This window comes from Empedobacter brevis NBRC 14943 = ATCC 43319, assembly GCF_000382425.1.
In the GTDB taxonomy this organism is placed as follows: Bacteria; Bacteroidota; Bacteroidia; order Flavobacteriales; family Weeksellaceae; genus Empedobacter; species Empedobacter brevis.
Window position 1 is genome coordinate 230,687 of the sequence record NZ_KB908294.1, and the last position, 57,671, is coordinate 288,357.

The 57,671-nt window shown below is 33.3% G+C and carries 53 protein-coding genes and 1 tRNA gene (1 of these 54 cut by a window edge); 25 read left to right on the forward strand and 29 right to left on the reverse strand.

What is annotated here, in order from left to right; translation table 11 throughout:
- On the forward strand, positions 1-655 hold the 3' portion of the coding sequence (locus H277_RS0108190; RefSeq protein WP_033422619.1) for a cation:proton antiporter. Its footprint begins 1,622 nt before the window's first position; the window shows 655 of its 2,277 coding nt (coding positions 1,623-2,277); its start codon lies off the left edge, out of view; its stop codon occupies positions 653-655.
- A 105-nt stretch (positions 656-760) separates the two neighbouring features.
- Here H277_RS0108190 and gyrB read toward each other — a convergent pair whose 3' ends face one another.
- The 3 genes from gyrB to H277_RS0108205 form a co-directional block, all read right to left on the reverse strand.
- Complete coding sequence (gene gyrB / locus H277_RS0108195; protein ID WP_019975104.1) at positions 761-2,704, reverse strand: DNA topoisomerase (ATP-hydrolyzing) subunit B; 1,944 nt, start codon at positions 2,702-2,704, stop codon at positions 761-763.
- Positions 2,705-2,889: 185 nt separating this feature from the next.
- Positions 2,890-3,516: a 16S rRNA (guanine(527)-N(7))-methyltransferase RsmG gene (rsmG, locus tag H277_RS0108200; RefSeq protein WP_026357489.1), complete on the reverse strand. Its 627-nt coding sequence runs from the start codon at positions 3,514-3,516 to the stop codon at positions 2,890-2,892.
- Positions 3,517-3,522: 6 nt separating this feature from the next.
- Positions 3,523-3,969: a GAF domain-containing protein gene (locus H277_RS0108205; RefSeq protein ID WP_019975106.1), complete on the reverse strand. Its 447-nt coding sequence runs from the start codon at positions 3,967-3,969 to the stop codon at positions 3,523-3,525.
- Between the two features lie 96 nt (positions 3,970-4,065).
- Here H277_RS0108205 and xrtF point away from each other — a divergent pair, with 96 nt between their 5' ends.
- Complete coding sequence (gene xrtF, locus H277_RS0108210) at positions 4,066-4,608, forward strand: exosortase family protein XrtF (protein WP_019975107.1); 543 nt, start codon at positions 4,066-4,068, stop codon at positions 4,606-4,608.
- Entirely contained in the window at positions 4,598-5,044 is a 447-nt protein-coding gene (locus H277_RS0108215) for an exosortase F system-associated membrane protein (RefSeq protein WP_019975108.1), read from the forward strand. Before xrtF ends, H277_RS0108215 begins: the two co-directional genes overlap by 11 nt.
- 40 nt (positions 5,045-5,084) lie before the next feature.
- Here the strand turns inward: H277_RS0108215 and H277_RS0108220 are convergent, their stop codons facing one another.
- On the reverse strand, positions 5,085-5,399 hold the full coding sequence (locus tag H277_RS0108220) for a hypothetical protein (RefSeq protein ID WP_019975109.1): 315 nt from the start codon (positions 5,397-5,399) through the stop codon (positions 5,085-5,087).
- Between the two features lie 13 nt (positions 5,400-5,412).
- Positions 5,413-6,162 carry a 23S rRNA (guanosine(2251)-2'-O)-methyltransferase RlmB gene (rlmB, locus tag H277_RS0108225; protein WP_019975110.1) on the reverse strand — a complete coding sequence of 250 codons (750 nt, stop codon included), beginning with the start codon at positions 6,160-6,162 and terminating at the stop codon, positions 5,413-5,415.
- A gap of 203 nt (positions 6,163-6,365) precedes the next feature.
- On the opposite strand from rlmB, the gene H277_RS0108230 reads away from it, so the two are divergent.
- The 6 genes from H277_RS0108230 (at position 6,366) to H277_RS0108260 (ending at position 14,621) form a co-directional block, all read left to right on the forward strand.
- The gene (locus H277_RS0108230) at positions 6,366-7,100 is read left to right on the forward strand and encodes a DUF3667 domain-containing protein (RefSeq protein ID WP_019975111.1); all 735 of its coding nucleotides are present in this window, start codon (positions 6,366-6,368) and stop codon (positions 7,098-7,100) included.
- 311 nt (positions 7,101-7,411) lie between these two features.
- The gene (locus H277_RS0108240) at positions 7,412-8,206 is read left to right on the forward strand and encodes a thymidylate synthase (RefSeq protein WP_019975113.1); all 795 of its coding nucleotides are present in this window, start codon (positions 7,412-7,414) and stop codon (positions 8,204-8,206) included.
- Positions 8,207-8,307: 101 nt separating this feature from the next.
- Positions 8,308-10,911, forward strand: coding sequence for a zinc-dependent metalloprotease (locus H277_RS0108245; protein WP_019975114.1), 2,604 nt, complete (start codon positions 8,308-8,310; stop codon positions 10,909-10,911).
- A 66-nt stretch (positions 10,912-10,977) separates the two neighbouring features.
- On the forward strand, positions 10,978-11,424 hold the full coding sequence (locus tag H277_RS0108250; RefSeq protein WP_146810380.1) for a hypothetical protein: 447 nt from the start codon (positions 10,978-10,980) through the stop codon (positions 11,422-11,424).
- Between the two features lie 97 nt (positions 11,425-11,521).
- Entirely contained in the window at positions 11,522-14,056 is a 2,535-nt protein-coding gene (locus tag H277_RS0108255) for a M1 family metallopeptidase (RefSeq protein ID WP_019975116.1), read from the forward strand.
- 67 nt (positions 14,057-14,123) lie between these two features.
- Positions 14,124-14,621: a dihydrofolate reductase gene (locus H277_RS0108260; RefSeq protein WP_019975117.1), complete on the forward strand. Its 498-nt coding sequence runs from the start codon at positions 14,124-14,126 to the stop codon at positions 14,619-14,621.
- Positions 14,622-14,692: 71 nt separating this feature from the next.
- Here the strand turns inward: H277_RS0108260 and H277_RS0108265 are convergent, their stop codons facing one another.
- The 6 genes from H277_RS0108265 to H277_RS0108290 form a co-directional block, all read right to left on the reverse strand.
- Positions 14,693-16,027, reverse strand: coding sequence for an MFS transporter (locus H277_RS0108265; protein WP_026357491.1), 1,335 nt, complete (start codon positions 16,025-16,027; stop codon positions 14,693-14,695).
- Positions 16,028-16,045: 18 nt separating this feature from the next.
- A complete protein-coding gene (locus H277_RS0108270) occupies positions 16,046-16,678 on the reverse strand; it encodes a bifunctional nuclease family protein (protein WP_019975119.1) in 633 nt (210 codons plus the stop codon).
- Between the two features lie 108 nt (positions 16,679-16,786).
- The gene (locus tag H277_RS0108275) at positions 16,787-17,743 is read right to left on the reverse strand and encodes an electron transfer flavoprotein subunit alpha/FixB family protein (RefSeq protein WP_019975120.1); all 957 of its coding nucleotides are present in this window, start codon (positions 17,741-17,743) and stop codon (positions 16,787-16,789) included.
- Positions 17,744-17,770: 27 nt separating this feature from the next.
- The gene (locus H277_RS0108280; RefSeq protein ID WP_019975121.1) at positions 17,771-18,517 is read right to left on the reverse strand and encodes an electron transfer flavoprotein subunit beta/FixA family protein; all 747 of its coding nucleotides are present in this window, start codon (positions 18,515-18,517) and stop codon (positions 17,771-17,773) included.
- Between the two features lie 68 nt (positions 18,518-18,585).
- Positions 18,586-19,440: a twin-arginine translocase subunit TatC gene (gene tatC / locus H277_RS0108285; RefSeq protein ID WP_019975122.1), complete on the reverse strand. Its 855-nt coding sequence runs from the start codon at positions 19,438-19,440 to the stop codon at positions 18,586-18,588.
- Complete coding sequence (locus H277_RS0108290) at positions 19,424-20,389, reverse strand: KpsF/GutQ family sugar-phosphate isomerase (protein WP_019975123.1); 966 nt, start codon at positions 20,387-20,389, stop codon at positions 19,424-19,426. Before H277_RS0108290 ends, tatC begins: the two co-directional genes overlap by 17 nt.
- Positions 20,390-20,553: 164 nt before the next feature.
- Between H277_RS0108290 and recQ the strand changes: the two genes are divergently transcribed.
- The 5 genes from recQ (at position 20,554) to H277_RS0108315 (ending at position 26,394) form a co-directional block, all read left to right on the forward strand.
- Positions 20,554-22,755, forward strand: coding sequence for a DNA helicase RecQ (gene recQ / locus H277_RS0108295; RefSeq protein WP_019975124.1), 2,202 nt, complete (start codon positions 20,554-20,556; stop codon positions 22,753-22,755).
- Positions 22,756-22,822: 67 nt separating this feature from the next.
- The gene (gpmI, locus tag H277_RS0108300; RefSeq protein ID WP_019975125.1) at positions 22,823-24,370 is read left to right on the forward strand and encodes a 2,3-bisphosphoglycerate-independent phosphoglycerate mutase; all 1,548 of its coding nucleotides are present in this window, start codon (positions 22,823-22,825) and stop codon (positions 24,368-24,370) included.
- Positions 24,371-24,381: 11 nt separating this feature from the next.
- Positions 24,382-24,804, forward strand: a complete 423-nt coding sequence (locus tag H277_RS0108305; protein WP_019975126.1) for a BT0820 family HAD-type phosphatase — start codon at positions 24,382-24,384, stop codon at positions 24,802-24,804.
- Positions 24,801-25,610 (forward strand): type I methionyl aminopeptidase, encoded by an 810-nt coding sequence (map, locus tag H277_RS0108310; RefSeq protein WP_019975127.1) that lies wholly within the window; start codon positions 24,801-24,803, stop codon positions 25,608-25,610. The genes H277_RS0108305 and map overlap by 4 nt, the downstream gene beginning before the upstream one ends.
- A 34-nt stretch (positions 25,611-25,644) precedes the next feature.
- Positions 25,645-26,394 carry a class I SAM-dependent methyltransferase gene (locus tag H277_RS0108315; RefSeq protein ID WP_019975128.1) on the forward strand — a complete coding sequence of 250 codons (750 nt, stop codon included), beginning with the start codon at positions 25,645-25,647 and terminating at the stop codon, positions 26,392-26,394.
- Between the two features lie 46 nt (positions 26,395-26,440).
- Here the strand turns inward: H277_RS0108315 and H277_RS0108320 are convergent, their stop codons facing one another.
- The 4 genes from H277_RS0108320 to H277_RS0108335 all read right to left on the reverse strand — a co-directional run bounded on the left by H277_RS0108320 (position 26,441) and on the right by H277_RS0108335 (position 34,746).
- Positions 26,441-28,756 (reverse strand): GH92 family glycosyl hydrolase, encoded by a 2,316-nt coding sequence (locus H277_RS0108320; protein WP_019975129.1) that lies wholly within the window; start codon positions 28,754-28,756, stop codon positions 26,441-26,443.
- 124 nt (positions 28,757-28,880) lie between these two features.
- Positions 28,881-31,322, reverse strand: coding sequence for a toxin-antitoxin system YwqK family antitoxin (locus tag H277_RS0108325; RefSeq protein WP_146810382.1), 2,442 nt, complete (start codon positions 31,320-31,322; stop codon positions 28,881-28,883).
- A 162-nt stretch (positions 31,323-31,484) separates the two neighbouring features.
- On the reverse strand, positions 31,485-34,316 hold the full coding sequence (gene polA / locus H277_RS0108330) for a DNA polymerase I (RefSeq protein WP_019975131.1): 2,832 nt from the start codon (positions 34,314-34,316) through the stop codon (positions 31,485-31,487).
- Between the two features lie 97 nt (positions 34,317-34,413).
- On the reverse strand, positions 34,414-34,746 hold the full coding sequence (locus H277_RS0108335; protein ID WP_019975132.1) for a 2Fe-2S iron-sulfur cluster-binding family protein: 333 nt from the start codon (positions 34,744-34,746) through the stop codon (positions 34,414-34,416).
- Positions 34,747-34,891: 145 nt separating this feature from the next.
- Here H277_RS0108335 and H277_RS0108340 point away from each other — a divergent pair, with 145 nt between their 5' ends.
- Positions 34,892-35,683, forward strand: coding sequence for a TIGR00266 family protein (locus tag H277_RS0108340; protein WP_019975133.1), 792 nt, complete (start codon positions 34,892-34,894; stop codon positions 35,681-35,683).
- A gap of 103 nt (positions 35,684-35,786) precedes the next feature.
- A complete protein-coding gene (locus tag H277_RS0108345) occupies positions 35,787-37,232 on the forward strand; it encodes a DUF5723 family protein (protein ID WP_019975134.1) in 1,446 nt (481 codons plus the stop codon).
- 57 nt (positions 37,233-37,289) lie between these two features.
- On the opposite strand, the gene H277_RS0108350 is transcribed toward H277_RS0108345, so the two are convergent.
- From H277_RS0108350 to H277_RS0108360, 3 genes are all read right to left on the reverse strand, one after another.
- Entirely contained in the window at positions 37,290-38,342 is a 1,053-nt protein-coding gene (locus H277_RS0108350; protein ID WP_019975135.1) for an NAD(P)/FAD-dependent oxidoreductase, read from the reverse strand.
- Between the two features lie 147 nt (positions 38,343-38,489).
- Positions 38,490-38,563: transfer RNA gene (locus H277_RS0108355), tRNA-Met, on the reverse strand.
- A gap of 204 nt (positions 38,564-38,767) precedes the next feature.
- Complete coding sequence (locus H277_RS0108360) at positions 38,768-39,949, reverse strand: pyridoxal phosphate-dependent aminotransferase (RefSeq protein ID WP_019975136.1); 1,182 nt, start codon at positions 39,947-39,949, stop codon at positions 38,768-38,770.
- A 113-nt stretch (positions 39,950-40,062) separates the two neighbouring features.
- On the opposite strand from H277_RS0108360, the gene tpx reads away from it, so the two are divergent.
- Positions 40,063-40,560 (forward strand): thiol peroxidase, encoded by a 498-nt coding sequence (gene tpx, locus H277_RS0108365; RefSeq protein ID WP_019975137.1) that lies wholly within the window; start codon positions 40,063-40,065, stop codon positions 40,558-40,560.
- A 60-nt stretch (positions 40,561-40,620) separates the two neighbouring features.
- Here the strand turns inward: tpx and H277_RS0108370 are convergent, their stop codons facing one another.
- Positions 40,621-41,511 carry a 3-hydroxybutyryl-CoA dehydrogenase gene (locus H277_RS0108370; RefSeq protein WP_019975138.1) on the reverse strand — a complete coding sequence of 297 codons (891 nt, stop codon included), beginning with the start codon at positions 41,509-41,511 and terminating at the stop codon, positions 40,621-40,623.
- A 67-nt stretch (positions 41,512-41,578) separates the two neighbouring features.
- Positions 41,579-42,583 carry a Gfo/Idh/MocA family protein gene (locus H277_RS0108375; protein ID WP_019975139.1) on the reverse strand — a complete coding sequence of 335 codons (1,005 nt, stop codon included), beginning with the start codon at positions 42,581-42,583 and terminating at the stop codon, positions 41,579-41,581.
- A 71-nt stretch (positions 42,584-42,654) separates the two neighbouring features.
- Here H277_RS0108375 and H277_RS0108380 point away from each other — a divergent pair, with 71 nt between their 5' ends.
- Positions 42,655-43,302 carry a protein-L-isoaspartate(D-aspartate) O-methyltransferase gene (locus H277_RS0108380; RefSeq protein ID WP_019975140.1) on the forward strand — a complete coding sequence of 216 codons (648 nt, stop codon included), beginning with the start codon at positions 42,655-42,657 and terminating at the stop codon, positions 43,300-43,302.
- Positions 43,303-43,352: 50 nt separating this feature from the next.
- On the opposite strand, the gene H277_RS18830 is transcribed toward H277_RS0108380, so the two are convergent.
- The 4 genes from H277_RS18830 to H277_RS0108400 all read right to left on the reverse strand — a co-directional run bounded on the left by H277_RS18830 (position 43,353) and on the right by H277_RS0108400 (position 46,268).
- Entirely contained in the window at positions 43,353-43,820 is a 468-nt protein-coding gene (locus tag H277_RS18830) for a PepSY-like domain-containing protein (protein ID WP_019975141.1), read from the reverse strand.
- Positions 43,821-43,826: 6 nt separating this feature from the next.
- Positions 43,827-44,255 (reverse strand): PepSY-like domain-containing protein, encoded by a 429-nt coding sequence (locus H277_RS0108390; protein WP_019975142.1) that lies wholly within the window; start codon positions 44,253-44,255, stop codon positions 43,827-43,829.
- 65 nt (positions 44,256-44,320) lie between these two features.
- Entirely contained in the window at positions 44,321-45,595 is a 1,275-nt protein-coding gene (gene porY, locus H277_RS0108395) for a sensor histidine kinase (protein WP_019975143.1), read from the reverse strand.
- Between the two features lies 1 nt (position 45,596).
- Complete coding sequence (locus H277_RS0108400; RefSeq protein WP_019975144.1) at positions 45,597-46,268, reverse strand: response regulator transcription factor; 672 nt, start codon at positions 46,266-46,268, stop codon at positions 45,597-45,599.
- Positions 46,269-46,360: 92 nt separating this feature from the next.
- Here H277_RS0108400 and H277_RS0108405 point away from each other — a divergent pair, with 92 nt between their 5' ends.
- The gene (locus tag H277_RS0108405) at positions 46,361-47,377 is read left to right on the forward strand and encodes a threonine aldolase family protein (RefSeq protein WP_019975145.1); all 1,017 of its coding nucleotides are present in this window, start codon (positions 46,361-46,363) and stop codon (positions 47,375-47,377) included.
- 35 nt (positions 47,378-47,412) lie between these two features.
- Here H277_RS0108405 and H277_RS0108410 read toward each other — a convergent pair whose 3' ends face one another.
- From H277_RS0108410 to H277_RS0108420, 3 genes are all read right to left on the reverse strand, one after another.
- Complete coding sequence (locus H277_RS0108410) at positions 47,413-48,585, reverse strand: trans-sulfuration enzyme family protein (RefSeq protein WP_019975146.1); 1,173 nt, start codon at positions 48,583-48,585, stop codon at positions 47,413-47,415.
- 179 nt (positions 48,586-48,764) lie between these two features.
- Positions 48,765-49,655: a C1q-like domain-containing protein gene (locus H277_RS0108415; RefSeq protein ID WP_019975147.1), complete on the reverse strand. Its 891-nt coding sequence runs from the start codon at positions 49,653-49,655 to the stop codon at positions 48,765-48,767.
- 21 nt (positions 49,656-49,676) lie between these two features.
- Complete coding sequence (locus H277_RS0108420; protein WP_019975148.1) at positions 49,677-50,582, reverse strand: hypothetical protein; 906 nt, start codon at positions 50,580-50,582, stop codon at positions 49,677-49,679.
- Positions 50,583-50,732: 150 nt separating this feature from the next.
- On the opposite strand from H277_RS0108420, the gene H277_RS0108425 reads away from it, so the two are divergent.
- Positions 50,733-51,875, forward strand: a complete 1,143-nt coding sequence (locus H277_RS0108425) for a DEAD/DEAH box helicase (protein WP_019975149.1) — start codon at positions 50,733-50,735, stop codon at positions 51,873-51,875.
- Between the two features lie 93 nt (positions 51,876-51,968).
- On the opposite strand, the gene aspA is transcribed toward H277_RS0108425, so the two are convergent.
- Positions 51,969-53,357 (reverse strand): aspartate ammonia-lyase, encoded by a 1,389-nt coding sequence (gene aspA, locus H277_RS0108430; protein ID WP_019975150.1) that lies wholly within the window; start codon positions 53,355-53,357, stop codon positions 51,969-51,971.
- Between the two features lie 116 nt (positions 53,358-53,473).
- Here aspA and H277_RS0108435 point away from each other — a divergent pair, with 116 nt between their 5' ends.
- Positions 53,474-54,682 carry an acyltransferase family protein gene (locus H277_RS0108435; RefSeq protein ID WP_019975151.1) on the forward strand — a complete coding sequence of 403 codons (1,209 nt, stop codon included), beginning with the start codon at positions 53,474-53,476 and terminating at the stop codon, positions 54,680-54,682.
- Between the two features lie 48 nt (positions 54,683-54,730).
- On the opposite strand, the gene H277_RS0108440 is transcribed toward H277_RS0108435, so the two are convergent.
- Positions 54,731-55,390, reverse strand: a complete 660-nt coding sequence (locus H277_RS0108440) for a helix-turn-helix domain-containing protein (RefSeq protein WP_019975152.1) — start codon at positions 55,388-55,390, stop codon at positions 54,731-54,733.
- Between the two features lie 93 nt (positions 55,391-55,483).
- On the opposite strand from H277_RS0108440, the gene H277_RS0108445 reads away from it, so the two are divergent.
- From H277_RS0108445 to H277_RS0108460, 4 genes are all read left to right on the forward strand, one after another.
- The gene (locus tag H277_RS0108445; RefSeq protein WP_026357493.1) at positions 55,484-55,876 is read left to right on the forward strand and encodes a type III secretion system chaperone family protein; all 393 of its coding nucleotides are present in this window, start codon (positions 55,484-55,486) and stop codon (positions 55,874-55,876) included.
- 13 nt (positions 55,877-55,889) lie between these two features.
- Positions 55,890-56,594, forward strand: coding sequence for a PspA/IM30 family protein (locus H277_RS0108450; RefSeq protein WP_026357494.1), 705 nt, complete (start codon positions 55,890-55,892; stop codon positions 56,592-56,594).
- Between the two features lie 72 nt (positions 56,595-56,666).
- Positions 56,667-56,861 (forward strand): DUF4177 domain-containing protein, encoded by a 195-nt coding sequence (locus H277_RS0108455; protein WP_019975155.1) that lies wholly within the window; start codon positions 56,667-56,669, stop codon positions 56,859-56,861.
- A 20-nt stretch (positions 56,862-56,881) separates the two neighbouring features.
- Positions 56,882-57,574 carry an OB-fold-containig protein gene (locus tag H277_RS0108460; protein WP_019975156.1) on the forward strand — a complete coding sequence of 231 codons (693 nt, stop codon included), beginning with the start codon at positions 56,882-56,884 and terminating at the stop codon, positions 57,572-57,574.
- The last annotated feature ends 97 nt before the right edge of the window (positions 57,575-57,671 follow it).

Below are 57,671 nucleotides of genomic sequence, written 5' to 3' on the forward strand. Positions count from 1 at the left end.
GATTGAAGTTTCAGAAGAATTGCATCAGGATGTTACGACCATGTTTAAAGTCTCTACAGATATGGTTTACGATACAATTGATATTGCCCAGAAAGGAGATTATGATTTAATGTTAATGGGGGTTCGAAATTCTATTTATTCAGGCTCTTTATTGGGAAATATATTAGGGTTTACCACAAAAATTATCGATCCGGATATTTTAATCGGACAAGTAACCGGCAAGGAGAACATGTTTAACCATTCCATTTTTAACGAACGGACGAAACAATTATTAAACAAATCTACCGTTCCTGTCGGAGTGGTATTAGACAAAAATTTCACAAAAGCCGAAAAAGTATTTCTTCCTCTTTTTGGAAATAAAGATGCCGATTTACTAAAGTATGCCCAACGATTAATTTCAAACAGCAAATCTCAAATTATTATTGTTGATGTAAGTGGGTACACTAAACGCCATTCAGAAGTAAAAGAAATCATTCGCAGCATCGAAAATATCGCACCAAATCACATCAGTCTCTCTTATAAACAACAATTGGACAAAGAATTTTTAGAAGAAATGGATTTGATGATGATCAGTATGGAAAGTTGGAAAAATTTAATTGAAACGAAAAGTATTTGGATTTCCAATGTTCCTACAACTTTAATTATTTCTGAGTAAATCTTCTTCATTCAAGATTTATATTTCAATTACAAAAAATAAATCCAGCCTTAAAAGCTGGATTTATTCGTTGTATTATTATCAGATTTGATAAGTCATTATTATTTACACATCAATTTTAGCGTAATGTGCATTTTTCTCTATAAACTCACGACGTGGCGGAACATCATCTCCCATCAACATAGAGAAAACACGATCTGCTTCTGTCGCATTATCTATCGTTACTTTACGTAACGTTCTATGTTCCGGATTAAGCGTTGTATCCCACAATTGCTCTGCGTTCATTTCCCCAAGACCTTTGTATCGCTGAATTGTAACACCTTTTCCTGAACCATCCGCTGAAAATTCTGCCGTTAATCTTTCACGTTCTTTTTCATTCCAAGCATATTCAGCTTTCGCTCCTTTTTTGATTAAATATAAAGGTGGTGTCGCAATATAAATATGCCCTTGCTCAATCAATTCTTTCATGTAGCGGAAGAAGAATGTCAAAATTAATGTCGCGATGTGAGAACCGTCGACATCGGCATCGGTCATAATTACAACTTTGTGGTAACGTAACTTTGAAATATTCAGTGCTTTTGAATCTTCTTCTGTTCCTATTGTTACTCCCAATGCAGTATAGATATTTTTAATCTCTTCGTTATCCAACACTTTGTGTGCCATTGCCTTTTCTACATTCAAAATCTTACCACGCAATGGTAAAATCGCTTGAAAATGACGGTCACGACCTTGTTTTGCCGTTCCTCCGGCAGAATCTCCCTCGACTAAAAATAATTCTGATTCTTCTGGTTTTCGAGATGAACAATCCGCTAATTTCCCTGGTAAACCGCTTCCACCCATTGGGTTTTTACGTTGTACCATTTCACGTGCTTTCTTCGCTGCCTGACGCGCTTTTGCTGCTAAAATTACTTTGTCAACAATTTGTTTTGCCTCAGTTGGATTTTCTTCTAAGAAATTTGTCAACATTTCAGCTACAATTTTATCAACTGCAGGAGAAACTTCAGAATTTCCTAATTTCGTTTTTGTTTGACCTTCGAATTGAGGTTCCATTACTTTTACCGAAATCACAGCTGTTAACCCCTCACGGAAGTCGTCACCAACAATCTCAACTTTTTCTTTTGCAAGATTAAAATTTTCTTCGGCATATTTTTTCAATGTACGTGTCAATGCACGGCGAAAACCTGATAAATGTGTTCCTCCTTCGTGTGTATTGATGTTATTGACATAAGAATGTACATTTTCATTATATGACGTATTGTATCGCATTGCAACCTCAACCGGAATTCCATCACGTTCACCTTCCATGAAGATTACTTTATCCATGATAGATTCGCGACTGCCGTCAATAAACTCTACAAATTCTTTTAACCCTTCTTCTGAATGAAATGTCTCTGTAATAGAATTTCCATCGGCATCTTTTTCGCGCTCATCAATTAATGTGATGTTAATTCCTTTATTTAAGAAAGCTAACTCGCGCAAACGATTGGCTAATGTTTGATAGTTGTATGTTTGTACTTCCTGGAAAATAGTATCATCTGGAGTAAAAGTAACTGTTGTTCCATTTTTTTCAGTTGTCCCAACTTCCTTTACATCATACAAAGGTTTTCCTTTAGAATACTCTTGAATATATTGTTTCCCATTTTTGAAAACTTCTGCTGACAAATGGTTAGAAAGTGCATTAACACACGAAACTCCAACACCATGCAGACCTCCGGAAACTTTGTATGTATCTTTGTCAAACTTCCCTCCTGCACCGATTTTAGTCATTACAACTTCTAATGCAGATTTCCCTTCTTTTTTATGTAAATCGATAGGAATACCACGCCCGTTATCTTCTACACGGATCGAGTTTCCTTCTAAAATTGTTACTTTGATTGTATCACAGTATCCTGCTAAAGCTTCATCAATAGAGTTATCAACAACCTCGTAAACTAAGTGGTGCAGTCCTCTAACTCCGACGTCTCCAATGTACATTGAGGGACGAAGACGTACATGCTCCATTCCTTCTAACGCTTGGATATTATCCGCCGTATATGTGTTATTACTCATAATATGTCTCTAACTTGTTTTAAACAAACAAATATAGTGAATTTTGACGAGAAAACCTCTTAAAAAGAACTTAAAGTATTGGATTAAATCATGTTTAAAAACTCCTTTTTTTAAGCATTCAATCATTCTTAAAATATAAAAAAGCGAAATCACTTTATTTGATTTCGCTTTGTATGATTTTTTCATTAAATATCTTTCTTTTCCAAGTAGACCACTTTTTTTGTTTCGAAGAAGTCTTCGTCGAAAAAATTTTGAATATCGAATAAAACTGCATTTGGAAAATCTGCTAATTCTTCGGTCAAATCTCCTCCTTTTAAATACAGTAATCCATTTGGAAAAGGATTTATCGCTTCTTTTTTAAATTTACCGCGAATCCACTCTGCAAATCTAGGCATTGCTGTTACAGCACGAGAAACGATAAAATCATATTTATCTGTTAACTCTTCCGCTCGCTTTTGTTCAGCTTTTACATTTGTCAAACCTAAACCATCTGCAACACCTTTTACAACCTTGATTTTTTTACCAATAGAATCAACTAAATGAAACTGAACATGAGGAAATAAAATTGCCAACGGAATACCGGGCAACCCTCCTCCGGTTCCAACATCTAACACATATGACCCATCTGCAAATTCCATCACTTTAGCAATAGCCAATGAATGCAAAATATGATTGGTATAAATTTCGTCGATATCTTTACGGGAAACTACGTTAATTTGATCGTTCCATTCTTTGTACAAATCTCCAACTTTCGAAAATTGTTCAATTTGTTTTTCAGTTAAGTCCGGAAAATATTTTAAAATAAGTTCAATCATCGATTAAATAATTTCTGAAACCCGAACACAAACATAATTCAACAACTTAATATCTTCCTCTGTAAAAGGATCTATTGTATGAGAATCGATATCAATTTGTCCTATATTTTCTCCATTTTTAAAAATTGGAATTACAATTTCCGCTTTTGTTTCAATAGAACATGCTAAATAATTGTCTTGAGCATATACATCCGGTACGACAAAAGTTTCATTAGATTCTGCTACTTGTCCGCAGATTCCTTTTCCATAAGGAATAATTGTATGATCAGTTGCTGCACCAACATAAGGTCCGAGTTTTAATTCGTTTTTATCTCCATTCTTGAAATAAAACCCCACCCAATTGTAATAGTCAACCTCATCACTTAACAATTGACAAATCTTTTGTAATCTATCTTCCGTAGAAATCGTACTGTCAATTATGACATCCACGCGCTTATGTAAATCTTGCATTTTGTATCTTCTAAAAAAGCAAATTTATTGATTAATCATAACTTAATCAAAAGATGATGATTTTCATTTATATTTGTTTGAGATTTTAATGAAAAAATGAAAGAATTCAAACCTTTATTGTTGTTCCTTGCTCGTTTTTTAGGAACCTATATTATTCTGAGTTTATTGTATAAATTATACTTGGATCAATATTTACCACACAATATCCCTGATCCATTTACAAAATTCACCTCAGATGTTACAGCGATGGGATTGAATAAATTTGGTTTTTTTTCATTTTCTAATAGTGCAGAGAATCAGCCTTGGATGCGATTAATTGTCGATGGACAAGTTGCTTCAATTGTAAATGAAGGTTGCAATGCTGTCTCTATTCTGATTATTTTCATTGCATTTGTAGTGGCATTTTACACCAACTTCAAACAAACAGCTTTGTTTATCCTTTCCGGTTTAGCCATTTTATTTGTGATGAATATTGCTCGTATTATGTTATTGAACTACATTTTCAGGTACCATAACGAATATGGTAAAATGGCACATGATTATTTGTTTCCTGCGATCATTTATGGCTCTATCGTTATTCTTTGGATTGTTTGGATTAAATTTTTTGTCACAAAATACAATAAACAACATGCCAAATAAATACCTACGATATGGAATTGCCTTCGTCTTAGTGATTGGATTAATTCTAGTCAGAAAATACGAAGATGTATTATTTTATGACCCTTTCACTCAATATTTTCATTTCGTTGGACACGTTCAATTTCCTGAATTAGATTTACCCCAATTAAATGCGAGTATTATGGTTCGTTATCTCATTAATACATTATTAACTGTCTTAATTGTTTGGTTCATCTTCTGGAAAAAAAGTTATGTCAAATTCTCTATTATCATTTTGATTATAGGATTAATCGTTCTTTTACCTATTTACAATTATCTTATTTCAACACATTTTTCATCAGGCGAAATGGTTTTCTTTTACGTTCGAAGATTTCTTATTCAGCCAATGTTTTTATTGATCCTGATCCCTTGTTTTTATTACCAGGAAATACAACATAAAAAAACAGTCGCAAATTAATTTGCGGCTGTTTTTTTATGTTGTATATAGGTTACAAAATTTATAACCCGGATTCTTCTTTTTCTTGTTGAAGATCTAACTTTTCCTGCTCTTTTGCTGCCGCTTCTTGGGCTCTTTGCTCAGCTACTTTACGTTTTTCTTCTTCAGCTATTTTTGCATTCGCCTTATTCACGGATTTGTATTTATACAACCATCCTAAGAAACCTCCAAAAATAAATCCAATCCCGGCACCTCCGGTAATTCCGACTAGAAATTCTTTGTCTGAAAACAATCTCGAAACATCAAGATTTGTAAAATAATACATGGTTATGCTAATCGCAATCAATAAAGCTCCAATAAGTGTAGAATAGGTCATCGTTTATATATTTTTAAAATAAATCTTGTAACATTCTTTGGCGAACAGCTTCGTACAAAATTGCACCACAAGCCACCGAAACATTCAACGATGCTGTTTGTCCAGCCATAGGCAATTTAACAATTTTATCTGAGATTTTCAAAATAGAATCCGAAACTCCATCTTCTTCACTTCCCATCACAACAGCTGCAGGTACAGAAAAATCTGCATCATAAATGTATTCTGCTGATTTTTCAGAAGCACTAAAAATTGAGATTCCGGCTGATTGTAAATACTTGATTACATTCACTAAATTTCCTTCTTTACAAACCGGAATATTGTATAATGCACCAGTTGAAGTTTTAACAGCATCAGCATTAACAGAAGCAGAACCTTTTGATGGAATAATAATTGCGTCTACACCAACACATTCAGCTGTACGGGCAATTGCCCCAAAATTACGAACATCAGACACGCGGTCTAAAATTAAAATAAATGGTGTTTTTCCCTGCTCCCAAATTTGTGGTAAAACATTTTCTATCGAATCAAATTCGATTGGTGAAACAAAAGCATAAACCCCTTGATGGTTTTTTCCTGTAAAACGATTTAGTTTTTCTACAGGCACATAACTTACAGGAATTTCATATTCAGTAACCAATTTTCTCAATTCTGAAAAAATCTCACCTTGTAAACCTTTTTGAATAAAAATTTTATCGATTGTTTTTCCTGCTTCAATCGCTTCTATTACTGGTCTTAAACCAAAAATTCCTGCTTCGTTTTTCATAACTGCAAAGATAATGCTTTTCTATGATTGTGAATAATTTTATTAAATAGAATTCGCTGAACCAATTAGCATTCAAAAAAAACAATCAAACCATTTTTAACCAAATCATTTTAACGTAATTTAACATTTTGGAATATAGCAAAGATATTCAATCAAATTTAATGAAATGAGTGAAAAAAGTTACCCTCTAAATTCAAACCAAAATGAATAATAACTGTCAGAATTGTAATGAAATCATTACAAATAACTTTTGCTCAAATTGTGGAGAACCTGCAAAATTAAAGCGGATTAATCAGCAATATGCATGGCAAGAATTATTAAATCTTATTGGCTATGAGAATGGTTTTATTTTCACTGTAAAAGAATTGATAACCAGGCCTGGAAAAACAGTTCAGGAATACATTCATACAAATCGAAAGAAAATAACAAAACCCATTACATTTCTTATTCTTTCATCTGTCATTTATACTCTTGTTTCTCAATATTTTTATACTGATATCGTTTCGAATAAGCAGATGGAAGCTTTCTACGGCGATTCTACGTATTACAAAATATTAATTTGGGTAAATAATAATTACGGATATGCAAATTTATTGATGCTTTTACCGATTACGCTATGGACCAAAATCCTTTTTCGTAAATACAACTACAATTTTTACGAAACATTTGTAATGGTTTGTTTATTCATGGCAGAAGCAATGTTTTTTTTAGCTTTCACTATTGTTTTAAATAAGTTTTTGGGGTTTCCAAGAATCATTTACGATAGTCTCACTTCATTTGTCATGTTTTTATATATCAGTTGGATGATCTCAATATTTTATGAAAAAAGCATTAAAAATTATATAAAAGCATTTCTTGCGTATACATTCGGTTTTTTAACATCTCAAGTCATGACTCTTCTCTTCGCGATTCTTTATGACTCATTGATTAAAAAATAATCATTTACTTACCTATCTTTCTTCTCAATTGTTGCAAATAATTTGGAAGACTCATATACAACATACCTCCTATAATAATAAGTGATATCATAGAAATCAAGTTTAGTTTGATATGAATAATTTTTGAAACAAAAACAACCACCAAAACGATATTAAACAAAGTTTGGAAATAAAAATGTTGTGCAATTTTTCGGCCAAAATCTGATTTACTATACGAAGCAAAAAACATAAAAAGCACTAAAATTGTAAGAATTAAACTGATTTTCATTCTAAAAAATTCACTAAATTTGAAGGGTTAAATATACTGAGAAATGCAACAATATCACGATTTATGTAGAAAGGTTTTGGCAGAAGGGTCATTTAAAGAAGATAGAACAGGAACAGGAACAAAAAGTATCTTTGGTTACCAAATGCGTTTCGATTTGTCGGAAGGATTTCCTTTGGTTACAACTAAAAAATTACATTTAAAGTCAATCATCTACGAATTGTTGTGGTTTTTGAAAGGTGATACCAATATCAAATATTTAACCGATAACGGTGTAAGAATTTGGAACGAATGGGCCGATGAAAACGGTGACTTAGGTCCTGTTTATGGACACCAATGGCGTTCTTGGGGAAAACAAAACGGTGAAGTTGTGGATCAAATAAAAGTTGCAATTGACCAAATAAAAAATAACCCGGACTCGCGCCGAATCATTGTTTCTGCCTGGAATGTTGGTGAATTGGATCAAATGGCTTTAGCTCCTTGCCATGCCTTTTTTCAGTTTTATGTAAATGACGGAAAATTATCCTTGCAACTGTATCAGCGTAGCGCAGATATTTTTCTTGGTGTCCCATTCAATATTGCATCCTATGCATTACTACAAATGATGGTTGCACAGGTTTGTAATTTAAATGTTGGTGATTTTGTCCACACTTTTGGAGATGCACACATTTACAAGAATCATTTTGAGCAAGTTGAATTACAATTAACGCGCAAACCTTATCCGTTGCCTGTAATGAAAATCAATCCAAATGTAAAAGACATCTTTGATTTTACGTACGAAGATTTTGAATTAGAAAATTATCAGGCGCATCCGCATATCAAAGGAATTGTTGCTGTATAATAGAAATAGTTTTACTTTTTTAATGTTATTTTTTTTGATATTCGTAATAACTTCTTTAGCTTTATTAGGTTAAACAATTAATAAGAAATTAACATCGAATTATGAGAAAAAATTTTACGCTTGTAGCTATGCTTTTAGCTATGTCTATTACCTATGCACAAGAAAATGGTAATTCATTAAAAAATATTGACATTTCATTACCAAATACAAAAAAAGTATATGTTGATTTAAAGAATGTTGAACATCAAATTTCTTCATCTGCATTAAATAAAAATTCAAAATTAGAAGTTTCAATCCCAAATAATAAAGGAAAAAATGAACGGTTCATTTTAGTGGAGCGAGATCTTTTAAATGATAAAATGAAAGAAGAATTTCCTAATATTAAATCTTATTATGGTTATTCGACATCAGATCCCTTAAAAAAAATAAGTTTAGGATATTCTACAAGTCAAGGAGTAAATGCTATTGTTTATTCTCCTTCCGAAAAATATATCATCGAAAAAACAGATGATAAATATGAATTAGTTGACAGTGACAACCTTCCTAGCTTAAAAAATTTTAGCTGCGGAAGTATAGAACAAGATGGCTCTGTTCCTAATTCTTTAACAAAAAAGATGAACAATCCTGCTACGTACAGAAAATATAAATTAGCTGTAGCAACTGATTACAAATACAATAAATATTTTTCTGGTAATGCAGAACCTACTTTAGAAGTTTCTGTAGCTGCTGTTGCAAAATCATTGACTTACATATTACCTATTTATGAAAATGATTTATCTATTTCATTTCAATTGGCAGATAATCTTGATAAAGTAACTTTTCTGACTGAGGCTAGCAGTCCTTTTACAACGACGAATTTAAATAGTGAGACACAAAAACAATTGGATACTAATCTTGGTTCTGAGAATTATGATATTGGAATTTTGTTTACCAATCTTTTAGGAGGTGGTAATGCAGGAGCTATTGGTAGTGTTTGTAATAACAGTAAAAAAGGATCTGCATACATTGGTCCTGTTGAGACAAATCCTGAAGGGTTTAATTTCGCTGTTGCAGGAGCTCATGAAATGGGACATCAATTTGGAGCCAACCACGTACATGCCAGAAATGAAGGCTATATGGCAAACAGAGAAATTGGAAGTGGTGTAACTGTAATGGGATACCCTGGCGTAACCGGTACACACGATGTTCAAAAGACGTTTGTTTCACAGTTTAATCATTTTAACCTGGAACAAATCAATAATTATTTAGCCAATCAAACATGTGGAACTGTAACTCCAAGTACGAATACTCCTCCTATTGCAGATGCAGGAAAAGATTATATTATCCCAAAAGGAACAGCGTTTCGATTGGTAGGAACAGCAAATGATGCTGACAATGATAACCTTACATACTCTTGGGAGCAATCTGATCCTTTAACGACTTTTACCGGAGCTAATTTTAAAAATCCGAGCAGTAAAAATAAAGATGGTGCAAACTTTAGAGTTTATGAACACACCACTAACCCCGAAAGATATTTTCCTCCATTAGAAAATGTTTTAAATAATCAATTATATTCAACATGGAACACTGTTTCGGATATTGCTAAAAACATGAATTTTGTTTTTCAAGTTAGAGACAATAAACAAGGAGGAGGACAAATCGAATCGGACAAAGCTATTATCTCAATTACAGAGGACGGTCCTTTTAAAATCAACAATATTGATTTAAACCAATCCTTTAAATCAGGAGAAACTTTTGATTTAAAATGGGATATAGCTGGTACAAATACAGGTACAATCAATACTCAAAATGTAAGAATAAAATTAACAGTTGATGAAGGAAAAACATTCACAACATTAATTGAATCTGCTCCAAACAATGGCCAAGCTTCTGTTAGTTTACCAAATGGAGTTACAGCAGAAAAGGCAAATATCATCATAGAAGCAATTGACAATATTTATTATGCTGCAAGTCCATTTGTAGCAATCGGATATGAGATTAGTCTTGCATGTAATCAATATTTCGCTTCTACTCCTATCACAATGAATGACGCTGTTGGATCTGCTGCAGGTTTAACAAACGTTACTGTTCCTGTATCTGGAGAAACTAAAAATATAGAAGACATCTCTTTAATTACAGATATTACACATGCCAACTCTAACGAATTGGTTATCTTATTTGCAAAGCCCGGTGTTGATCAAGTGTATCAATATGCATGGTATAAAACCTGTACTACACCCGATTTATCTTATAAATTCAATCAATTCGGAGGTTCTAGTTTTGACAATTGCGGTGTAAAAGATGCTGTCATAACTGGTACATTTGATCTTCAACGTTATAAAAATCAAACAGCCAATGGTTCATACTTATTTCGTCTTGCAGATTTAAAAGCAGGAAACGTAGGAACCGTAAATAAAATAGGCGTTGAACTTTGCCATCGCGAAGCTTCAAAATTAAGTGTTTCTGATCTTTCAAAACAAAACGAATTATTCGTTTACCCTAATCCAACGAATGGCAATTTTAGCATTCGTATGAATACGAAAACGAATAAAGTAACTGCAGAAATCATTAATCTTGCCGGACAAATTGTTTCGACTCACACATATAATGTGGCAGGAAACAAAATTGACCAAGCAGTAAACGCAACAAATTTACCAAAAGGAGTTTACATTGTAAAAATTAATGATGGTGATACAACACAAACGAAAAAGTTAATTATCAAATAATTTCTTTATTTACAACCATTATAAAACCCATTGTTTAATGGGTTTTATAGTTTAAAAGACAATACAATGATGAAAACTATTTTTCTTATAATTCCATTACTTGTCATAAGTTGCTCAACAAATATGTCCAATTTGCAACAAGACAGTTTTGATGATGAAAACAATTTAATCATCATGCTGCGAGAAAATTCGCTCGACAATTTCGATTCTATTTTTACCATAAAAAACGACACAGAGCTAGGAAAAATATTAGGTCCTATAAATGCTACCCGTATGCCGGGGATACCAATAGAAACTATCGATTTCAAAAAAGAAATTCTAATTGTTTTTAATCTAAAAGTTCAAGGAAAAAAGAATGACATTAATATTGTTAACATAAAGAATGAAACAATTTTATATGAAAAAGTTTACACACATAAATTTGATCAAATTCCTGACGATTACAACTTAATTAAATTTTATAAAATTCCGTATTCAGCCTCAACTTTTAAATTTCAGGAAATCAACAACTAATTTAAAAAATCATAAAATACACTTAAAGTCTTCAAATTGGAGGCTTTTTTTGTAACTTTTCAAGAAATTTATCAACCAATAGAAATAAAATTTTACAATGAAGAAACGAATTCTTTGGCTTTCATCAGCCTTTCTTATATCTGGTCTTACTTATGCACAAGTAATGACTCCTCCTCCAAGCTATGCTGAAAATCAAACAAATAAATTAGATATTTATCGTGCCGAAGCAGAACGTATTAACAATCTTGTTCACACAAAATTAGATCTGAAATTTGATTATGCCAAAGAACATGTTTTAGGTGAAGCTTGGGTCACATTAAAACCCCATTTCTATTCTACTTCTAAAGTTACATTAGATGCAAAAGCAATGCTAATCCATGAAGTTGCTTTATTAAACGGAACAGCAAAAAAGAAATTAAACTATAAATATGATGATTTACAATTGGTCATCGATTTGGATAAAGAATACAAAAAAGATCAGGAATACACACTTTACATCAAGTATACAGCACGTCCAAACGAAGTTAAACAAGAAGGAAGTGCGGCGATAAATGACGCAAAAGGTGTTTATTTTATTAATGCAAAAGGAGAACGCCCTAACTATCCAACACAAATCTGGACACAGGGAGAAACGGAATCTTCTTCTTGCTGGTTCCCAACAATTGATAAAACCAATCAAAAGACTTCACAGGAAATCACCTTAACATATCCCGATAAATATGTTTCTTTATCAAATGGGACAATGAAATCGTCAAAGAAAAATTCGGACGGAACAAAAACGGATTACTGGAAATTTGATAAAAAACATGCTCCGTATTTATTTTTCTTTGGAATTGGAGATTATGCTGTTATCAATGACAAATGGAAAAACATCAATGTCGATTATTATGTAGAGCCTGCATACAAAGATGTTGCAAAACAAATTTTCGGAAATACGCCGGAAATGATTCAGTTTTTCTCAGATAAACTCAACTACCCTTATCCTTGGGATAAATATGCACAGATGACTGCTCGCGAGTATGTTTCCGGAGCCATGGAAAATACAACAGCTTCATTATTTCATGATGGTGTTCAACAAAAAGCAGGGCAATTGGTTGATGAAAATACAGCCGAATATGTAATTGCCCACGAATTATTCCACCATTGGTTTGGTGATTTAGTGACTGCCGAAAGTTGGGGAAACTTAACCGTAAATGAATCTTTTGCGAATTATTCGGAATATTTATGGTTTGAACATAAATACGGAAAAGAAAAAGCAGACGAACACCGCTACAACGAAATGTTTGGTTACAAACAAGGAGACGGTCCAACAAAGAATTTGGTTCGAGTTCACTATAATTCTCGCGAAGATATGTTTGATGGTGTATCATACAACAAAGGAGGTTTAATCTTGCATATGTTGAGAAATTTCTTGGGTGATGACGCCTTCTTTAAAGGATTGAATAAATATTTAAAAGATAATGAATACGGAAAAGCGGAAGCAACTCAGTTACGTTTAGCATTAGAAGAGGTTTCAGGACGCGATTTAAATTGGTTCTTTAATCAATGGTATTACGAAAATGGTCATCCAAAATTAACTGTTGTCTCAGATTATTTGCCATCAAATAAGAAAGTAAAAGTTGTTGTTCGTCAAGATGCGTCTAAATTATTCGAATTCCCTTTCGCTATTGATATTGTTGAAAATGGGAAAACGACTCGTCAGCAAGTTTGGGTTCCAAAACAAGCTGAAACGACATTTGAGTTCACTTCAAATCAAAAACCGGAAGTTATCATTCCAAATGCTGACCAAGTTCTATTGGCGGATATTGACGACAAAAAACCTGTCGAAGATTTTATCGCTCAATACAAAGCCGGAAAAGGAAATTACGCAACACGCTTGTTAGCCATTGAAGCAATGGCAAATGCACAAGCAACAAATCCTAAAGCTGCCGATGCTTTGGTAAACGCCTTAAATGATTCATTTGATGGATTAAGAATCTACGCGATCAATAAATTAGATACAGCATCAAAAACGATTATTGATAAAGCTTCATCAAAACTAAAACAATTGGCATCCAATGATCCAAAAACATTGGTGCAAGCAGCTGCATTAAACGCACTGAATGACACATCTATTTATGACGCATCCATTTTTGAAAAAGCATCAAAAAGTCCTTCTTTCAGTGTTCAAGGTGCCGCATTGACTGGTATTTTAAAAAATAACCCATCTAAAATTAATGAATTAACAGCTCATGTTGATGATGAAGTCATCAAAGGTTCTTCAGATTTAGCGATAGCTTTACTTCCTACTTGGATAAAGAATAATCAATTCGATAAAGCAAACTTAATTTCAGAGTCTGCAGCAATGTATGAATTTGTAAAATTTCAAGATCCTGAAAAAGGTAAAGTTGCCGAACAGGCTTTTAACTGGATTATGAACAACGATACAGCAGATGCAACAGCTGAAATTGCAAAAACTTATTCGCGTTATTATCCTTATTTAAAAGAGCAGAACCCACAAGCTGGACAAGCCATTAAAATGATGGCTGAAAAAGCGCTGCAGATCAAAACCAATGCTGCAAAAACAATCAAATCTGCATCAATTGCGAAACAGGTTGAGCAATTACAAGATGCAATAAATAAAATGAAATAATTCGCTAAAATTATTATATTTGTTAAGCTATCCTCGCAAAAGGATAGCTTTTTTTACCTTATAACTTATGATAAACATTGTAGTAGCAAAAGCAAGTAACAACGTAATCGGCGCAAAGAATGATTTGATTTGGCACTTACCAAACGATTTAAAACATTTCAAAAGTTTAACTTCCGGGCATCCGATTATCATGGGAAGAAAAACTTTTGAATCTCTTGGTCGTCCGTTACCAAACCGTACAAACATTGTTGTAACACGAGATCAGAATTGGAATGCTGAAGGCATTGAAATTACATCTTCTTTAGTCAAAGCAATTGAAACAGCAAAAAAAATTGATGAGGATGTTTACATTATCGGTGGTGGAAACATCTACAAACAAGCCATGGAATTTACAGATGTATTATATATTACGGAAGTTCACCATGAGTTTGATGGCGACACTTATTTTCCAGAAATCGACTCGGAGGAATGGGAAGAAGTTGATCGAGAAGATTTCAAAAAAGATGAGAAACATCCATATGCTTATTCCTTTGTGACATATAGAAGAATAGAAAAAAATAACTAAAATAATATTTTAACCCTACAAAAAAAGCAAGAATTGAAATTCTTGCTTTTTGTTTCTATTATTTTAACAGTTTAGTGTTTAACTTCTTGTGTTTCGTTTGGATTATGTTTGTATTTAAATATTATGGCAAATAATATGGTTACAACCAATGCATATCCGGCAAAAATAAACCAAGAATGTCTCCAGCCTTGTAATTGATCAACCAAATCTGTTTTGCTAAAAACATAATAGTTTACAATGTATTGAGCTATTAACATTCCGATTGTCGCTCCAAAACCATTTGTCATCATCATAAAAACTCCTTGTGCAGAAGAACGGATTTCTTCATTTGTCTCTCTATCAACATACAAAGAACCTGAAACGTTAAAGAAATCAAATGCGATTCCGTAAACAATCATTGACAGAATAAACATCCAAACTCCGGAACCCGGATCTCCTAATCCAAATAATCCGAAGCGTAATACCCAACCAACCATTGCCATTAACATAACGATTTTAATTCCGAAACGTTTTAAGAAAAATGGAATCAATAAAATACACAATGTTTCTGATACTTGTGATAATGAAATCAACGCATTCGCATTACTTGCACCCCATGTATTTGCATATTCCGGAATATCTTTGAATGTTGTAATAAATGGATTGGCATATCCATTTGTAATTTGTAGTGAAACTCCCAACAACATCGAAAATACAAAGAAAATTGCCATTTTGCGATCTTTAAACAAGGCAAAAGCTTTTAATCCAAATGCATCAGAAACAGATTGTTTCTCAGAACTTCTATTCACAGGGCAGTTAGGCAATACAAAACTGTACAAAAATAAGATCACTCCTAAAACTCCTGATACAAAGAATTGGTAATAATTGGATTGAAAACTTACGAATGTTGGATCACTTGAAAAGTTAAATCCAAAAATACCTTCTTTAAATCCGGAAAAGTTCACAAATAACATAGCAACAATAAAACCAACTGTACCAAATGTTCTAATTGGAGGAAATGCTTTAATCGTGTCTAAATTATTTTGTTTTAAAATTGTGTAGGCTGTAGAATTAGAAAGTGCAATTGTTGGCATAAAGAACGCCACACTAACCGAATAAAGAGCGAAGATCGTCGTAAAATCTACATCATTTCCAGCTGTCATTCCATAATAACCGGCTGCAAACATAAAAAACGCAGCGAATAAATGATTTAATCCTAACAAGCGTTGTACAGGAATCCATCTATCTGCTACAATACCCATAATTGCGGGCATAAAAATTGATACAATACCTTGCATCGCATAAAAAAGACCAATTTTTGGACCTAATCCAACTGATCCTAAGTAATTTCCCATTGAAGTGAGGTATGCTCCCCATACCGCAAACTCTAGGAAACTCATGATTGTAAGTCTAAGCTTTACAGACATAATTATTTGAAATAGTTATTAGTTTCCCATGTTATCTATTTGATCACGAAGGCGGGCAGCCAACTCATAATCTTCATTCTTCACAGCCTTTTCCATCTCAGATTCAAGTTCAGATTTTGTCCATCCTTCATATTCATTGACATCGGACAAATCATTTTCTAGACCTGCAAGAATATCTAAATCATCTTCGAAGTTATTTGCTGCACGACGTATATTTTCTTCTTCTTCTATAACGTCCAAATGAATTCCAGCTTTTTCTACAACATTTTCATAAGCATAAATAGGTGCATTGAAACGAACAGCTAACGCAATTGCATCAGAGGTTCTCGAATCAATTTCGGCACGATTGCCATCTTCATTCAGAAAAACAATGTTTGAGTAAAAAACACCATCTTCTAACTTGTAGATATAAATAGAATCTACATTAAGATGAAATTCTTTTCCTAACGAGACAAATAAATCGTGTGTTAATGGACGAGGCGGATTAATATCTTTCTCTAGTGCCAACGCAATTGACTGTGCTTCAAAGCTCCCAATAATTATCGGCAACTTTCTTCCTCCTACATTTTCTTCTAAGATTAAAGCATAAGCTCCTGTCTGAGTTTGACTGTAAGAAATTCCTTTAATATTTAATCTAATTAAATTGTCCATTTGGGCGTAAATCTATGAAAAACTAGTGAATATTTAATCTTTTTTTAATCAATAAAAAAAATCCGAATCATCTAAATGATTCGGATTGAATTGATCAACTTAAAATGATTAAGCTTGACCTTTATATTTTTTTAACTCTTCCGTTAATTTAGGAACAATTTCAAAAGCATCTCCTACGATTCCGTAATCTGCTGCTTTAAAGAAAGGCGCCTCCGGATCATTGTTGATTACAACAATTGTTTTAGAACCATTCACCCCTGCTAGGTGTTGAATAGCTCCAGAAATACCAACTGCAATATATAAATTTGGTGCAATTGCTTTACCTGTTTGTCCTACGTGTTCAGCATGAGGTCTCCATCCGATATCAGCAACAGGTTTAGAAGAAGCTGTAGCAGCTCCTAAAACTTTTGCTAAATCTTCTATCATTCCCCAGTTTTCAGGGCCTTTCATTCCACGACCTGCAGAAACTACAATATCAGCTTCTTTCAAATCAATTTTATCAGAAGAAGCCATTTCAGTTGAAACAACTTTTACTTTAGCATCTGCATCAGAAACTGATACTGAAGCCGACTCTTCTGAACCGGCAACTGCATTTTCTTTTGTTCCGAAAGCATTTTGTAAAACTGTTACAACTACTTTTCCTGAAACTGCAACTGTCTCAATTCCTTTTCCTGAAAAAGCTTTTCTTGCAACTGTAAATGGAGAAACAGCTGTAGGTGCCTTTTCTACATTTGTAACCAAAGAAGCTTCTGTTTTGGATGCTAAAACCGGTGCAATTGTAGCGCCTTCATTTGTTGATGGTAAAACTACAACATCTCCCTGAGCAACTTCAGCTAATGCTTTTGCATAAGAATTTGCATCAAATTTTGCTAAAGCATCATTCTGGACTTTAACCACCTTAGATGCTCCATATTTATATAATTCGTCAGCAGCAGCATTTCCAAAAACGATAGCTGTTACAGTATCTCCTGCAACATCAGCTGTAGCTTTTGCGTAAGAAACCGCTTCTAATCCTGCTTTTTTATATTTTCCGTCATGTGACTCTGCGTATACAAAAATTGCCATTTTTTAATTTCTTTTTAGGTGAATAATTTAGATTACTTTAGCTTCTTCGTGTAATAATCTTACCAATTCCGCTACGTTGTCCTTGTCAATTAAAGTGACATTTCCTCTTTCAGCTGGTTTTTCGTAACCAACAACTTCAACTTTCGTTTCTGTTGCTTCCGGAGCGACAACATTAATTTGTTTTGTACGTGCTTGCATAATTCCACGCATATTAGGAATACGAAGTGCAGCTTCATCTACCAAACCTTTTTGTCCTGCGATAACCGCTGGTAAAGTAACTTCTACCGTTTCTTTTCCTCCATCAATTTCGCGAACAGCTTTAGCAGAAGAACCTTCAATCTCTAAACCAATACATCCATTTACAAAACCGTAATCTAACATGGCTGCAACTAATCCTGGTACTGCCCCCCCGTTGTAATCAATTGATTCTTTTCCTGTCAAAACCAAATCAAAACCACCTTCTTTGGCAGCTTTTGCAATTTGTGTTGCTACGAAAAAATCATCACGAGCATCAGCATCAATACGAATTCCATCATTCGCTCCAATTGCCAAAGCTTTACGCATTACCGGGTCTACAGTAGCGTCTCCTACAGTCAAAATTGTAACAGTAGCTCCTTGTTTCTCTTGTAATTCTACTGCTTTATTTAAACTAAATTCATCATGCGGGTTAATAACGAACTGAACGCCATTTTTATCAAATGATTTTCCGTCAGCTGTGAAGTTGATTTTTGCTGTAGTATCTGGAACACTACTAATACAAACTAATATCTTCATAATTTTGTGTTTACTTTTTCTTTTATGTAAAAATAACTAATTTATTTTATTATGCAAGCATAACATTGTTAATTCTTTACTAACTCATTATTTTTCGCTTTCAATTGCTTTTTATACACTGAATTCGAAATGACTAAACTCAATTCATACAATAACCAAAGCGGAATGGTTACTAAAATCATACTATACACATCATTTGGTGTAATTGCAGCTGCAATCACCAATACGACGATAAAAGCATGTTTGCGGTATTCTTTTAAAAATTTAGGGGTAAGAATTCCTATACTTGTTAAAAAGTACACAAAGACAGGCATCAAAAACATAACTCCCATCGACAATAACAATTGAACAAATAAATCAATATAACTTGGCAAAGTCCATGTATTTCCCACTCCAAACGGATCATAAGTAAACAAGAATTGTGTACACAATGGCAACAACATATAATAACTAAACAAGACTCCTGTTACAAAGAAAAATGACACTGCAAAAATTGTAAAACTCGCATATTTACGTTCTGTTTCTTTCAGCGCCGGTTTTATAAACCGCCATATTTCATAAATAATATAAGGAATTGCTAAAATAATTCCGCATACGATTACAGCAAAGAACTGAGACGTAATTTGCCCTGACGGATTAAGATTCGTCAAGTCTTTTGAAATATCAAATGATTCGGTATAAATTTTACCAAATCCTGTAAATTCTCCAAACTTATTAAAGACATCAAAAGTTGGAAAAGTCGATTTTAAAGGCGCCATAATTACATGATCAACCAATTCGTCCCAATAAAGTGCAACAACTATTGATGTCACAACTATTGATAAAATGGAACGAACCAAATGACCTCTTAACTCACCTACATGAGCCAAGAAAGACATACTTGATTTTGACTTGTTTGCCATACGCTTATTCAATTCCTTCATTTAAGATTGAGTGGATATCCAGAATACCATAATAATGATTTTCTTCATCTACCACCACCAATTGTCCAATACTATTGTGCCGTAAAATTGCTAAAGCTTCTCTCGCTTTTTCAGATTTCTGAATTGTTTTTGGATACATTGATGCGATATCTTTTGCTTTCAAATGACTAAATGTTTCATTATTTAGCAACATTCGGCGCAAATCTCCATCAGTAATAACCCCAACAATTTTATCTCCATCTATAATAACTGTAATTCCATGTCGACCGGAAGTTAACGAATTTATCACTTCTGTTATTGAAGAATCAGGAGATACAAAAGGTTTTCTTTCCGGATCAACAATATTTTCTACCGTCCACAGCAAACGTTTTCCCAAAGCCCCTCCGGGATGGTATTTCGCGAAATCATTTTGTGTAAAAGTTCTTATTTTCATCAAAGCAACCGCTAAAGCATCACCCATTACCAATTGTGCTGTTGTAGAAGTTGTTGGAGCTAAGTTAACCGGACAAGCTTCTTTATCTACATGAACATCTAAAACGATATCCGAATGTTTTGCTAATTCTGATTTCAAATTTGATGTTAAGCCAATTAAAACGGAAGCATATTGTTTAAGAATTGGAGCTAAATAAGTAATTTCTGGTGTATTACCACTTTTCGAAATACAAATTACAACATCTTCTGGTCTTACAAGACCTAAATCGCCGTGAATAGCTTCTGTTGCATGCAAAAATTGACTTGGAGTTCCTGTAGAATTTAATGTAGCCACAATTTTATTTGCAATATGTGCACTCTTTCCTACTCCTACAACCACCAATTTCCCTTTCGTATTATATATCGCATTTACCGCATCAACAAAAGACTCGCTAATACGAGAAGCTATTGCTTCAAGCGCTTGAATTTCTTCTCGAAAAACACCTTGCGCTATTTGTATTAATTCTGAATTTCCCACAATAAAATTTCTATTGTCTATTTTTAAATTTTTTCGTACTTTTACTCTCCTTTTTTATTTACACTCAATTATATATAAATCATATAAAATTTATGTGTATATTTAAGAGTTATCAAATATAGGAACTATTTAATTTATAATATTAATTTTAGTCTTTTGTGTAGATGGAAGCCACTTCGAAAAACTTAACATCTTACCTAAAAAAATATTTTGGTTTCGACCAATTTAAAGGACAGCAGCACGAAATCATTACAAGCTTACTTAATAAAGAAGATGTATTTGTTTTGATGCCTACTGGCGGAGGTAAGTCTTTATGTTATCAACTACCGGCATTAATGTCAGATGGAGTCGCGATTATTGTTTCACCTTTAATCGCCTTAATGAAGAATCAAGTAGACGCTATACGTGGAATTTCTGAAAATAATGGAATTGCCCACGTATTAAACTCATCTTTAAATAAGTCAGAAACGAAAGCAGTAATGACTGACATTAAAGATGGGGTAACAAAAATGCTATATGTTGCACCTGAATCTTTAACAAAAGAAGAATACATCGATTTCTTTAAATCAGTGAAAATTTCTTTTTTTGCAATTGATGAAGCGCATTGTATTTCTGAATGGGGACACGATTTTCGTCCGGAATATCGCAACCTGAAATCCATTATCAATAAAATTGGTGATGCCCCTATTATTGCTTTAACAGCAACAGCAACCCCTAAAGTACAAGAAGATATTCAGAAAACTTTAGGTATGCAAAGTGCAAAAGTATTTAAGGATTCATTTAATCGTACCAATCTATTTTACGAAATCCGCCCAAAGGTTGATCAAGACAAACAAATCATCAAATTTATCAAACAAAACGAGGGTAAATCTGGGGTAATTTATTGTTTAAGTCGTAAAAAAGTTGAAGAAATTACTCAACTGTTACAAGTAAACGGCATCAATGCTATTCCTTATCATGCAGGTTTAGATGCCAAAACCCGTAGCAAACATCAAGATATGTTTTTGATGGAAGACGCAAGTGTTGTGGTTGCAACGATTGCTTTCGGAATGGGAATCGATAAGCCTGACGTGCGTTTTGTTATGCATTATGATATGCCAAAATCGTTAGAAAGTTATTACCAAGAAACCGGTCGTGCTGGTCGCGACGGAGGCGAAGGTATTTGTATCGCTTTCTATGATTACAAAGATATCGAAAAATTAGAAAAATTTTTAGCAAGTAAACCTGTCGCTGAACGCGAAGTTGGTATGCAATTACTTTCTGAAGTTGTCGCTTATGCAGAAACTTCTATGTCTCGCCGCAAATTCTTATTACATTATTTTGGAGAAGAATTTGACGATAAAAATGGAGAAGGTGCAAACATGGATGACAATATGCGCAATCCTAAAAAAATGATTGAAGCAAAAGATGATGCTGTCGCTGCTTTGCAGGTTATTCGAAAAACAAATCAAAAATTAAAATTAAATGATGTCGTAAATGTTTTGGTTGGAAAAGAAACATCTATTACAAAATCGTATAATTTAAGCTCAGAAGATTTTTTCGGAATAGGGAAAGCAAAAGAAGATTATTACTGGAAATCTATTTTACGTCAACTAATTGTTCGCAATTTATTAGAAAAAGAAATTGAATCTTATGGTATTTTAAAAATCACCAAAGAAGGACAAGATTTCATCAATAAACCTTCCTCTTTTGAAATAGCAGAAGATATTGATTTCAAAAAATTATTATCAGAAGGTAGCTTTGATAAAGAAGAGACTTCATCTGCGCCAGTTGCTTTTGATGATATCTTGTTAAAACAACTAAAAGATTTACGTAAAAAAATCTCTAAAAAACATCAAATTCCTCCATTTGCAGTTTTCCAAGATTCGAGCTTGGATGACATGACGATGCAATACCCAACGACCGTTAAAGAATTAACAAATGTCTTTGGTGTCGGAGAAGGTAAAGCTCAGAAATTTGGAAAAGAATTTGTTGATTTTATTGCACAATACGTAAAAGACAATGATATCACCCGTCCTGAAGATATGGTAATTAAACAAGTCGCTGATAAGTCGAGCCACAAAGTTTACATTATTCAATCGACAGATAGAAAATTGAATTTAGAAGATGTTGCTGAAGCAAAAAATATGACGATGAGTGATTTACTTTCAGAAATGGAAAGTATCGTTTATCAAGGAACAAAATTAAATATCAATTATTACATTGACGAAGTATTAGATGAGGATCAACAAGAAGAAATTTATGAATTCTTGATGGAATCTGACTCGGATTCAATGTCGGCATTATTGGAAGAATTTGGTGATGATTATGATGATGAAGAATTGCGTTTGATGCGTATCAAATTCATCAGTGAAGTCGCAAATTAAACCTCATAAAAAAATAAACTTTTAGCCCAAGGAATGCTTATCTTTGGGCTTAATTATTACAAGACAGATGAATAATAAAGCAATATTAATGATTTTAGATGGCTGGGGTATTGGACCAAATCCTGCTGTCTCTGCAATCGCTCAAGCTAACACACCTTTTATAGATAGTTGTTTCGAAAAATTTCCTCATTCTACTTTAGATACTTTCGGATTGGCTGTGGGTTTACCAGAAGGTCAAATGGGAAATTCTGAGGTTGGACACATGAATTTGGGTGCCGGACGTGTTGTTTTCCAAAACTTAGTTCGCATCAATATGGCGGTAGAAAATGGAACATTACAAAATGAACCTATCTTGAAAGATGCTTTTCAATATGCTTTACAAAACAATAAAAAAGTACATTTCATCGGATTAGTTTCTGATGGTGGTGTCCATTCGCACATTAACCATTTGAAAGGTTTATTGGATGCAGCAAATCAATCTGGGTTACATCATAACGTTTTTGTTCATGCATTTACAGATGGTCGCGATACTGATCCAAAATCCGGTGAAGGATTCATCTCAGAGTTGATGAATCATATGGTCAAATCAACCGGAGAGATTGCTTCAATTACAGGTCGCTACTATGCAATGGACCGTGATAAACGATGGGAACGTGTAAAATTAGCTTATGATGCAATGGTAAACGCAGTCGGTAAAACAACTACAAATCCATTAGAAGCTATTCGTTCATCTTATCATGAAGGCGTGACAGATGAGTTTATCAAACCAATTATTGTAACAGATGAAAATGGTCAACCAAAAGCTAAAATAGAAAGTGATGATGTAGTCATTTGTTTTAATTTTAGAACAGATCGTGGACGCGAAATCACAGAAGTTTTAACACAACATGATTTTCCTGAATTTGGAATGCATAAATTGAAGCTGCAATACATCACTTTAACAGAATATGATGCTACCTATTCCGGAGTAGCAGTTATTTTTGATGAAAAAAATATTGTCAACACCTTAGGTGAGATTATTGCAAATGCCGGTCGGAAACAAATTCGCATAGCGGAAACAGAAAAATATCCGCATGTTACATTCTTTTTCAATGGCGGTCGAGAAGAACCTTTCGAGGGGGAATCACGTATTTTATGTGCTTCTCCAAGAGACGTTGCTACTTACGACTTGAAACCGGAAATGGCAGCTTACGATATTACAAATGCAATTGTACCTGAACTCGAAAAAGAATCTGCCGATTTTGTTTGTCTCAACTTTGCCAATACTGATATGGTTGGACATACAGGTGTAATGACTGCAGCTATAAAAGCGGCAGAAGTGGTTGATTCTTGTGCAGAAAAAATTGTCCATACGGCCTTAGAACATGGCTACAATGTTGTGATTTTAGCAGATCACGGAAATTCTGATTTTATGATGAACGAAGATGGTTCTCCAAACACACAACACACAACAAATCCGGTTCCGTTTATTTTAGCGCAAAAAGAGATTGAATGGAATGTCAAACATGGTAAACTTGGAGACATTGCACCATCCATCTTAACATTAATGGGAATTGAAATTCCTGCTGAAATGACCGGAAACATTCTTGTAAATAAAATAGAAACTAACTTATAACTTAATATAGAATGATTAATAAAATTATTGCAGTTGACTTTGACGGAACAATTGTAGATGATAAATATCCTGAGATTGGAAAAGCTAAGATTTTTGCTTTCGAAACAATGCGTCAATTACAAAATGATGGTTATCGCCTTACATTATGGACATATAGAAGCGGAAAAGCTTTAGACGAAGCAGTCGAATTTTGTAAAAAAAATGGAATTGAGTTTTACGCCATTAACAATAGTTTCGATGGAGAAGATTTTGATAAAAATACACAAAGTCGTAAAATAAATGCCGATATCTTTATCGACGACAGAAATTTAGGAGGTTTTCCCGGTTGGAGTGATGTTTATCAAATCATCACAAAAAAGATTGAATTAAATCTACACGACAATGGAAAAAAAGCACCTGAAAAGAAAAAGAAAAGAGGATTTTTCGGATTATGATACATTTAAAGAGTAAAGAAGAGTTAGAACTAATGTACTTAAGTGCTCAACTAGTTTCTAAAACTTTGGGTATATTAGCCAAAGAAGTAAAACCTGGTGTTACAACCAATCATTTAGATAAATTAGGTGGAGAATTTATCCGTGATAATGGTGGATATCCTGCATTTTTAGGCATGTATGATTTTCCAAAAAACCTTTGTATTTCTCCAAATCAACAAGTCGTTCACGGCATTCCAAACGACAAACCTCTTCATGAAGGTGATATCGTTTCAGTGGATTGTGGGGTTTACATGAATGATTTTTATGGAGATCACGCTTACACATTTGCTGTTGGTGAAATTGATGCAGAAACAGAAAAATTATTACGCATTACAAAAGAATCAATGTTCAAAGGAATTGAACAAATGAAAAAAGGGAATCGTATCGGAGACATTGGTTTTGCCATTCAACAACATTGTGAAAAAGAAGGCTACGGAATTGTTCGCGAATTAGTAGGACATGGATTAGGCCGTAAAATGCACGAAGATCCTCAGGTTCCAAATTATGGTCGCCGCGGATCCGGTAAAAAAATTGAAGAAGGAATGGTATTAGCTATCGAGCCAATGGTTAATATGGGGACAGAAAAAGTTTTCTTTCATCCGGACGGCTGGACCGTTACAACTCGTGATGATAAATATTCGGCTCACTTCGAACATGACGTTTGTGTTGTAGATGGTGAACCTAAATTGTTATCAACTTATCAATTTATTTACGATGCTTTAGGTATCGAATCTGACGAAGAAAAACCTTTTTTATTCAAACTTTAAGAAAACTTTTGTGAAAAAGCTTTTAAAAAAAATCATGAATATTCTACCTCGTCCATTGTTAATACAAGGTAGTTATATTATTCGCCCTGTTTTAGTTTGGTTTATGAAAGGGAATCGTTTCGTCGATCCTATTGATGGACAAGGTTATTACAGTTTATTACCCTATGGTTACGAAAAACAACGCGACAATGTTCTTTCTCCGGGAACTTTTTCTTTAGAAAGACACCGTCTGATGTGGTTATACTTAAAAAATGAAACCTCATTTTTTACTGAAAAGGCAAAAGTTTTACACATTGCACCGGAACAATCTTTCATTAAGCGTTTTCGTGCCATGAAAAATATTGAATACATTACAAGCGATATCGAATCACCTTTAGCTGATGTAAAAGCAGATATCTGTGATTTACCATTTGGTGACGATACATTTGATATTGTTTTTTGTAATCATGTTTTAGAACATATTCCTGATGACCACAAAGCGATGAGCGAATTATTTCGCGTCATGAAACCTGGTGGCTGGGGAATTTTTCAAGTTCCGATTTCGTATCAGAGAGATGTAACATACGAAGATCCTACCGTAACAACAAAAGAAGAACGAAAAGAAAAGTTTGGACAATATGATCACGTACGTGTCTACGGTTTAGATTATTACAAACGTTTGGAAGACGTAGGATTTAGTGTAGAAAAAGTGGATTACACTAAGCAAATACCCTCAGAAGAAGTTCAAAAATATTGCTTAGAGAAAGGTGAAATTTTACCGGTTGTTCGCAAACCTCTAGCTTAAAATATTCAACCAGTTAAAAAGCTCAACCGTATAGGTTGAGCTTTTTCTATTTATCATGCACAGAAAGTGAATAAGGGCGGTCTTCCAGCCCGATTCCACGATTCTTATTCGGTTTACTACTCATATTAAATTCAATCTTTGCACCTTTTAACAATTCTGTATGCTTGAAGAAATTTTGAGAATATTTTTTTTCATTCACTTCAATGGATTTTACGTAAACATTTTCTTCCGAATTATTCTCCGCAACGAATTGAATTGTTTTTCCATTTTCTAAATGAATTGTTGCCTTCTTAAACAAAGGTGAACCTATCACATATTCATCTGTAGCAGGACAAACAGGGTAAAGTCCTAAAGCCGAAAATACGTACCAAGCAGAAGTCTGGCCATTATCTTCATCCCCGCAATAACCATCTGGCACCGCTGAATAAAGTTTTTTCATTACTTCTCTAGCCCAATATTGTGTTTTCCACGGTTTTCCTGCATAGCTATACAAATAAATCATATGTTGAATTGGTTGATTTCCGTGTGCATATTGCCCCATATTCATGAGTTGCATTTCTCTAATCTCGTGGATGACTTGTCCGTAGTACGAATCGTCAAATAAGGGAGGTTGAGTAAATACACTATCCAATTTCGAAACAAATTTCTCATCACCACCCATCAAATCAATTAAACCCTGTACATCATGAAAAACACTCCATGTATAATGCCAGCTATTCCCTTCCGTAAAAGCATCTCCCCATTTCAATGGATTAAACGGCGACTGAAACTCTCCATTCTTATTTTTCCCTCTCATAAAACCAGTCGAAGAATCAAACAGGTTTTTATAATTCAGCGCTCGTTGTTTATATAAATCAGTTTCAACCTTTGGACGTCCTAAAGCTTTTCCTAACTGATAAATTGTAAAATCATCATATGCATATTCTAACGTACGAGCTGCATTTTCATTAATTCCAACATCATAAGGTACATACCCTAATTCATTGTAATATTCAACTCCTTTTCTACCAACAGCACTCATAGGACCTTCATGATTTGCACCATGAAGCAACGCTTCATACAGTATCTTAATATCGTAACCACGCAACCCTTTCAAATACGCATCAGCAACTACAGAGGCCGAATTGTTCCCAATCATAATATCGGCATAGCCGGGACTACTCCATTCCGGTAAAAAACCACCTTCTTTGTAGGCATTAATTAATCCTTCTTGCATTTCAACATTAATTGAAGGATAAACTAAATTTAGAAATGGATAAAGCGCTCTAAATGTATCCCAGAATCCTGTACCTCCAAACAAATAGCCCGGTAAGATTTCACCATTATACGGACTGTAATGAACGATTTTATTATGTTCATTTATTTCATAAAGCTTGTTTGGAAAAAATAGTGTTCGGTATAAGGTAGAATAAAACGTTCTCATTTCATCTAAATTATCTGATTCTATTGCTAATTGCCCTAACTTTTCGTTCCAGATTTTTCGTCCTTTTTTCGCAACCTGATCAAATGAATCATTTTTTAACTCTTTCAAATTTAGAACTGCTTGCTCATCGCTTATAAAAGAAGAAGACACTTTTGCCAGTATAGGTTTTGATTTCGATTGTTGACCAAAACTTACCACAATACCTGCGTGTTTACTCAAAATTTCATTCTTGCTTATTTTTCTACCGTTATCAAACACGGTTACTTCTTTGATTGGGGTATCGAATTGAATAATAAAATAATTTTTAAAGTTCTTCAAACTTCCTCTCGAATAGCGGGTAGAATATCCTATCACTTGATTTTTTTCAGGAATATATTTAACAAACGATTCTTTATCAAAAGCATCAATCACAACATTAGCCTGATCTGTTTGATTAAACGTAAATCGAAAAATTGCCGCTCGTTCTGTTGGTGTCATTTCTGCTACAACATCATAATCTGCCAAATAAACCGAATAATAATAAGGCTTTACGATTTCTGTCTTATGAGAAAACCAACTCGCTCTTTTCTCTTCATCAAAAACAGGAGAACCGGTTGTTGGCATTAAAGAAAATTGCCCATAATCGTTCATCCACGGAGAAGGTTGATGCGTTTGTTTCAATCCTCTAATTTTATCCGCTCCATATTGATATTGCCACCCGTTTCCATTTTTTCCTGTTTGAGCTGTCCACAAATTCATTCCCCAAGGTAATCCTATTGCAGGATAAGTATTCCCATTCGATAATTCATATTTAGAATCCGTTCCCATCAATGGATTAACCAGATCTACAGGATCTATTTCTTTGTTATTGTATAATGCTTTTTGCGCATTTAACAGATTTACACAAAAGATAGAAAGAAGTAGTAAAAAAAATAATTGTGTTAATTTTATCGATTTCATCTGTGATTTTATCTTGATGAATAAAGATATTATTTTTTATTCATCTCCCATCGATTCTAAAGATAGTCAAAATAAAAAGCGTTACTTTTCAGGTAACGCTTTTTATTTTGGAAACTCTTTTCAGTTAAAATTTTACATCATTCATCAAACTCCGAAGTACTTCTCGATCATTCTCAATCAATTGTTTCATGGAGTTTAGTTGCTTCGTTTTTATTTTTTTTCCTTTCTCATAAACGTCTGCTTCGATTGATTTATCAGCTGATTCTGTTAATTTTATCCCTTCTGACAACTTTCCATTTTCATCATAATAAACAAATGTTAAAATATCTTCCTCTTTGAACGGAAATTCTAACATCACATCCTCAGAACCTTCAATTTGATTTGCAATAAATTGATCCATTTTATGTAATAAGAATGAAATTGCTTCAGTTGAATTATTCGCTTTAATAGGAAACAAATAAATTAATTTCAGCATCAAATCGGCATCAATATTATGATCGATACGATTCGGTTTGAAAGAGTATTTCTGCAATTGATTCTCTCGTATATAGTATAATGTCATCGTTCCCGGAGTACCCTCTTTCATTTCCATTGGTTTTGCTCCTTCAAAAATAAGTTCATTTTCTTTGTATAAACGGAAATCATACAATCCTTTCTTATTTTGCTTCGATTTTATACGATAAGGCGATTGCATTTCCGACACAATGATTTCATCTTTCTCCGATTTGAATGAAATTCTATTGAAATAGTGCATTGCAAAAAGATTAAGATCAAAATTCTCAACTTTACCGGAAGAATAATTCTCTCTTAACAACACCCTGTCTCCTATCATTTTATATGACATTCCGTTGTTAATTTTTCCATTGACAAAATCTGTTTTAACATTGTATAAATAATGTTCATAACTGTCCATTTGTTCTAAAAAATCAAATGAATACTGGTATTTCATCTGACCTTTTTCATAGAAATTTACAACCGGAAATTCTCTCATAATCGTGTCATTTAGAAAATAGCCTTCATAAGGTTGTTGATTTTTAAACTTTCCGGTATAAACATCTTCAAAATTATCTTTTATCGTAAAATTGTAATAGTCTACCGTTGAAATCTGATTGTCTTTATATTGTTTAATCAATATCGGGCGTTTGCTATAACTGTCCTGAAAGAAAATCTTTTGCACCAGAGCTCCTTTCTTATAAATTTCTTTATGCTCAGAATCTTCTATTTCACCCTCATAAATCTTATCATTTTTATAAAAACTTTGAGTCATTAAATCTCCATTGTTATATTGTTTACGAAAACCCTCCCTCAATCCGTCTTTCATCTCAAACACCTCTTTCAAGTCATCATTGTAATTCTCAAAAATCTTTTGAATTCCTTCTCGTGTTCCATTTTTGAAATTTGACAATTCATAGTTTTCAGCTATAGTAGAAAAAAACTGCCCACTCCAAGGTTTTCCATTTTGATAGATTCCCTCATAAATAAGTTGCCCCGTCTTCGGGTCTTTCACTATTTCTTTATCAATTTTAATCCCGTTTTTCAATTGATAAATTTGAAGATTATTTCCAATAGTCTCTTCAAAATACCCATCAAAAGGCTCTCCGTTTCTATAAAGACTTACTTTATTTTCTATTGGGTATCTCTTTTCCAACAGAACCCCGTCCTGATATTTTTCGATTAAAATTAATTCATCTTTCACCGAATTCACTTTTTTCTCTACTAAATTCCCACTTTCGTAGATTTCTTCTTCCTTTACACCTAACACAAAATCATTCTTTGTAAAATAGTTGAACACTGAATATCTCCTTGGTTGAATATCCTTTTCAAAATCTATTGTAAATAATAACTTTCCATTCTTATCCCAAACCGTTTTTTTTATTTTTTTTGAATAACCATAACTATCCAAACCAAAAATTGTTTCTTCTGCTTTTTTACCGTTTTCCCAATACATTACAATACGATATTGTTCTTTCAGTTCATATTTCTTTTTATCCGCTTTATTGGGATTCATTGGAGGAGGAACCGGACTATAAGTCGTTGCGATTTTTTCAGGCTCATTGTCCTGATCAATTGGATTTTGATTATAAAAATCATCCGGAACTTTTTTTGCAAAAACACCACTAAATTTCATAGTATTCACAACATTTCCCAGAAAAAGCGGTTGATTTTTCCAGAAAACTTCAATCTTTTTTATCTCTCCGTTCTTATCGTAAGAAATTTTCTTCCAAATGGAACCATCAGCAGCATAATAAATCAATTCTTTTGTAGAAGTCCTGTTATAATAATGAGATTCACTCGAATCTAATCCGTTCTCTTCGTACCAAAACAAATCACCGACATAGGAATTTTCATTGTTTGCATCTGACAAATAACCTTGCATTTGCAACTGTCCGTTTTTGTAATAATCTCTCAATAAAAAAAGGCTTCCTAATTTTTTGAGTGGTAACGGGCGATAAAAACTATGATTACCTTTAGTTGTCGGTTGCCAGTCTTTATCAAAATAGATAGTGTCCTGCGCATGAACAATCAGGCTAAAAAATAAAATGGTTGTAAGAAGTTGTATTTTCATCATAAAGGTTTGTGAACTAAATGTATAATTTTTATTTAAAAAACTTCTACGAATATTCAATATTTGAGAATTAAAGTATATATTTCTCCGAAATTTTGCCAATTAGAAACGCCACTTAAAAAAGTGGCGTTTTTATAATTTTATACCTATTGTTACTGTATTTTAATGCGCTTCTAACCAATTCGCGCCAACCCCAACTTCTGCAATCAACGGAACATCCATCTGCATAGACGCTTCCATTGTTGTTTTGATTAATTCAGCTACTTTTTCTACCTCATCTTTCGGTGCATCAAAAATTAATTCATCATGCACCTGCAAAATCATTTTGGTTTTATAATTTTTCTTCAATTCTTTCTGAATCTGGATCATTGCCATTTTTACAATATCCGCCGCAGTTCCTTGTATCGGTGCATTAACAGCATTACGTTCTGCATGCGAGCGAACAACGGCATTTCTCGAATTAATATCTTTTAAATAACGGCGTCGTCCCATCAACGTTTCTACAAAACCTTGTTCACGTGCAAGTTCTACTTGCTTTTCAATATATGCTTTTAACGTCGGATAAGTTTCGTAATATGCATCAATCAATGCTTTAGCTTCTTTTCTCGAAATATTGGCTTGCTCTGCCAATCCGAATGATGAAACACCATAAATGATACCGAAGTTCACCGTTTTAGCCTGACTACGTTGTTCACGTGTCACTTCATCTAAAGCAACATTAAAAACCTTAGATGCTGTAGAAGCATGAATATCTTCGCCATGTTTAAAAGCTTCAACCATTATCGGATCCTGAGACATCTGTGCAATCAAACGTAATTCGATTTGAGAATAATCGGCAGAAATCAACACATGGTTTTCATCCCTCGCAACAAAAGCTTTACGGATTTGCTGCCCTTCTTCGGAACGAATCGGGATATTTTGCAAATTGGGATTAACAGATGACAAACGTCCGGTTGCGGCAACTGTTTGGGCATAAGTCGTATGGACACGCCCGGTTTTTGGGTTCACCAACTCCGGTAATGCATCGATATAAGTTGACTTTAATTTCTGTAATTGGCGATACGCTAAGATATCATTGATAATAGGATGTTTATCCTTCAATTTTGATAAAACTTCTTCTCCTGTCGCATATTGACCTGTTTTTGTCTTTTTTGCTTTCGGATCTAATTTTAATTTATCAAATAAAATATCACCCAATTGTTTTGGTGAATTCAAATTAAATTCCTCTCCGGCATCTTGCTGAATTTTCGTTTCTAATTCCCTTAATTTTACTTCATGTCTTACAGAAAGTTCTTTCAGAAACGGAACATCCAAATTAACCCCTTCCAATTCCATGTCTGCTAAAACCTGCATCAATGGCATTTCTAAATCGGTAAATAATTTATATGTATTTGCTTTTTGTAATTCCGGTTCGAAAAGATTTTTCAACTGATTTGTAATATCAGAATCTTCCACACCATATTCTGTTTGCTCCATTAATGGGACATCTCTGAAATTCTTTTGATTCTTTCCTTTTTTTCCAATCAGACTTTCAATCGAAACAGGTTGGTAGCTCAAATATGTTTCAGCTAATACATCCATATTGTGGCGCATATCCGGATTAATCAAATAATGCGCAATCATGGTATCAAAATTTTGACCTTTTACAACAATGTTATATTTATCCAATACTTTGATATCATATTTTAGATTTTGTCCAATTTTTGAAATTGACTCATCTTCAAAAAATGGTTGAAATTCATTGATCATTTGCTTTGTTTCTTCAAAATCAGCAGAAAAAGGAACATAATAACCTTTTCCTTTTTCCCAAGAAAATGAAATCCCGACCAATTCTGCTTCCAACGCATCAAGAGAAGTTGTTTCTGTATCGAACGTAACTTCCTTTTGTTTCAGTATATTTCTCAGTAATATTTCGCGTCCTTTTTTTGTATCAATCAATTGATACAAATGACTTGTCGTTGAAATATTGGTAAAAACAGAATTTTGAGGCACACTCTCTTCTTCTGAAGTAAAATCGAATAAACTTTGTTGTACTGATTGATTAGAACTTACCTGGCTTGCGATAGAAATTTCTTCCTGCGCTTCTTTGATAATACCTGAAGCATCTAAACCATAAATTCTATAAACGGTTTCCAGCATTCTACGGAATTCTAACTCCGTAAACAGTTCCGTAACTTTATCAATATCAGGAGGGCAAACTGTTAAGTCTTCTTCATCAAATTCAACAGGAGCGTCCGTTAAAATTGTGGCTAATCTTTTTGATAAAATTCCAAGTTCTTTATTTTCTTCAATCTTTTCTTTGGCTTTTCCTTTTAGCTTATCTGTATTGGCTAAAAGTCCTTCCAACGAGCCAAACTCTTTTAAATATTTACTTGCAGTTTTAGCTCCAACTCCTGGCAAACCCGGAATATTATCCACAGCATCTCCCATCATCCCAAGATAATCTATCACTTGACTTGGGCTGTCAATGTCAAATTTCTCTTTGACCTCATCTATTCCCCAGATTTCAACTCCTTTTCCATTTGCCGCAGGTCGATAAATTTTAATTTTATCGGTAACCAACTGGGCAAAATCCTTATCAGGAGTCACCATATAAGTGGTAAAACCTTCTTTTTCTGCTTTCTGGGCCAACGTTCCGATCACATCATCAGCTTCGTAACCTTCTGCAAAAAGAACCGGAATTTTTAAGGCTCTCAAAATTTCTTGGATATACGGAACACCTTGGCGAATTGCTTCGGGTGTTTCATCCCGATTCGCTTTATATTCAGCATAATCAACTGTACGAACCGTTGCTTCTCCAACATCAAATACCACAGCTAAATGAGTTGGTTGTTCACGGCGAATCACATCAAACAATGAATTTGCAAATCCCATAATTGCTGATGTGTTAAATCCTTTTGAGTTGATTCTTGGGTTTTTGATAAATGCATAATATCCTCTAAAAATCAAGGCATAAGCATCTAACAAGAAAAGTCTTTTATCTAATTGATTCATTTAATAAGTTTTAAGTATTACGTTTTACGTTTGCATTAAACGATAATTATAAAAATAATAACGTAGAACATATTACGCACTACGTAAAACTAAATATCTAATATTCAGGCGCTAATTCAACTACGAGACCATCCATTTCGTCCGAAAGATGCAGCTGACACCCCAATCTCGAATTATCTTTTACATTGAACGCTTCTGCCAACATCGCATCCTCATCCGGCGTCATTTCCGGTAATTGGATTTCCGGCGTTAACACATAACATTGACAAGATGCACACATTGCCATTCCTCCACAGACACCAATTGTACCTTCTGGCGCTAATTCGTAAGCACGTACCAACTCCATAATATTCATATTCATATCTGTTGGTGCATCAACTTCATGTGAGACACCTTCTCTATCTATAATTGTAATTTTTATATCTGCCATAACACTTTTTCAAGATACACAAAAATACGGATTGTTTATCTTCAAAAAAAGAATATGCCTCATTGGTTAGTATTTAATACTTATTTTAAATAAGCCTTGTTACGAATTAAAAAAAATAACGACCAATTGAATAAAAATATATGACATGGATGCACATGAAATAGATTATAAGATTTACGGCGAAGAAATGCAGTTTGTCGAAATCGAATTGGATCCACAAGAAACTGTAATTGCTGAAGCTGGCAGTTTTATGATGATGGATGAAGGCGTAAAAATGGAAACTATTTTTGGAGATGGTTCTCAACAAAGTGGAGGTCTTTTCGGAAAATTACTAAATGCAGGGAAGCGTGTATTAACTGGAGAAGGACTATTTATGACATCCTATACCAACTACGGGCAAGGGAAAAAGAAAGCAGCATTTGCTGCTCCATATCCGGGAAAAATAGTTCCGATTAATTTACCTGAAGTGAACGGAAAATTTATTTGTCAAAAAGATGCATTTTTATGTGCTGCAAAAGGAGTTTCTGTTGGAATAGAATTCAACCGAAAACTAGGAACCGGACTTTTCGGGGGCGAAGGTTTCATCATGCAAAAGTTAGAAGGTGATGGAATGGCTTTTATTCATGCGGGCGGAACTTTACACCGACGTGTATTACAAACTGGTGAAGTATTAAAAGTTGATACCGGTTGTATTGTTGGTTTTGAACAATCTGTTCATTATGACATTGAATTTATTGGTGGAATTAAAAATACTTTTTTCGGGGGCGAAGGAGTTTTCTTTGCGACATTACGAGGTCCGGGAATAGTATTTGTACAATCTTTGCCATTTAGCCGTTTAGCTGATCGTATTATTGCACATGCTCCTTCTACAGGAGGTTCATCCCAAGGAGAGGGATCTATTCTTGGTGGATTAGGTCGTTTGATTGACGGAAATTAATCCGTTTTAAAATAGGTTTCAGCTTGAAACCTATTTTATATTTTTTTGAAAAGTTTAAATTATTCCTACAGGTTTTTACTAAATTTAGAGAAATTAATTTCGTTTGAAAAAATACTTATATATTCCCTTATTCTGTTCTGCCTTAAGCTTTGGACAAAATATATTATCCTTTAGTAATGATCAATACATCGGAATTAATGGAAGTATTTTCTCCCCTGCAACACCCTATTTCAATCCCAACAAATGGGATGTAAATATTATTTCGGAGGATGCTTTATTCACCAACGATTATGCGTATATCTCAGATCAAAATGTTTTAGGATTATTAAAGGGTAAAACAAAAACAGCCAATCCAAAAACAGGCATCAGCGGAAAAACTCATTCTAATATTTTAGATTTTAATACAAAACACTTTGTTTCGTATCATGTAGAAAATGATTTATTAGGACCTGCTGTATCATTTAAAAAGAAAATTAATAACCGCACGTATAGAGTTGGAGTTTTTACTCGCTTAAGAACTCAAGGTTCTGTTCAGGATTTAGATAATTATTTCCGCTTTAGCAACAAAAATGAGATAGAACCTAGCAATTATACTTTCAATCCTGCGAAGACAAACGCTATGAATTGGGTAGAATTAGGTTTAAACCTTTCAACAAATCTTTATACGACACCTACAGAAGAATTTATTGTCGGTGCGAATCTTAAATATCTTATAGGATTAGATGGTGCATATATCAACAATAAAAAAACAATAAAATTAGAAGCGATTCCAACTTTAACAAGCACAGTATCTAATCCAGACGCGGATATTTATGCATCGGGTTTTGATATTGAAGCAGGTTATTCGACTAATTATGATTTTGATCGTGATAAATACGTTTTGCGTAACAGAGGAAACGGGATTGGAATAGATTTAGGGATGGCTTTCGTAAAAAGAAGAACAAATGATGAGCTTTACGATTTTAAATTTTCGGCGAATTTATTAGACATTGGTTTTGTAAATTTCAGAGGTGAAAATCATCATTTTTATAATCCCCTTCAAAAAGTACAGATTAGAAATAATCCGGATTTTGATCAGCAGGATTTCGAAAGTATCGGTCAGTATCTGAAGCTTTTGAGCAATGAAGTTTATGGAGATTCTTTGACTTCCCATCAGAGCAATAAATTCACAATTGGTTTACCCACAAGCTTACATCTCAATATGAGTCAAAAAATTGTTGAAAATCAATATTTAAATTTCAATTGGATACAACGAATTCCTGTTTTTGAAAACAGCTTGAAAAGAACAAATGTTCTGCAAACTTCCTACACGATACAAAAAGATGGTTTTGGAATCGGCCCCTCTCTTTCTTTATACGATTACGAAAAAGTTACTTTTGGGGGATATATAAGAATAGGTCCTTTGATTTTAGGCAGTGATAATGCTCTTCCACTTTTCTTTAAACAGAAAAAATTGACTTCTGCTAACTTCTATTTCGGTTTGAAATTATATCCTTTCTGGGATAATGAAGCCAAACGACGAAGTAAAGAAGAATGTGATTGCGAATAAAAAAAACCTCTTACGTAAAACGTAAAAGGTTTCAAGATATTTTTTTCAATATTGATGTTAATCAATTGCTTTTACAACTGCTTTTTCAGCTTCTTTACGCGTTCCGTCGAAACCATCAACACCGGAAACTGTTGTGTATTTCAACACGAATTTTTTTCCGGGGTTCATTCTATTGTAAACAGATTGACACATCAAAGTTGCTTCATGAAAACCACATAAAATCAATTTCAGTTTTCCAGGATAAGTGTTCACATCTCCTATCGCATAAATTCCTTCAATGTTTGTTTGATAATCTAATGCATTGTTTACTTTGATAGCATTTTTCTCAATCTCCAATCCCCAATTCGCAATTGGACCTAATTTTGGAGAAAGACCAAATAATGGAATAAAATAATCTGTTTCAATCTCAAAAGTTTCACCTTCTTTTTCAATCACCAATCCTTCTACTTTTCCATCACCTTTAATTCCGGTAATCTCTGCAGGAGTAATTAAATTAATCTTAGCTAATTTTTTCAATTCAATTACTTTGTCAACTGAATCTAAAGCTCCACGGAACTCATTTCTTCTGTGTACCAATGTAACATCAGCTGCAACATCAGCTAAGAAGATCGACCAATCCAAGGCAGAATCTCCTCCTCCGGCAATTACAATTTTTTTATCGCGGAACAATTCAGGATTTTTCACAAAATACTCAACTCCGTTATCTTCATAAGCCTCTATATTTTCAATGATTGGTTTACGCGGCTCAAAAGAACCAAGACCTCCTGCTATCGCAACAGCTTTTCCCTGAACCTGTGTTCCTTTGTTCGTCGTTACGATAAATGTTCCGTCTTCTTGTTTATCAATTGTTGTTGCTTGCTCATTCAATGTAAAACCTGGTTCAAATTGTTTGATTTGTTCCATCAAATTATCAATCAATTCTCCGGCTCCAACAGAAGGATAACCAGGTATATCAAAAATAGGTTTTTTAGGATACAACTCTGTTAACTGTCCTCCCGGTTGAGGCAATGCATCTATAATATGGCATCTCATTTTTAATAAACCTGCTTCGAAAACTGCAAAAAGTCCCGTAGGCCCAGCTCCGATAATAACTATATCTGTTTGAATCATTTTTAAAATTTTATTTAGAACGTTACTAAATTAAATGCAAATTTAATGAATTTGAATAGATTAATCGATGATTAACATCAGAAGTCTGATAATATTTATTGATAATAAAAAAGACAAATTCAATCGTGAATTTGTCTTTTGAAGATGTAGCGAAGAGCAGAATCGAACTGCCGACCTCAGGGTTATGAATCCTGCGCTCTAACCATCTGAGCTACCTCGCCTTGTTTTTAGTGGTGCAAATATAAGAGGTTATTTTCGATTAAAACAAATATTTTTTGAAATATTTTTTATAAAAAGTCGCTTAAACAGGCTAATTAATTGAAATATTGAGTGTTGTTCTAACTGTTTTTTAAAAATAAAATCTTTTCCATAAAAAAATCCTCAAAACAGCGCTTGAGGATTTTGATAATTATTCTATTTTTTTACTAAGCCAATGCCTCTTTAATACGTGTCATCGCTTCTCTCAATTCATCTACAGAAGCGGCATATGACATACGAATACAATTATTAGAGCCAAATGCAGAGCCTGAAACAACAGCTACTTGCGCATATTCTAACAAGTACAATGCTAAATCATCCGCATTATGAATTGTAACACCTTTGTATGTATTTCCGAAAGTTGCCGTTACATCCGGAAATAAATAAAACGCTCCTTTTGGTTCGTTTACTTTAAAGGCTGGAATTTCTTTTGCCCAACCCAACATCAATTGACGACGCTCTGCAAATGCATCAACCATATACTGTACAGAACTTGGATCTGCTTCTAACGCCGTAATCGCGGCACGTTGAGCAATAGAATTTGCACCCGATGTAACCTGTCCTTGTAATGTTTCGCAAGCTTTAGCTAACCAAACCGGTGCTCCAATAAAACCTATTCTCCATCCTGTCATTGCAAAGGCCTTTGCTAATCCATTTACCGTTACAGTCTGGTTGTAGACTTCCGGAAAAGAGGCAATCGAAACATTTTTTTCTCCATAAACAATGTGCTCATAAATTTCGTCCGAAATGATAATCACATTTGGATATTTTGCCAGAACTTCTGCCAGACCTTTTAATTCTTCTTTTGTATAAACCGACCCTGAAGGGTTACAAGGTGAAGAATAGATGATTGCACGCGTTTTATCTGTGATCGCTGCTTCTAACTGCGCCGGTGTAATTTTGAAATCAGCTTCTAATGCTCCCTCTACAAAAACAGGTGTTCCACCCGACAATTCTACGATATCTGAATAAGAAACCCAGTAAGGCGTAGGAATAATAACTTCTGTTCCTTCATCTACAATTGCCTGAAGCACATTATAAATCGATTGTTTTGCTCCTGTAGAAACAACAATTTGATTCGGAGAATATTCAATATTATTATCACGTTTAAACTTCTTACAAATCGTTTCTTTTAAATCTGCATACCCGGCAATAGGAGGATATCCAGAATAATTTTCATCAATAGCTTTTTTAGCTGCTTCTTTAATAAAATCCGGCGTATTGAAATCCGGTTCTCCAATACTTAAACTGATCACATCAATTCCCTGTGATTTTAATTCTCTTGCTTTTGCAGACATTGCAATAGTTGCAGATGGTTTCAAATTTTGTAAACGCTTTGAAAGTTGCATAATATTTGTGAGTTATTTCTAATGTAACAATTTATTGATGCGAAGATACTTTATTCTCCGTATAATTTTATTACTTTTAATCATTAAAAATCTATCATAAAAACAAAAAAATTATGGCTGAAATTACATTCAAAGGAAACCCTATTCATACAAGTGGAGATCTACCGGTTATTGGTGAAAAAGCTCCAAGTTTTGCTCTAACAGCGGCAGACTTAAGTCAAAAAACGTTAGCGGATTACGCCGGTAAAAATGTTGTTTTAAATATTTTTCCAAGTGTCGACACAGGTGTTTGTGCTCAATCGGTACGGACTTTCAATCAAGAAGTTTCTTCTGCTCCAAATACAGTTGTGTTATGTATTTCAAAAGATTTACCTTTTGCTTTATCTCGCTTTTGTGCAGCTGAAGGATTAGACAATGTCGTTACATTATCTGATTTTAAAAATGAAGAGTTTGCAAATGCTTACGGTGTTAAAATGGTAGATGGACCATTGAACGGTTTATTATCCCGTGCTGTAGTCGTTGTCAATCCGAATGGAGAAGTTATTTACACAGAACAAGTTCCTGAAATTGGTCAGGAACCGGATTATAAAGATGCTTTAGCAGCTATCTGATTATTATTAAAAAAGAGAACCTATGGTTCTCTTTTTTAATAAATTTTATCGTATAATTTTTTATTTTGTAAACTGAGCAGCTAATTTTTCAGCTTTTTTAGACGCTGAATAATCATAGAATCCTTCACCGGACTTCACTCCTTTCTTACCTGCCGTTACCATATTTACCAACAATGGACATGGTGCATATTTAGGATTTTTAAATCCTTCATACAATACTTCTAAAATTGATAAACAAACATCTAAACCAATAAAATCTGCTAATTGTAATGGTCCCATTGGATGAGCCATTCCTAATTTCATCACTTCATCAATTTCTTTCACACCTGCAACACCTTCATATAATGAATAAATCGCTTCGTTAATCATTGGCATTAAAATACGGTTTGCAATAAAACCGGGATAATCATTCACTTCAACCGGAATTTTCCCTAATTTCTCAGACATTTCCATAATTGCCTTTGTGACCTCATCTGTCGTGTCGTATCCACGAATAATTTCAACCAATTTCATCATTGGAACCGGATTCATGAAATGCATTCCGATAACCTGTTTTGGACGGCTTGTTACAGATGCTATTTTTGTAATCGAAATAGAAGAAGTATTTGATGCTAAAATTGCATTTGCAGGTGCTGCTTCATCAATTTGTTTGAAAATTTTTAATTTCAAATCCAAATTTTCTGTCGCTGCTTCTACAACTAAATCAGCATTTTTCACTGCTTCAGCAATATCTGTAAACGTTGTAATATTATTTAAAGTCGCTGCTTTATCCGCTTCAGAAATTTTTTCTTTGGCGATCATGCGCTCCAAATTTCCAGCAATCGTTTTTAATCCTCGCTCCAAACTTTCTTGAGAAACGTCAACTAAATTTACTGCAAATCCTGACTGTGCAAAAACGTGAGCAATTCCGTTCCCCATCGTTCCAGCTCCAATAACTGTAATATTTTTCATCTTTTTGTATGTTTATGATTTATTTTTTCGAAGTTCGAAATGCGTTCAACAAACTTCAAATTTCCACTTATCCTTTTTCGATTGTCTGATTTTTAATCACCTGTTGCTCTTTCTCAAAATAAGCAATAATTTCCAAAGCAACTTTTAAAGCATTTCGCCCATCTTGTAATGAAACTTTGATTGGTGTGTTATTGTTAATCGCATCAGCAAAACTTTCTAATTCATCTAAAATTGCATTATTTGGTAAAACTTCCGGATGCTCAAAACAAATTTCTCTACGATCTCCTTTGTCATTTTCCAAAATCATTGCAAATTCACTTGGATTTTCAGGTGCTTTGTGCATTTTAATGATTTCTGTCTTTTTCGCCAGGAAATCAATGGAAATATACGCATTACGTTGAAAAACACGCATCTTTCGCATATTTTTCATTGACATACGACTGGTTGAAACATTCACCACACAGCCATTTTCAAATTCAATTCTTGCATTTGCAATATCCGGCGTATCGCTAATAACCGAAACCCCAGACGAATGAATTGATTTGATTTCAGATTTTACGATGGATAAAATCACATCCAAATCATGAATCATCAAATCTAAAACAACAGGAACATCTGTTCCTCTTGGATTAAATTCAGCCAAACGATGAGTCTCTATAAACAAAGGTTCTTCAATAAAAGGAGCGGCAGCAGTAAATGCAGGATTGAAACGTTCTACATGTCCCACTTGTACTTTAAGTCCTTTTTCATTTGTTAATTTTAACAAATGATCTGCCTCTTCTAATGTATGTGTAACCGGTTTTTCAATAAAAAAATGTTTATTTTTTTCGATTGCTTTCAAGGCTACATCATAATGCGATAAAGTAGGTGTCACAATATCTACAACATCTACAGCATCGATTAATTCGTCCATCGAATTAAAATATTTATATCCAAATTCAGCTTCCACTTTCTTTCCATTTTCTTCAAAAGAATCAAAGAAGCCAATTAATTCGTATCTTTCCGATTGATTTAATAACTTTAAATGAATTTTCCCAAGGTGCCCGGCACCGATCACTCCTACTTTTAACATTTGGTAGATTTTGCCGTTAAAATTAATGAGAATAAGTTGTATTTAATGCATTTTTGTAAAAATTTTGGAATATGTCTGTAGACGATTTTAAACACAAAGGTCGACGCAAAATGTTGGTCGAATTATTACATTCTAAAGGAATTGAAGATAAAAACGTTTTGGAAGCTATAAATTTAGTTCCGAGACATCTTTTTTTGGACAGCGCTTTTGTAGAATTTGCTTACCGTGATGAAGCCTTTCCGATTGCTGCCGGACAAACTATTTCTCATCCGTTTACAGTTGCCTTTCAAACACAATTACTCGATATTCAACCGAATGAGAAAGTGTTGGAAATTGGAACAGGTTCCGGTTATCAAACTGCTGTTTTAGTTGCTTTGGGAGCAGAAGTTTTCACAATTGAACGTCAAAAAGATTTGTTTGATTTTTCTAAAATTATGTTGAAAAAAATTAATTTCGAACCTCGTTACCAAACCTATGGAGATGGTTACAAAGGTTTGCCTTCTTTTGCGCCTTTTGATAAAATTATTGTAACTGCCGGAGCTCCGGAAATTCCGGAAGAATTAAAAAAACAATTAAACATTGGCGGAATTATGGTGATTCCCGTTGGTGAACAATCGCAGCGAATGATTGTCATTATACGATTATCTGAAGAACAATTTGAACATTACGAATTTGGTGATTTCAAGTTTGTTCCCATGTTAGAAAGTCGAAATAAATAAAAAAAATCCAACTAAAATTAGTTGGATTTTTTTTATTTATTTCACCGGTATTAAGGTTGAATACGGATAAATTCTCCTGTTGAATTAAATATCAAATCAAGATCGTTTGTTAATTCAAGTTCAAACCCATCATACTTTCTTTCTATTTGATGAATCTCCAAAGAAGGATAATTCATTTTGACATAAGAGACAATCGAAGGTAGTATAAAACCAGTTGGAATAGGACGGTTTCCTTCTGCTTCAACTTTTAACCATGTTCCATTCTGATCAAAATCGACTTCATCTCTGTTGACAAAATCAACTTCATACATTGTACCGTCTACTTTTGCCGGACTATGTTTCTCTATTCGAGCAATTTCAGTTCCTGAAAAATAGGTTGTAACAAAATTCTTTCCTTCTGTTGGAAGCGTATTCAATTCTACTGTTTGCGTGGTATTTGTATCATCATCATTGTTGCAGGAAACTGTCGTAAATGCAAATAATGAAAATAGTCCTGTTCCTAAAATTATTTTTTTCATCTTCTGTTAGTCTTCTATTTTCTTAAAATTTCCGCTTTTATCAAATTTCACTTCCAAACCATTCGTCAGTTTTACTTCAATTTCATTACGATCTCGTTCAATTTTTACGATTTTTGTATTTGGAAAACTTTTTTCTACATAAGTGGAAACTTTAGTTGGTATAAATCCTGTAGGAATTGCATTTCTGTTTCCATCAATTTCTTTCCAAGAACCATCTCCATCAAATTCTACTTTTGTTCCGTTTAGTAAATACACTTTATATTCTTTCGAGAAAAAATCATCGTCTAACAGAACAGAACCAACTTGCTTTGCTCCGAAATGTTTGTTAATAAATTGTTGTCCTGTTTTTGGAACTTGATTATATTTTATTGGTTTGTCCTGTGCAAAAGAAACCAATGCAAAACTTAACATGATTACACTAAAAAACTTTTTCATCTTGTTTGATTTTATAATTTATACAACAAAGTTGCGAAGTGAATTGGGAAAGATTTGGGAATAATTTATTTTTTGAGTATAAATTGATGAAAAGGAGCTTCGTACCGATAATTTAATTTTAGTTTTTGCTGATTTTTGATAATCGTCTCGACAATAGAAAGTCCCAAACCATTGTTTCCTTCACTTGTTCCTTGTTTATAAAAACGATTATAAATCATGTTTGTATCTAATGAGTAATTCTTTCCTGTATTCGAAATCATGAATTGATTTGAGTCAAGTTCAATTTGAATTAATTTCTCTTCATTATTGTGTTTGACTGCATTTCTTATCAAATTTGAAATTAGAATTCTGGCCAAATCTAAATTGAAGTCGATCATAAAATCTGCTTTGAAATTAGTTGTCACCTTAATTTCTGCCGCCTCAAGAATAGATTCATAATCTTCGAGTAAATCTTTCGTTAAACTTGTAAAATTAACTTCTTCATTACTTTTGTATTGATTGTTCTCTATTCTTGACAACATCAATAATGACTTATTCAAATTAACCATTCGCCAAAGCGTTTGTTTTGTGTTAACCAAACTTAACATTTCTTTCCCTCCTAAATCAGATTCTTCAATCAACAAATCGAGTTTATTCATTGCAATTGTTAAAGGAGTTTGTAATTCATGTGATGCATTTTCTATAAATAATTTTTGAGAATTAAACACTTCATCGTTCCGATTGATCATTCGTTGAATCTCATTCTGTAAAAAAGAAAATTCTTTCACATTTGTCATAACATGAATTGGTTTTTCCTTATTTCCTACCTCATATTTTCTGAGCTGTGAAATAATTTGATCAAAAGGTTTGAATGCTTTTCTCAATCCAAAATGATTAATCAATAAAATGCTAATCAATATAAATACATACAAAGCGACTAAGGAAATTGATAAATCATAAATCAAATCGTCTTCTTCAACCGTTGATGTTCTAATTTCGAGCATGTATGGAAAATTGTCTTTGTCATAAAAACCTGTTCTTAAAACTCTGTAAGGTTCCATATCTTCATCGTACTCCATATACACCATTTCATTCGAAAAACGATTGCTTTCATTGTATTGACTTGGATCTACTTTTGAGATTTTAAATTGACTCAACCCAAACTCAGTTGTATTTAACAGATCTGGATCCCGATAAACTTCTCGTATAATTTCTATCTTCTGATTTTTTAATCCGTCATCCACATTATCATATACCTCATCCAAAATCAAGGAGTGAAAAATAAACGCCCATATTGCAATCACAATAAGCAACCAAAACGTAAGATAACGAAACGTATAATTTTTTAATGATATTTTCATTCTAAATCAACTTATACCCTATTCCGTAAACCGCCTGTAAATCAGCTTCAGAATTGGCTTCTTTCATTTTTTTTCTTAGGTTTTTTATTTGAGAATAAATAAAGTCAAGATTATCTGCCATCTCGATATGATCTCCCCAAACACTTTCAGCTAAAGTTGTTTTCTGAAAAACCCGTTCAGGTCTTAACATAAAATAATAAAGTAAATCATATTCTTTTCGATTCAATTTAAGTTCGACATCATTTACTTTCACCAAACGATCTTCAGGAAATATTTTTATATTTTTATAACGTAAAACATCTTCTCCTTTTTGAAGATTTTTACGTAACGCTACTTTTATTCTGGCTAATAATTCTGCAAAATGAAATGGTTTAGCTAAATAATCATCTGCTCCGACCAATAAACCTTCCACTTTATCATCAACCGAATCTTTGGCTGACAAAATAATGACCGAAGTTGTTTTGTTCAGTTTTTTCAACTCTTTTAATAGAGACATCCCATTTCCATCCGGCAACATCATGTCTAGCAAAATACAGTCATAATCGAATGAAATTATTTTATTCAACGCCTGCTTATAATTATCTGCAGACTCAACAATAATCTTTTCACGTTCTAAAAACTCAACAATTGTTTCTTGCAATTTAATCTCGTCTTCGACGACTAAAACCTTCATAACTTCAGTTTAAATAATTGGTAAAAATGGAGAGTAAAATAGGAAAGAATTAGGAAAACTCCTACTTTTATTCTCAAAATAAGCTTTCAATTTTGAAAAAATATAGTTTTAAAAACGATTACAGTGAAGGAGCGCATCCTTCTATTCTACAGCGGTTAATTGAAACCAATTTAGAACAAGCCATTGGTTATGGTGAAGATGAATTTTGTGATGAAGCAAGAGAATTAATTAAAAAACATTTGAAAAAAGACGCTTCCATTCATTTTGTGTCAGGCGGAACACAAGCAAATTTAATTGTAATTTCATCTCTTCTTCGCCCTTTCGAGTCTGTAATTGCTGCTGAAAGCGGACATATTGCTGTACACGAAACCGGTGCAATTGAAGCTACAGGACACAAAATAAATACGGTTGCAACAAACAACGGAAAAATTACACCTGAACAAATAACTATAATTCTCAATAGTCATACGGATGAACATATGGTAAAACCGAAATTGGTTTATATTTCTAATTCTACCGAAATCGGAAGTGTTTATACCAAGAAAGAACTGCAAACACTTTACAAGTTCTGTCAGGAAAATGAATTGTATCTTTTTGTCGATGGTGCACGATTAGCCTCAGCGTTAACCTCTTCTAAATGTGATTTAACATTAGAAGATATGGCAAATTTAACAGATGTCTTCTACATTGGCGGCACAAAAAATGGGGCACTTTTAGGAGAAGTCATTGTGATTAACACTCCTGTTTTAGCCGAAAATTTTCGTTTTCATATCAAACAAAAAGGTGGCATGTTAGCCAAAGGACGGTTAATCGGCATTCAGTTTTCAGAGATGTTTCGAGATGATTTATTTTTCAAAATGGGAAAACATGCTAATCAAATGGCTGAAAAACTAGCTGAAAACATTTCTAAAAAAGGGTTCTCGTTTCTTACAGAACCTTCCAGCAATCAAATTTTTCCAATTCTTCCGAATAAATTAATTGAACAACTTCAGCAACATTTCGAATTTTATATCTGGCAAAAAATAGATGAAGAACATTCGGCCATCAGACTTGTTACTTCATGGACAACTCCGGAACTGCAAGTTGATCATTTTATTGAATTTATATAAAATGACTAAACCCACTTCTAGAGTGGGTTTAGTTATTATTTTGTTTTATCTAAGGCTTGTAAAATATCTTCAATAATATCTGCTTTATCTTCTAATCCTACGGATAAACGAATTGTTCCCGGCATAATACCTAAATCAGCCCGTTCTGCATCGGTTAATTTTGCATGAGTGGTAGTCGCAGGATGTGTTGCAATAGATCTCGAATCGCCTAAATTTGATGTATAAAGAATCATTTCCAAAGCATCAATAAATTCGAAAGCGCGTTCTTTTCCGCCTTTTACTTCAAACGTTACAATACCACCACCTCCTTTCATTTGTTTTTTAGCTAACTCGTATTGCGGGTGCGAAGGTAAAAAAGGATATTTAACATCTTCAATTTCCGAATGATTGTCTAATGCCTCTGCCAAAGCTAAAGCATTTTCACAATGACGATCCATCCGTAATGCTAAAGTTTCTAAACTTTTAGAAATGGTCCAGGCATTAAATGCTGACATCGCAGGACCTGTATGACGAATAAAAAACATCATTTCATTAATTAATTTTTCATTTCCGACAACTACCCCTCCTAAAACACGCCCTTGTCCATCCATGTATTTTGTTGCTGAATGAATGGATAAATCAAACCCAAACTGCAAAGGTTGTTGTAAATATGGTGTTGCAAAACAATTATCAATTGCAAAAATTATAGCTGGATACTTTTCTTTTAATTTTGCCAAAGCTTCTAAATCGAACAATTCCAATCCAGGATTTGAAGGAGATTCTAAAAAGACAATTTTCGTATTGGGTTGAATTGCATTTTCCCAATCTTCAATTTTAGACGTTTCAACATATGTATAAGTGACTCCCCAACGAGGGAATAATTGTGTAATTAATTGATGTGTAGAGCCAAAAATTGCACGGCTTGACACAATATGATCGCCGTTTTTTATATAAGAAGCAAATGAAGCAAAAACGGCAGCCATCCCAGAAGCAAAAGCCAAACCGGCTTCTGCTTTTTCTAAAGTACAAACCCGGTTAATAAACTCTGTTGTATTTGGATTTGCATAACGCGAATAAACCATTCCTTGCTCCTCCTCTGCAAAAATTGCGCGACCTTGTTCTGCACTATCAAAAATAAAACTTGATGTTAAATATAATGGAACCGAATGTTCGCGAGTAGCTGATCGAGAAGCTTGCTCTCGAATTACCTTAGACTGATCTTTTTTCATAATAATCAAAGTTAACGATAGTTTTATTAAGCAAAAAGGTTTTATTAAAGTTTTAATCAGAATATTTTTCTAATAAATATATCTTTTAAGAAAACAATATTCAATTAATTTCATCCTTATAGAATAAGTTTTATTTTAATAACAATACTTTTTTAAAATTGAAATTAAAACTAGCTAAACTATCGTACTCCTAAGTATATGATCGACATCGTATTTCCTAAATCTCGGTAATAACTATTTACCTCAACATTCATATTATATTGATACGAATTCTGAGTAGAACCCGGTGTTATATTTTTTATCAAAGCAACTGTCTTATTCCCTTTCGTCATATATACAATACATTTGATATTAAGGCTGGTAATAAAATTTGATCCTAAAGCCGAATCTATATAGCTTTTAGAAGTGTAGAATATTTCATCGGATAATCCTGACGAAGGAAGTGTATTCATAAAAGGCTTCGCTAATCCAAGTTTAAGAATTCTTGTTGTGTTATCGTTTGATGATCTCCACGGTTTAAGAAGTAAATTAATATGAAAAACATAAAACCCTGTATATGGAGCAGTAAATTCACCTGTAGTCGGATTATAAGCATCTTGACCATCAGATACTTCATTGTCAAATAGAAATTTTCTAATATTATTACCTAAATCTGAACTTGCAAAAGAATTGTCATTTCCAGAAGGTTTCATATTAACAAGAGCAACAACTTTATTCAAATTCATTTTATCTAGCTCATCATCTAAATTTTTTTGACTAATAATTTCATTCCATCTGTTGTTATAAAAATAATATAAATTATCTGCTTTTACATCATCAGTAACGTCTGTCGGAGTGTTGTTATTCCCATTCGTTAGATTAAAAACCAATAACGAGCTTGCAGGATTAGATATAGTAGAAGTATCCGTAACACCTCTTAACGAGACCCGCGGAATTAATATCCCTTTATCATTATCTACAACATCTAATATTGCACTTTTATCAGGGTCTTTTGTGTTTATTCCTACCTGTGCTTTTAAAGGATAAGAGATAAGAATTGTTAGCAGGAATAGAAAATAATATTTTTTCATTCAAAGTAAATTTATAATAAATTAATTAACAGGATAATAAGTGATTGTTAAGGTATTAGCATCATTCCTGTTAATCCCAAAAGCCGTTTCTGTATCTGCTGAATAACTATCTCCCGTAGCCGTATCAGGCGTGATATATCTTGACAAAATCATAATTTTCTCACCTTTTGTCATTTTCATTACACCTGAAATACTAAGTGTCAATGGATCCGAAGTAGTAAGCGCCGGATTCAGAGGTTGATTAAGAATTGCAAAAGTTCCATTATTGTATACACTTGGAGATGTTCCTATAAAAGGTTTACTCACCCCAAGTCTCGTCAGTTTTGTAGTAGCTTGCGCTTGATTGCTCTTCAATAATGTATTGGCGTCTATTTGATAATATCCAGTATATGGAGCTGTAAAAACAGAAGTCGAAACATCATAAGAATTGACAACTTTCTCATATAATTTAGCCTTAAAATACATTTGACGAATATTGTTTGAGGCTGTTCCTTGAGTAGGACTCAGATAATCAACACTACTATTATTAACAGATTTGGAAGGAAAACTTGCGATCAATAATAACCTAGGAACACCTAAATTATCAATAGCCTCTTCAAGTCTTACTTGATTTACTAATAATTCCCAATTATTAGATGCAGTGGAAAAAAAATAATAATTGTTTGCTATAACATCATCAACTGTTGTCGTAGTAGTTCCATTATCAGCATTAGCAAGGTTATAGACTAATAAACCATTAGCAGGAGAAGGAATAGTTGTAAGATCCGTCCTTCCTGTTAAATTTACACGTGGAATAAGTAAACCTTTATTCGAATGTTTTAATTCAAGAATAGCACTAGGATCAGGATTAGATGTATTTACACCAACTTGTGTGTAGCCATAAAAAGAAGCTACAAGAAACCCGAAGGTCAGTAGTTTTTTGGTCATGAGGTTGAGATTAAAATTGATTTTTTGTTTATTTATCAAACTTTATACCACAACTATTAAAACAACTAAAAATCAACAACATACAACATATTAAAACTATAAACTATTTTTTATCGTTTAATCTTTACCTTTGTCATCTCAAATATATTTATGTCATTCGAAAATTTAGGATTATCACCATATCTCTCAAAAGCAATTACAGAGCTTGGATTTTTAAAACCTTTTGAAATTCAAACCCAAACAATTCCATCGATTCTGAAAGGAAAAGATGTGATGGGAATTGCGAAGACAGGTTCCGGAAAAACATTGTGTTTTGTTGCGCCTTTATTACAAAAAATTCAGCATCAATCGTACGAAAAATCTCGTGCTATAAAAGCATTAATTTTAGTTCCGACACGTGAATTAGCGGTGCAAATTGAACAAACTTTCGCAGGTCTGCAAACTGCTTTACGCCGCGAAGTGCAAACACAAGCTGTTTATGGAGGAACATCGATTAATCCGCAAATGAAAAACCTGTACGGAACCGAAATTCTAATTGCAACACCTGGACGTTTATTGGATTTAATGGATCACAATGCGTTGTCATTGGATCAATTACACTATTTAGTGATTGATGAGGCAGATAAAATGTTTCAATTGGGATTTGGAGATGAAATGAACCGAATCTTAAAAAACATTCCTAAAAAGAAACAATCGATTCTTTTTTCGGCAACATTAAATGATAAAATTGAGGAGATAAAATCAACCTTAAATATCAATCCTCTTGTCGTTGAAATCAAAAAACAAGACATTGATTTGGATCAAATCGAACAAATTGCTTATAAAGTAGATTCGGAAAATAAAGGTCCTTTTTTGCGCTATTTAATCAAATCCGAAAATTTAGAACAAGTTTTGGTTTTTGTTTCTTCTACGCGTACTGCAGATAATTTGGTTGACAAACTAAAAAAGAATAAAATCTCTGCAATGGCCGTACACAGTAAAAAATCGCAAGGAGCCAGAATGGATAATTTAGAAGATTTTAAATTGGGTGATGTTCGTGTTTTAGTCGCAACCGATTTGATTGGCCGGGGAATTCATATCGAAGGTTTACCAACTGTTATTAATTACGAATTACCTCGTTCTCCATTAGATTATGTTCATAGAATTGGTCGTACAGGTCGTGCGAATGCAAACGGAAAAGCGATTAGTTTGATTACAGAGGAAGATTTGCATCATTTCAAAGTTATTCAGAAAAAAATGGGCAAAAAAGTTGATCTACTTCCAACTGATGAAATCAATTTACATGGTTATTAATAAAAAATCATCGCGAACGATTATATACAAACAAGAAAAAAAGCTGAGATAATCTCAGCTTTTTTATGTATTCTAATTTTCCTTTTTCTCATTTTAAATATGAGGTCCCAACATATTTTTAGGATCAAGGATTTCATCCAGACGTTCTTTCGACAACAAGCCATGATCTAAAACCAATTGATAAACACTCGCTCCGGTTTCCAAAGCTTCTTTTGCAATTTTCGTACTCGCTTTGTATCCAATATAAGGATTAAGAGCAGTTACGATTCCAATACTATTTTGTACTTCATTTTTTAGGTGTTCAACATTTGCAGTAATCCCGTCTACACATTCAATTCGTAAAGTATCCATCGCATTTTTCAAATATTGAATAGACTCCATTATCGAAAATCCAATTACAGGTTCCATGACATTTAATTGCAACTGACCAGCCTCTGCAGCCATGGTAATTGCCGTATCATTCCCAATCACTTTGAAACAAACTTGATTCACTACTTCCGGAATAACCGGATTTACTTTCCCCGGCATAATTGAAGAACCCGGTTGTTTTGGAGGTAAATTAATCTCGAACAAACCTGTTCTTGGACCGGAAGTTAACAATCGCAAATCATTACAGATTTTAGATAATTTCACACAAAGGCGTTTTAAAGCGGATGAAAAATCAACAAACGAACTTGTATCTGAAGTCGCCTCCACTAAATTATCCGCAAGCGTTACTTCTTCATTCATAATTTCAGCAATTTTAGCCGTACACAATTGTGCATAACCCGGAACTGCATTCAATCCTGTTCCAATCGCTGTTGCCCCCATGTTAACCACCAATAATTCAGCAGCAATTCTATTTAAATTCTCCACCTCTTTTCGCAAAGTGTTCGAAAACCCTTCAAATTCTTGTCCTAAGGTCATTGGAACAGCATCCTGCAATTGCGTACGTCCCATTTTTATCACATGATCAAATTGTTTTGCTTTTTTATCAAATGCTTCGTATAACTTTGTCAACGCTTCAACCAAAGGTTGATTCATATTAAATAGTGCCAATTTTAAAGCAGAAGGATACGCATCATTTGTCGATTGCGAAAGATTAACATGATCATTTGGCGAGCAAAATTGATAATCCCCTTTTTGTTTTCCTAAATATTCCAATGCAATATTCGCAATTACTTCATTTGCATTCATGTTTGTAGAAGTCCCTGCTCCTCCTTGTATCATATCAATCGGAAACTGCTCTGTATATTTTCCTTTGATTAACTCATTGGACGCAAAAGAAATTGCCTCAAATAACTCTTTAGATAAAATTCCCAATTCATGATTTGCTTGCGCAGCTCCTAACTTCACCACACCCAAAGCTTTTACAAATTCAGGATAATGGGATAAGTAATTATTTGAAATTTTAAAATTATTAATAGCACGTTGTGTCTGCACACCATAATAAGCCGTTTCAGGAATTTGTAATTCTCCTAATAAATCTGACTCAGTTCTCATTTTTTAATTGTTTGTTATTATCAATAAAGGTAAGCAATATAATAGGATATTTTAGATAAGCAATTTGCTAAAAATTTCAAAAAAGATATATCTTTAAAAACATTAATACAAAAGAAATGAAAGCAGCTCGTTATTATTCATTGGATGTTTTTCGCGGCGCTACAGTTGCGTTGATGATTTTAGTCAATAATCCCGGATCGTGGTCACACATGTTTGATCCTTTAGAACATGCACAATGGCATGGATGCACTCCGACAGATTTGGTTTTTCCTTTCTTTTTATTTGCAGTTGGTAACGCAATGGCATTTGTTATTCCAAAACTACAACAACAACCTCAACAAGTTTTTTGGGAAAAAGTAATCAAACGAACAATTTTAATTTTTGGAATTGGATTATTCATCAATTGGTGGCCCTTCTTTAAATGGGATAATTATGAGCTAGTTTTTAAAGTATGGAAAGATTCGGAAGATAACGGAATACGAATTATGGGTGTTTTACAACGGATTTCCATTGCTTATTTTTTTGCTTCAATTATTGCTTTCTATTTCAAACAAAAACAAGTACTCTGGATAAGCTGCTCGATTTTAATTATTTATTGGTTATTAACTTTTGGATTGGGAACAATCGATCCTTATTCTTTAGAAGGGTTTATTGGAACCAAACTAGACAACCAGCTTCTTGGTTTAGCACATATATACAAAGGAGAAGGAATTCCGTTTGATCCGGAAGGAATTTTCAGTACAATTTCTACAATACCCCAAGTTTTATTCGGGTATTTAATTGGTGATTATATTCAAAAACAAGGAAATATAAATTGGCTGAATCGTCCGTTACCACAGACAAATAACCAACACTATAAAATGTTGGCAGGGTTATTCGTTTTAGGAACTATAGCATTAACAATTGGCTATGTATGGCAGTGGAATTTTCCATACAATAAAAAGATTTGGAGCAGCTCCTACGTTTTTAACACGACTGGCTTAGCTATTTTAACAATCGGAACAATGATTTGGTTCATTGAAATTTTAGCCATCAGAAATGGATTGATGAAATTCTTCGATGTTTTTGGAAAAAATCCGTTATTCATTTTTGTATTAAGCGGATTATTACCTCGTTTATTAGGTTTAATTAGACTAAATGGAGGATTAGATGACAAAGGAGAAACCAGGTTCATTTCTCCATTGGGTTGGTTTTACGAAAATATTTGTGCTCAAATTCCCGGAGCTCCTGAAATAGGCTCATTTGTTTATTCATTGATATTTTTAGCTTTCTTTTGGTTCTTAGCCTATTTATTGGACAAAAAGAAGATATATATAAAGGTCTAGTAAATTTAAAAACAAAAAAGCAGAAGTTTCACTTCTGCTTTTTTGTTTTTAAACCTTCTTATAAACAGCATAAAACTGATAAAAGTGTTGAATTTTCTCGACATCGAAAACAATTTGTTTCCATTGATTCAATTCTAAAATCAACTGATTTTCTTGTTGAATAAACTTTCCAACAAAAATTTCTTCTTCATCTAAATACAATCCAAATTTATCATTCACCAAATGCAAATGTTCCACTTCCAAATGTTCAAAAAATAAAATAGTCGATTCATCTTCTGTAAAATCTATAGGTGACGGAATAGTTGACGAATATTCTAATGCAATAAATTGATGCGAATTATAAATAGGAAAATAAATTGACGGATAGTTGGACAAATTCGAAAACAACTCTTTCTTTGTCTGGATAATCTCTCTTGATAAAAAAGGAATAGCGCTCAAATTTTTAACATTTCGCGACATATCAGCCTCTTCAAAATAGTTATCAAAATGCAATATTTCGTTAACTGTTAAGTTTTTTTCTATTAAATGACCTATTGGAATGCTAAAATATTTAGCAATTCTGGAAATTGTTTCTATTCTTGGCTCAGCCCTCTTTTCTTCATAAGAAGAAATATTCCCCCTGCTAACATCAAATAAATCAGCAAAAGCTTGTTGAGTCAAGTTCTTCACCTGTCTTAATTTCTTTATATTTTCTCCTATTTTCGTCATTATTTAAAATTTTAACATTTTTAATTGCTAATTATTTTAGCAAATTGTTTAATTTTATGGAAACAAATTACAAAAAACACTAATAACAACAAAATGAATTATTTTTCGAAGGTTGAAAATTTTATTCAAAACATAGATTACACCATTCGTTATAAAAACGAAAAGGAAGGTGTTTTTATGATTGAAAATTTATTGGATGGTGTTCAAAATCTGATTGTAGGAATTGCACCACCTATTATCATTTTCGAATTGTATTTATTTACAATCACCAATGATAATCTGGACATGTTAAAAGCATTACTGATGAAAAATCGTGATATTATTCATGGAGCTTTTGCCATTACAGAAGACGGAAACAAAGTAATTTACCGTTACACACTTCAAATTTCTAATCTTGATCAAAACGAATTTGAAGCAACTTTAAATTCTTTGAGTTTATTGATGAGCGAATATTCTGCTCAATTAATTGAATTTTCTAAACAATAAAAACAAAATTACGATGAATATTTTTAAACGTATTTTTAGAATTGGGCAAGCGGAAATACATTCGGTTGTCGAAAAAATGGAAGATCCCATTAAAATGACTGAACAAGGAATTCGTGAAATGCGCGAGGATCTCAATCAATCTCTTGAAGCTTATGCAAAAGTAAAAGCAATGGCCATTCGTTCTCAAAACAGTATGGACAAAAAGAAAGAAGACGCAACGGACTACGAACGAAAAGCGATTCTTTTATTAGAAAAAGCAGAACGTCATGAAATTACCAGAGAGCAAGCAGAGAATTTAGCGAAGGAAGCTTTAGGTTTAAAAAATCAATTGCGAGAAGAAATTTCAGAATTAGAAAACCAGGTAATTATCCATGAAAAATCTGCAAATGAAGTTCATAAGAATGTTGAAATCTTAAAATTCAACATTAACAAATGGGAGAATGAGTTAACAACCTTGAAAGCACGTGTAAAAGTTGCAGATGCCACTAAACAAGTAAATAAACAGATGGCAAAAATTGATGCAAACAGTACAATTAGTATGCTGGAGCGTATGAAAGCCAAAGTTGAGGAAGACGAAGCTCTTGCACAAGCTTATGGAAGTCTGGCTGATCATTCGAAGTCTGCTGATGATGAAATTAACGACACCTTAAAAGGAGATTTAATCCAAAACGAATTAGATGCTTTGAAGTTAAAAATCAAGGCCAAAGATCAAGAATAAATCACTTCTTATAGTGAGTTTCTTCTTACTATTTTTTTAGATCTTAAAGCTTTTTTAAAATTCTATTTAGTTATGCTAAAATTTGAATACAAAACAATCGAAATAAAAGCTGAACAAGGGATTTTTAAAGTCTCAATTGACCAAGAAAATTTAGACAAATTATTAAATAAATACGGAGCAGAAGGTTGGGAATTAACCTCCTCTACTCCATTGTCAAACAATGGAATAACGTACAGAATTTATTTTACCTTTAAGAGACACGTTTAATGCTATAAAATTAACACTAAATGACCGAAATTTTAGATATTCTTTTCAATCCATTGGCAAATGGAATTATGACCGTCTTAATGGGGTTTTCTTTAGTCTATTGGATATTTCAGCTATTGGCTGGTGATGGAATTGACTTAGGAACTGATTCCGATTTCCACCTGGGAGATATAAACGATGTAGATGCTCATCACGACGTTGATGCAGATCAAAATGCAGATACGGATACGCATCACGAACCAAGTTTTTGGACAAAATGTTTGGAGTTCATTAATGTAGGGAAGGTTCCTTTAATGGTCATCATCACTTTATTCAAATTTATAAGTTGGGTGATCACTATTCTTTCTTCTATTGTTTTCGGATTAAGTAAATTAGGCATCTACTCTGTTTTAGTTTTAATTCCGGTTTTTCTTATTGTATATTTTATGATGCATTGGATTACAAAACCTTTCGTAAAAGTCTATGCAGAATTAGGTTATTACGGAGAAGAAGAAACTGACTTTATAGGTAGAATAGGAAAATCTAAATCTAAAATAGAAGGAGATAAAATAGGTTCAGCCGAATTCCGTATAAATAAGGATATTATCACACTTAATATAAAAAGTCAAACAGGAGAAGAAATTCATTTTGGTGACACAATTATTATTACAGATGAATCTCCTTCCAATCATTATTATTTTGTAATTAAACAGATCACTTTAAATAATATTTAATCACATATCATGGTATTACTATTTCAACTTACTTCGTTCATAATCGAAGATATTTTAACCATAATCATACACTAACCAAATCAATTTAAAAAAATAA

Bases quoted from the DNA above. Each gene is read 5' to 3' on its own strand.
- gyrB (WP_019975104.1), bottom strand. From the start codon at position 2,704: ATGAGTAATAACACATATACGGCGGATAATATCCAAGCGTTAGAAGGA.
- H277_RS0108205 (WP_019975106.1), bottom strand. From the start codon at position 3,969: ATGCAAGATTTACATAAGCGCGTGGATGTCATAATTGACAGTACGATT.
- xrtF (WP_019975107.1), top strand. From the start codon at position 4,066: ATGAAAGAATTCAAACCTTTATTGTTGTTCCTTGCTCGTTTTTTAGGA.
- H277_RS0108215 (WP_019975108.1), top strand. From the start codon at position 4,598: ATGCCAAATAAATACCTACGATATGGAATTGCCTTCGTCTTAGTGATT.
- H277_RS0108220 (WP_019975109.1), bottom strand. From the start codon at position 5,399: ATGACCTATTCTACACTTATTGGAGCTTTATTGATTGCGATTAGCATA.
- rlmB (WP_019975110.1), bottom strand. From the start codon at position 6,162: ATGAAAAACGAAGCAGGAATTTTTGGTTTAAGACCAGTAATAGAAGCG.
- H277_RS0108230 (WP_019975111.1), top strand. From the start codon at position 6,366: ATGAATAATAACTGTCAGAATTGTAATGAAATCATTACAAATAACTTT.
- H277_RS0108240 (WP_019975113.1), top strand. From the start codon at position 7,412: ATGCAACAATATCACGATTTATGTAGAAAGGTTTTGGCAGAAGGGTCA.
- H277_RS0108245 (WP_019975114.1), top strand. From the start codon at position 8,308: ATGAGAAAAAATTTTACGCTTGTAGCTATGCTTTTAGCTATGTCTATT.
- H277_RS0108250 (WP_146810380.1), top strand. From the start codon at position 10,978: ATGATGAAAACTATTTTTCTTATAATTCCATTACTTGTCATAAGTTGC.
- H277_RS0108255 (WP_019975116.1), top strand. From the start codon at position 11,522: ATGAAGAAACGAATTCTTTGGCTTTCATCAGCCTTTCTTATATCTGGT.
- H277_RS0108260 (WP_019975117.1), top strand. From the start codon at position 14,124: ATGATAAACATTGTAGTAGCAAAAGCAAGTAACAACGTAATCGGCGCA.
- H277_RS0108265 (WP_026357491.1), bottom strand. From the start codon at position 16,027: ATGTCTGTAAAGCTTAGACTTACAATCATGAGTTTCCTAGAGTTTGCG.
- H277_RS0108270 (WP_019975119.1), bottom strand. From the start codon at position 16,678: ATGGACAATTTAATTAGATTAAATATTAAAGGAATTTCTTACAGTCAA.
- H277_RS0108275 (WP_019975120.1), bottom strand. From the start codon at position 17,743: ATGGCAATTTTTGTATACGCAGAGTCACATGACGGAAAATATAAAAAA.
- H277_RS0108280 (WP_019975121.1), bottom strand. From the start codon at position 18,517: ATGAAGATATTAGTTTGTATTAGTAGTGTTCCAGATACTACAGCAAAA.
- tatC (WP_019975122.1), bottom strand. From the start codon at position 19,440: ATGAAGGAATTGAATAAGCGTATGGCAAACAAGTCAAAATCAAGTATG.
- recQ (WP_019975124.1), top strand. From the start codon at position 20,554: ATGGAAGCCACTTCGAAAAACTTAACATCTTACCTAAAAAAATATTTT.
- gpmI (WP_019975125.1), top strand. From the start codon at position 22,823: ATGAATAATAAAGCAATATTAATGATTTTAGATGGCTGGGGTATTGGA.
- H277_RS0108305 (WP_019975126.1), top strand. From the start codon at position 24,382: ATGATTAATAAAATTATTGCAGTTGACTTTGACGGAACAATTGTAGAT.
- map (WP_019975127.1), top strand. From the start codon at position 24,801: ATGATACATTTAAAGAGTAAAGAAGAGTTAGAACTAATGTACTTAAGT.
- H277_RS0108315 (WP_019975128.1), top strand. From the start codon at position 25,645: ATGAATATTCTACCTCGTCCATTGTTAATACAAGGTAGTTATATTATT.
- H277_RS0108320 (WP_019975129.1), bottom strand. From the start codon at position 28,756: ATGAAATCGATAAAATTAACACAATTATTTTTTTTACTACTTCTTTCT.
- H277_RS0108325 (WP_146810382.1), bottom strand. From the start codon at position 31,322: ATGAAAATACAACTTCTTACAACCATTTTATTTTTTAGCCTGATTGTT.
- polA (WP_019975131.1), bottom strand. From the start codon at position 34,316: ATGAATCAATTAGATAAAAGACTTTTCTTGTTAGATGCTTATGCCTTG.
- H277_RS0108335 (WP_019975132.1), bottom strand. From the start codon at position 34,746: ATGGCAGATATAAAAATTACAATTATAGATAGAGAAGGTGTCTCACAT.
- H277_RS0108340 (WP_019975133.1), top strand. From the start codon at position 34,892: ATGGATGCACATGAAATAGATTATAAGATTTACGGCGAAGAAATGCAG.
- H277_RS0108350 (WP_019975135.1), bottom strand. From the start codon at position 38,342: ATGATTCAAACAGATATAGTTATTATCGGAGCTGGGCCTACGGGACTT.
- H277_RS0108360 (WP_019975136.1), bottom strand. From the start codon at position 39,949: ATGCAACTTTCAAAGCGTTTACAAAATTTGAAACCATCTGCAACTATT.
- tpx (WP_019975137.1), top strand. From the start codon at position 40,063: ATGGCTGAAATTACATTCAAAGGAAACCCTATTCATACAAGTGGAGAT.
- H277_RS0108370 (WP_019975138.1), bottom strand. From the start codon at position 41,511: ATGAAAAATATTACAGTTATTGGAGCTGGAACGATGGGGAACGGAATT.
- H277_RS0108375 (WP_019975139.1), bottom strand. From the start codon at position 42,583: ATGTTAAAAGTAGGAGTGATCGGTGCCGGGCACCTTGGGAAAATTCAT.
- H277_RS0108380 (WP_019975140.1), top strand. From the start codon at position 42,655: ATGTCTGTAGACGATTTTAAACACAAAGGTCGACGCAAAATGTTGGTC.
- H277_RS18830 (WP_019975141.1), bottom strand. From the start codon at position 43,820: ATGAAAAAAATAATTTTAGGAACAGGACTATTTTCATTATTTGCATTT.
- H277_RS0108390 (WP_019975142.1), bottom strand. From the start codon at position 44,255: ATGAAAAAGTTTTTTAGTGTAATCATGTTAAGTTTTGCATTGGTTTCT.
- porY (WP_019975143.1), bottom strand. From the start codon at position 45,595: ATGAAAATATCATTAAAAAATTATACGTTTCGTTATCTTACGTTTTGG.
- H277_RS0108400 (WP_019975144.1), bottom strand. From the start codon at position 46,268: ATGAAGGTTTTAGTCGTCGAAGACGAGATTAAATTGCAAGAAACAATT.
- H277_RS0108410 (WP_019975146.1), bottom strand. From the start codon at position 48,585: ATGAAAAAAGATCAGTCTAAGGTAATTCGAGAGCAAGCTTCTCGATCA.
- H277_RS0108415 (WP_019975147.1), bottom strand. From the start codon at position 49,655: ATGAAAAAATATTATTTTCTATTCCTGCTAACAATTCTTATCTCTTAT.
- H277_RS0108420 (WP_019975148.1), bottom strand. From the start codon at position 50,582: ATGACCAAAAAACTACTGACCTTCGGGTTTCTTGTAGCTTCTTTTTAT.
- H277_RS0108425 (WP_019975149.1), top strand. From the start codon at position 50,733: ATGTCATTCGAAAATTTAGGATTATCACCATATCTCTCAAAAGCAATT.
- aspA (WP_019975150.1), bottom strand. From the start codon at position 53,357: ATGAGAACTGAGTCAGATTTATTAGGAGAATTACAAATTCCTGAAACG.
- H277_RS0108435 (WP_019975151.1), top strand. From the start codon at position 53,474: ATGAAAGCAGCTCGTTATTATTCATTGGATGTTTTTCGCGGCGCTACA.
- H277_RS0108440 (WP_019975152.1), bottom strand. From the start codon at position 55,390: ATGACGAAAATAGGAGAAAATATAAAGAAATTAAGACAGGTGAAGAAC.
- H277_RS0108445 (WP_026357493.1), top strand. From the start codon at position 55,484: ATGAATTATTTTTCGAAGGTTGAAAATTTTATTCAAAACATAGATTAC.
- H277_RS0108450 (WP_026357494.1), top strand. From the start codon at position 55,890: ATGAATATTTTTAAACGTATTTTTAGAATTGGGCAAGCGGAAATACAT.
- H277_RS0108455 (WP_019975155.1), top strand. From the start codon at position 56,667: ATGCTAAAATTTGAATACAAAACAATCGAAATAAAAGCTGAACAAGGG.
- H277_RS0108460 (WP_019975156.1), top strand. From the start codon at position 56,882: ATGACCGAAATTTTAGATATTCTTTTCAATCCATTGGCAAATGGAATT.